Raw genomic sequence first — 56548 nt, 5'->3', positions numbered from 1 at the left:
TCGCCGTCTCGCCTCTCGGCGGCGCCGCGGGCGGCCGACTGCCGGTCCTCGGCGTCCCGGTCACGGGCGGCTGGGCCGTCGCGGGCGGCATACTCGCGGTCCTGGTGAGCCTCGGCATCCTGTTCGGGATCTCCCTCCTCGACGACCTGCTGACCCGGTCGATCCTCGTCCCCTCCCGCGAGGCCGTCCTCGCCGAGCAGGCGCGTGCCGCCGGCGCGCAGCGTGCCGGCGCGGTGCGGGCCAGCGAGGTCGAGCGCACCCGCATCGAACGCGACCTGCACGACGGCGTCCAGCCGCGGCTCGTCTCGGTCGGGATGACCTTGGGGCTCGCGCAGCAGAAGATCGACTCCGACCCGGTCGCCGCGAAGGCGCTGATCGACGAGGCGCACACCTCGACGAAGGCCGCCATCACCGAGCTGCGACAGTTGGCCCGCGGCATCCACGCGTCCGTCCTCGACGACCGGGGACTGGATGCCGCCCTCTCGGCCCTCGCGGCACGGTCCCACGTGCCCGTCGCCCTCGACGTCCGCCTCGACGAGAGGTGCAGCGCCACCTCGGAGGCCGCGGTCTACTTCGTCATCGCCGAGTCCCTCACCAACGCCGCCAAGCACGCCCGCGCCACCGAGGTGCGCGTCGTGGTCCGCAGCCGCGGCGACGCCCAGACCGGACGGCTCATCTGGGCGCGCGTCGAGGACAACGGCATCGGCGGGGCCCGCGTGCTCCCCGGCGGTGGCCTCGACGGGATCATGAACCGGGTGCTCGCCGCCGGCGGCACCGCGACACTCGACAGCCCGGCCGGTGGGCCGACGTCCCTGGAGGTGACGCTCCCGTGCGCATCCTGATCTGCGAGGACTCCACGCTGCTGCGCGAAGGCCTGGTCCGCGTGCTCGAGGACGCAGGCCACACCGTGGTCGCCGCCCTCCCCCACGCCGACGGCATCGTCCAGGCGGTGACCGAGACGGCGCCGGAGCTCTGCATCCTCGACGTGCGGCTGCCGCCGACCTTCACCGATGAGGGCATCCGGGCCGCGCTGACGCTGCGGGCGCAGCATCCGACCCTCCCCGTCCTGGTGCTCAGCCAGTACGTCGAGGAACGCTACGCGAGCGACCTCATCACCGGACAGAACGCCGCCCTCGGGTACCTGCTGAAGGACCGCGTCGCCGACGTGCGGGACTTCCTCGACTCGATCGATCGGATCGCCGCCGGCGCGACGGTCCTCGACCCAGAGGTGGTGGCGCAACTGCTGACGCGCCGCGCCCGGGACGAGCGGATGTCGCGCCTCACCGACCGCGAACGCTCGGTGCTCGCGCTCATCGCCGAGGGCAAGAGCAACGCCGCGATCGCGTCGGCGCTGTTCGTCTCGGAGGCGAGCGTCGAGAAGTACATCACCTCCCTCTTCCAGAAGCTCGGCCTCGAACAGGACGAGCACGGGAACCGACGGGTGCTCGCGGCTCTCGTCCACCTCGAACACAGCGCACCGCCCGCCCCCGGGCATCCCGATCAGAACGGAACGAACCGATGAGCATCGACCTCACTCCCCCGCCCACCGCTCCCACGACGCCTGCCCCGCAGCCACCGCAGCAGCCGCGGCGCGCGTCGGCGCAGATCGTCTCGATCATCGCGATGTCGCTCGGCGGCGTACTGCTGCTCGGGACGCTCGTCTCGGGCATCGGCTCGATCGCCTACGCGAGCACGAATCGGGGCGCCGGCGATCAATCGGCCGATGTCGCAGGAGTGACGGGCCTGTCCTTGGACGTCTCGGCCGGTCACGTCGTCGTCGACTATGCGGACGTCGACGAGGCGACCCTCACCGTCGACGGGAACCGCGACTGGAAGCTCGAGCGACGCGGCGAGACGCTGTCCCTCTCCAACTCGCGCCCGTGGTGGATGCTGCAGGTGGGATTCGACGCGGCCGAGAACCGCGCCACACTGACCCTGCCCAAGGAGATGGCGGACCAGAAGCTGGATGCCGACGTCAACGTCGCGGCCGGATCGGTCACGGCAGACGGCACCTACGGGCTCCTCAACGTGTCGGTCGGTGCGGGCGACGCGACGGTGACCGGCACCGCGGACGACGTCCGGGTCGATGTCAGCGCCGGTGATGCCGACGTCGCTGTCGACGGGGTGCAGCGTGCGAACCTCACGATCGGCGCAGGTCAGATCACTGCCGACCTCCGCGGCGAAGCCCTCGACGACGTCCGTGTGGATCTCAGCGCGGGGACCCTCGTGGCGACCCTCCCTGACGAGGCGTACCGCGTGACGTCCGACGTCTCCGTCGGCACGTTCGACAACCGTCTGCAGACCTCGACGAGCGCCACGCGCACCATCGACGCCACCGTCTCGGCCGGTACGGTCACCCTCCGCCCCGGCGTCTAGCCCCTCACGCACGACGAGCCGTCGCAGATGGTCGCCCCCGAACCGGGGAAACGACCGTCCGCGACGGCTCGCGGTGTGTGAGGCGTCAGCCGACGGCGGCGATCTCGTTCGGGACGTGGTCGAGCGTCACGGTCTTCGCGATCTTGTCGGCGTCGAGGTCGACGACGACGAGCTCGCTGTCGGCCGGGTCGGTGACGTAGGCGAGGGAGCCGGCGACCTTCACGGACGGGTGCGGGTCCTGCCACTCGGCGGGGCCCTCCCACGGGTCGACGACGGGCAGCGATCCGGTGATCTCGCCCGTGGCGGGGTCGATCGAGTGCAGCTGACCGTCGGTGCCGATCAGGACCGCCTCGTCATCCGGGCCGCGGCCCACGCCGCGGTAGGTGTACTCGACGCCCTCGGGCAGTGCGACCTTCTCAAGGGTGTTCGCCTCGGTGTCGATCAGAGTGATGTTGCGCAGGAGGTACCCCTCGGCATCCGGGTCGTCCTTGTAGTCCATGACGACCAGCGGGCTGTTCTCGGAGACGTAGGCGTTGCCCATCCGGCCGTACTCGTCGGGCGAGGTGAGCTTCGTGATCTCGCCGTCCTTCACGACGAGGGCGCCGTTCTCGCACCCGAACACGACCGTCTCGTCCTTCGCGGTCCCCTCACCGTGGACCCCGGGGCACTCGTCGTTCGACGCGATCTCGTTGCGGTCCTGGTCGAGGACACGGATACCGGTGCGCCCCGACTCGTCGCCGACGGTCGTCAGCAGCGTGCCGTCCTCCAGCTCGACCGAGACGCCGTGGTGCGCGGTGACGCCGGGGACGACCTCCGCCTTCGGGAGGGCGTCGCCGGTCTTCGCCAGCTCGGCGGAGTCGAAGATCGTCGTGTCGCTCGTCGCGTCGTCGTAGAGCACGGTCTTGCCCGCGTGCGAGACGACGTGTCCCGCGGCCGCGGCGGGGACGACCAGGTCGGTCAGCTCCGGCTTCTGCACATCGAGCAGCTGGAAGCCCTCCGACGTGGTCACCATCACGTGGCGGCCGTCGCCGGCCGCGTTCAGACGGATGAAGTCCTCCGAGGCGAACTCGCCGAGGTTCTCATAGTCGGCGCCGCCGAGGACGAGCACACCGCCCGCGTACGCGACGGCGACCCGGGGCCCGTCCGGTGCGGTCTGTGCGGCACTGTCGGCGGGGGCGGATGCCGGTGGTGCGGCGCTCGCGCATCCGGCGAGCACGAGGGCAGCGGCACCGGCGAGGGCGCCGAACTGCAGGGTCTTCTTCATGGGTTTCCTTTCCAGGGAATGCCTCACGGGGTGAGGTCGTCGGCGATGCTCTGCAGGTTGCGTCGCATCATGTCGAGGTAGGTGCCGCCGGGTGAGCCTTCGGGGGCGAGCGATTCGGTGAACAGCGAGACGACGTCGACGTCGCGGCCGGCTTCGTCGGCGAGCACCCGCATGAGCCGATCCGGCTGCGAGGAGTCGGCGAAGATCGTCGTCACGCCGGCCTCGTCGATCGCGTCGACGAGGTCCTGCAGGTCGGCGGCGCTGGGAGCGGCGAGCGTGGTGCCCCCAGGGATCGCCGCCCCGAGGATCCGTACGTCGTAGCGGCGCGCGAGGTAAACGAAGACGTGGTGGTTCGTGACGAGCGCGCGGTGCTCGGCGGGGATCGCACCGAGGGTGTTGGCCATCTCGGCATCCAACTCGTCAAGCTGGTCGAGGTACGCCGCCGCGGCGTCGTCGACGACGGATGCCTCGACCCCGTCGATCCGTACCAGGGCGGGCGCGAGCGCCTCGACGACCCGCGCGGTCTGGGTGGGGTCGGTCCAGAAGTGGGGGTCGACGGCATCCGAGTCGGCGTAGTCCAGCGGCTCGATGTGGTCGCCCGCGACGAACGAGGTCGCCCCGTCGGCGACGGCGGCGTCGATGTGATGCTGCACGCCCTCCTCGAGCCCGAGGCCGTTGGAGACGAGGAGGTCGGCCGTGCGCAGGGTCGCGGCCTCGCGCGCCGACAGCTCGAACGAGTGCGGATCGCTGCCGCGCGGCATGAGGGTGACGACCTCGACCTCGTCGCCGACGAGGTTCGCGGTGATGTCGCCGAGCAGGTCGGTCGTGACGACGACGGTGGGACGGTCGGGTCCGGCGGCGGCGCACCCGGCGAGTGCGGCGACGCCCGCGACCAGGACCACGGCGAGCGCGCGCCTCATCGGCCCGTCTCCGCGACGAAGGCGGGGGCGTCCGCGTCGAAGGTGCGGGCGATGCGCGCGGAGTCGACGTGGTCGATCTCGAACAGGGCGTCCTCGGCGGGTCCGTTCAGGTACGTGCGGTTCGCGTCGATCTGCAGCGTGACGCCGGGGGCGAGGGCGGCATCGGCGAGGGATGCCGCCACGAGCGGCTCGGTGCGGGCGAGGTGCTTCCCGGTCTCGCCGTCGAGGACGAGCACCTCGCCCGTCGCGGTGAGCGCCACGACGTGCTGGTCGGCGTCGTCGACCGCGACGACCCGCGCAAGGGGCTCGCCGGCGTCGATGCGGGTCCACGTGCGTTCGCGGGTGTCGAGCAGCCAGAATGCGTCGCCGCCGGTCGCGCCGGCGACGGTCGGGCGACCCTCGCGTGCGGCGAACGAGACGGCGCGGTCCTCGGCGCCCGCGGGGTAGGGGATCCGCTCGAACGTGGTGCCGTCGGCATCCGTCACCGCCAGCACCGCTCCGTCGGCGCAGCCCACGACGACGCCGACGTTCGTGGTGATCGAGCCGGCGGGCTCGGTGCAGGGGACGGTCTCGAGCTCGGCGCCCGTCGCATCGACGTGGCGGAGGCCGTCGGCATCCGCCACGAGGGCGCCGGTCGGAAGCGGGACGACCATGCCGGCGCCAGCGGGCACGTCGAGGCGGAAGCGCTCCTCGAGGCGTCCCTTCTTGAGCGCGTCGAGGTCGAGGAGGACGGCCTCTCCCCCGTCGAAGTGGACGCCCGCGCCGAGGTCGCTGGCGACGACGGTCGGTTCGCCGCCGCCGGTGAGGTCGCCGAGCAGAGCGGCGGGGGCCTCGTAGTAGTGGAAGTGGTCGACGTGGTTCCAGGTCCAGACGCCGCTGTCGACGATCCCGACGCCGCCGTCGCGGCCCGCGTAGAGGAAGCGGCCGTCGGTCTCGAGCGAGGTCGGCCGGGCGATCTCGCCGAGGCTCTCGCTCGTCTCGTCGAGCAGGTCGAGGTGGTGCACCTCACCGGCCGGGGTGACGCTCGTGAGGTGCAGCGCCGGCTCGGCCAGCTCGGTCGCGCCGGCGATGGCGCCGTGCCCGTCGCCGGTCGGCTCGGGGGCGGACGCCGGCGCTGACTGGCAGCCGGCGAGGGTGAGGGCGAGGACGGGTACGAGGGCGATCGGGACGCGGCGGTTCATGCGGTCCTTTCGGCGAGGGTGGGGCGGGTGAGACGGGCGAGGGCGCGGATGCCGGTGGACACCGCGCCCGAGCAGATCGCCGTGAAGGCGACGGTGGCTCCCGCGGCGGTGCCGAGGTGCCACGAGAGGACGAGCCCGGCGGCGACGGCGACGACGCCGATGACGGCGGCGAGCAGCATCGTGGGGACGATGCGGCGGGTCCACGCGCCGGCGGCGACGGCGGGACCGAGCAGCATGCCGACCACGAGCAGCGAACCGACGGCCTGATAGGCCGAGACGACGGCGAGCGTGACGAGACCGACGAGCAGGACGTGCGCGAGGCGCGGGCGCAGCCCCAGCAGGTGCGCCTGGCGCGGGTCGACGGTGAGGGCGACGAAGGAGCGGTGTCCGGCGGCGGCGACCAGCAGCGTGACGACCGCGGCGCCTGCGAGCAGCACGAGGTCGCCCCGCTCGATCGCCAGGATGTCGCCGAAGAGGATGGCCGAGGCATCCGTCGCGAAACTGCGCGAGGCGGAGATGACGATCACGCCGAGGGAGAGGCTCGCGACGAAGAGCAGGCCGATGCTCGTGTCGGCCGACAGCCGCCCGCGGCGTTGGAGCGCGCCGACACCGACGGACATGACGGCGGCGCTGACAGCCGCGCCCGCGACGGGCGGGAAGCCGGTGAGGGTGGCGATCGCGATGCCCGGGAGCATGCCGTGGGCCATCGCCTCGCCGAGGAACGCCATGCCGCGCAGGACGACCCACGTCCCGACGACCCCGCACACGACGGCGACGAGCGCGCCGCCGAGGAGGGCGCGCTGGACGAAGGCGACGGCGAACGGGTCGAGGAGGACGGACACGGTGCCCGACTGTACACGTAATTGAGAACGGTTTTCATTTGCAATAATGGCCGGATGCCGCACCCCGACGAGTCCGTCGTCCGCCTGCGCGACGTCCGCGTCGACCTCGAGGGGCACCGCGCGCTCGACGGGGTCGACCTTGACGTGCACGCCGGACGGCTCACCGCCGTCGTCGGCGCGAACGGATCGGGGAAGTCGACGCTCGTCTCGGTGCTCGCCGGACTTCGCGCACCGACGTCGGGGTCGGTGCAGCGGCGCCCCGGCACCGCCGTCGCCCTCGTCGCGCAAAAAACCGACGGCAGCGCGCGCCTGCCGCTCACCGTCACCGACCTCGTGACGATGGGCCGGTGGCGTGAGCGCGGCGCGTTCCGCCCGCTGCGGCGGAGCGACCGGGACCGCGTCGCCGAGGCGATCGACGCGGTCGGGCTGGCGCGGCTCGCCAGGCGTCCGCTCGGCGCCCTCTCCGGCGGTCAGCGGCAGCGGGCGTTCGTCGCGCAGGCCCTCGCGCAGGACGCGGATCTGCTGCTGCTCGACGAGCCGACGAGCGGTCTCGACGACGCGTCGAGGCGGGCCGCGGCATCCGCTCTGCGTGTCGCGACGGGCAGGGGCGCGGCGGTCGTCGTCGTCACGCACGACCTCGGCGAACTCGGGGAGGTCGATGGGGTGGTGACACTGGCGGAGGGCCGGATCGGCGCGTCTGTCATGCGTGGACGGAGCCTCGAGAACGTGAGTAGCGTTGAGGGGTGACCAACGCTCCGATCGATGCCACCACCACCTCCGCCTGGGCTGAACTCGAGTCGCTGAAGGCGGGCTTCACCCCGGACCTCCGCGGCTGGTTCGCGTCGGACCCGGAGCGCGTCGCCAAGCTGACGCACGACGTCGCGGATCTGCACGTCGACCTGTCGAAGAACCTCGTGACCGACGAGGTCGTCGCCGCGCTGGTGCGTCTCGCCGAGCAGACCGGTGTCGCCGAGCGGTACGCCGCGATGCTCGCGGGCGAGCACATCAACACGACGGAGGACCGCGCCGTGCTGCACACGGCGCTCCGCCGTCCGGCAGACGCCGTGCCGTCGCTGACGGTCGACGGCCAGGATGTCGACGCCGACGTGCAGGGCGTGCTCGACGCGATGGCGGAGTTCGCCGGACGGGTGCGGTCGGGTGAGTTCACCGGCATCACGGGCAAGAAGGTCGAGACGGTCGTCAACATCGGCATCGGCGGATCGGACCTCGGTCCGGTGATGATCTCGGCGGCGCTGGAGCCGTATGCGGATGCCGGTATCTCGGCGCGCTTCATCTCGAACATCGACCCGTTCGACATCGCGTCGAAGACGAAGGACCTCGACCCCGAGACGACGCTGTTCATCGTCGCGTCGAAGACGTTCACGACGCTCGAGACGCTGACGAACGCGCGCCTCGCGCGGGATTGGCTGTGGGAGGGCCTCGCGTCGGCGGGGGCGATCGACGGCAGCGACGAGCAGAAGAAGGATGCCGTCGCCCACCATTTCGTCGCGGTGTCGACGGCGCTCGACAAGGTCGCGGAGTTCGGGATCGACACGGCGAACGCGTTCGGCTTCTGGGACTGGGTGGGTGGCCGCTACTCGGTGGATTCGGCGATCGGGCTGTCGCTCGTGATCGAGTTCGGACCCGACACGTTCCGCGAGCTGCTCGCCGGGTTCCACGCCGTGGACGAGCACGTGCGGACGACGCCGCTGGCGCAGAACGTCCCGGTCCTGATGGGGCTGTTGAACGTCTGGTACACGAATTTCTTGGGCGCGCAGTCGCACGCGGTGCTGCCGTACGCGCAGCAGTTGAGCCGGTTCGCCGCGTACCTGCAGCAGCTGACGATGGAGTCGAACGGCAAGTCGGTGCGCTGGGACGGCTCTCCCGTCACGACCGACACCGGCGAGGTGTTCTGGGGTGAGCCGGGGACGAACGGTCAGCACGCGTTCTACCAGCTGATCCACCAGGGCACGCGGCTGATCCCGGCGGACTTCATCGCGTTCGCGAACCCCGCCTACGCGCTGACCGACGGCGACCGTGACGTGCACGGACTGTTCCTGGCGAACTTCCTGGCGCAGACGAAGGCGCTCGCGTTCGGCAAGACGGCCGAGGAGGTCGAGGCCGAGGGCACGACCGGCACGCTCGTCGCCGCGCGGACGTTCCCCGGCAACCGTCCGACGACGTCGATCTTCGCGCCGTCGTTGACGCCGCGGGTGCTGGGCGAGCTCGTCGCGCTGTACGAGCACATCACCTTCACGCAGGGCGTGATCTGGGGCATCAACTCGTTCGACCAGTGGGGTGTGGAGCTCGGCAAGCAGCTCGCCATGCAGATCGCGCCGGCGATCGAGGGCGACGGCGACGCGTTCGAGTCGCAGGATGCCTCGACCAAGGCGCTGCTGGAGTACTACCGCGACCACCGGGCCTGAGGGTCCGGATGCGCCTCGAGATCGAGGTCGGGGGCTGAGAGCACGACTGTTGCGGCCCTGAACTCGTCCGGTTCACGAACGTGGAATGGACCTTGATCCCCATGGCCGACGGTCCATTCCTCGAGACGCATCACGGATTGGATGAGACGGACGGCCCCGAGGTCATCGACGTCACCGGCACGATCGTGGAGCTGGAGGCCATCGAGCGAGATGGCTCGCGCACGACGATCGCACGAGTGCCCAGCGGGCGCGCCCTCCGCGGGATGCACGAGGACGACGCGGGTGACGTCATCGAGCTGTACACCGACCGCCTCATCGACGTATCTGACGATGGCTTCATCGTGACGGTCGACGTCGCGGACTGAGATCGCACCGCAGGGCGGGCAGTGTCGTTCGCCGGCCCGGTGGCGTGGTGGCTCCGTGGCCTGGTGGCCTGGGAGGCCCCTGGCTTCGGTGCGTCCGCTGATCACTAGAACGGTGGCGGTCCGGGTGGGTCGACGGTGAAGGTGGGGATGCGGCGTTCGGGCTGGACGAGGTAGACCCGGCCGGCGGGTGAGGTCCATTCGAGTGCGCCGCCGGGTTTGGCTCTGACCTGCCAGTCGGATTGGTGTTTGAGGGTGTGATGCCCGCGGCACAGCGGGGCGAGGTTGTCGGCGGCGGTGTTCCCGCCGTGCTGCCAGTCGGTGGTGTGGTCGAGGTCGCACCGGTCGGCGGGGATGCCGCATCCCGGCGCCATGCACCGGGCGGCCCGCCAGGTGACCAGCCGTCGGAGGTCGGCGGGTGGCCGGTAGTGCTCCCGTCCGACGGAGAGGACGACCCCGGTCTCGGGGTGGGTGAGCACCCGCATCCACCCCGATGCCGCCCCGCACAACTCCCGCGCCTTATCGAGCGGGATCGGGCCGACGCCATCGACCTGCGCGGCCGGGCCGTCACCGGTGAGGAGGGTGAGGGCGGGGACGGTGATCGCGACGGTGGGGCGGATACCGCGCGCGGTCTCGGGCAGCGCGTCGGTTTCGCCGTCGAGGAGGAGGTCCCCGAGCACGTCGGCGCGTTTCTGATCCAGGGTGCGCTCGTCGTCGGCGGAGTCGAGCGTCTTCGCGATCGCGGTGAGACGCCCGGCGATCGCGTGTGCTTCCACTGCGGGGAGGTGTGCGGTGAGCCACGCCATCCCATCCACCCCCGCATCCACCCGCACGTGCCGGTGCGCGACGGCGGCGGCGTGCTGCTCCGCCAGGGTCGCTTCCTGCTCCCGGTCGACGATGCGTTTCATCGCCCGCCGGAACGGCCCGGTCGGGAGCTCCTGGGCCAGGCTCAGCACCTCAGACACCAGCCCGGCGGTCACGTCGTCGAGCTGGTCGAGCCCGTCGACGATGATCGTCGCGTGGGTGTCGGTGATGTCCGCGCGGCTCATCGCCTCCCACACCTGCGGGTACCGGCGCAGCAGCGCGTGCCCGACACCCATCAACCGTCCCGCCGCGTGTTCGGTGATCCGCAGCGCGGATGCGACTTCGAGTCGCACCGACCGTTCCACGAACGCGACCGGTTCCTCCCGGCGGCGNNAGCACCACCCAGTCCAGCGTCGACGGGATCCCCTCCGGGACCTCGTCGCGAGCATCGGCTGAACTGGACATAGTCCCAGACTAGGAGGGGGTTCCGACATCGATTCCGGCACCGTGGCCTCGCGCTCGACACCCCCGAAACGCCTGCCTCGCCACCCCCGGCATCCCCCTTCCCCCGAACGGCACCCGGGCCTCTCCACCACCGCTCCCCTGTCACGAAGTGCAGCCCGCCACGGCATGTTGCGACAGGCGAGCGAACCCACCCGGCGCCGCCCACCTTCCCCCGTCGCAAAGCGCCGCAGGCGGCGGCGTGTTGCGACAGGCGAAGGCCGCCCCCGGCATCCCCTCTCCTGAACGGCACCGGGCCCCGGCGCCGCCCCTTCCTCTGTCACGAAGTGCAAGCCACCACGGCATGTTGCGGCAGGCGAACGCCGCCCCTGCCCGAACCACACCGCGGCGTGACGGCACGCGCTAGCGTGCAGGCATGCGCGGACGCAGACTCACCTGGACGATCGGCGGCGTCGGACTGATCGGCGCGGGTGTCGCCGGGATGCTGCAGAGCGCCACCCCGGGAACACCCCTCACCGACACGCTCGCCCTCCTCGTCGACATCCTGTGGGCGGCGTCGGTCCTCGTGTTCGCGATCGGGTCGTCGGCGCACGACAGCGTCACCGCGCGGAGGCCGCTCGGCACGATCGCACTCATCCTCCTCGCGCTCTGGTCGCCCGCGATGCGGGTCGTCGGCCTGTTCCAGGACCCGACGAACCCGACGCCGATCGTCCCGTGGGAGGTCACCATCCTCGTCCCACTCGCGCTCAGCCTCGTCGCCGTCGTGCAGATCGCGCGCGCCGGTGTCGTGCCGCGCCGGTGGCGGTGGATGCCGGCGATCGCCCTCGGTGTGCAGGTGGCATCGGTCGCCCTCGGCCAGCTCCTCATGATGGACCGGGCGACCGCGATGCAGACCGTCGGACTCGCCTCCGCGCTCGGGATTCTCGGCTTCCTCGCCGGCACCCTGGGCCTCGGCATCGTCGCTCTTCTCGCGGTCGCGTCGGAACGCCCGGCATCCGTGCCCGTGTTCTCCTCGCCGAACGACTCACCCACCGACTGACCCTGGACAACTCCCAGCCGCAGCGGGACCCTGGTCGCACACCTCGGCGAAGGAGACGACCATGTTCCAGGTGGACGGCGCGTACAGCGGCTTCGCGGTCGACGACATCGATGCGGCGCGAGAGTTCTATGCCGACACCCTCGGCCTGGAGGTCGTCACACTCGACAACGGCTTCCTGCAGCTCCACCTGGCGTCGGGAGCCGCTGTGCTCATCTATGCGAAGCCGCACCACGAGCCGGCCGGCTTCACGATCCTCAACTTCCCCGTCGACGACGTCGACGCCGCCGTCGACGAGCTCAACGCGAAGGGTGTCGAGACCGCGATCTACGACGACATGCCCACCGACTCGAAGGGCATCATGCGCGAGACGGGCGGCCCGGTGATCGCATGGTTCCGCGACCCGGCCGGCAACGTGCTCGCCGTGCACGAGCGCTGAGGATCAGGCCTCCCAGTACCCCACCGCGCACAGCAGCCGCGTTTCGTCGTCGGCACCCGCGGGCGGTTCGATCGCGGGCGGGAACACACCCCACTGACGCCACTCGTCGGCGTGCGGCACGACGTGCTCGTTCAACCCCGCGATGAGCTCGGGCGACAGGTGGAACGGGATGCCGAGCCGTTTCGCGATCAGCCACGCCTGGAACGCGCGGTACGTCGCCAGGTGCGCGTACCCCTCGTCGGCGGGGTAGTCGCCGTACTGGAAGCGGAACCTCGTCCCGGGCTCGACACCTTCACGCACCGCAGCGGTCGCGGTGTCGTTCAGCCGGTCGTACGACGCGATCGGGTCGTCGCCGAGCAGGTCCGCGTTCCGGAACTCGTCGCCGTCGGCGACCGACTTCCCGGCGAGGACATCGGGGACCCACGCCTCGTCGTACGCGTGCGCGAAGAGGATGTCGCGGAAGGTGGGGTCAGGGGTGGACGTCCACTCCTGCGGCGCCGGCTTCGACAGGTCGGCCGCGTCGATGCGATCGATGACGGAGCGCAACGCGGCATCCGCCTGGAGGAACAGCTCATCGGCTCTCATGGCGACACCGTACGACCGGCCCCCGACACCGTCACGCCCCGTGCACGTGGATGCGCTCGCCCGACGAGCTGAAGATGCTCACCACCTCGGCCGGTCCGTCCGAGCTGGCGCTGATGCTGTGCGGCAGGCGGGTGTCGAACTCCGCCGCCTCGCCCGCCCCGATGAGATGCTCCCGCCCGTCGAGCACGAGCCGGATCGTGCCGCTCAGGACGTAGAACCACTCCACCCCCTCGTGCACCTTCGGCGACGGCGCGGCACGAGAGGCGGGGAAGCGGATCTTGTACGTCTGCACCGGCGAGTGCTCGAGCGTGAGCGGCGCGACCACTCTGCCGTGTCGCCGCTCGGTCGCCCGCCGCACCCGCGGGTCGGCGGGCTCCCCGCGCACGAGGTCGTCGAGACGCAGATCGAGGACCGACACGAGGGGCAGCAGCAGTTCGAGGGATGCCTGGCGTCGCCCGGACTCCAGCCGCGAGAGCGTGCTCGTCGACATCCCCGCCTTCGACGCGAGGTCGGCCAAGGTCCATCCTCGCTGCTGCCGCGCCGCGCGCAGCCGCGCACCGACCCGACTGAGATCCATCGTCATGCAGATCAGTTTGCCATTTCCGCAAGACCGTTTGCCGAAAGCACGGCCACCGACACAGGGTGGAGTCATGACAGACATCCGCTACGACGCCGTCATCGTGGGCGGCGGCACCGCCGGCCTCAGCGCCGCCCAGATGCTCGGCCGCGCCCGCCGCCGCACCCTCGTGATCGACGCCGGCGCACCCCGCAACCGTTTCGCCGCGCACATGCACGGCGTCCTCGGTCACGACGGCCGCTCCCCCGCCGACCTCCTCGAGACCGGACGCGCCGAAGCCCGCGCCTACGGGGTCGAGTTCCTCGACGGCGTCGTCCTGTCGCTCACCGACGCCGGTCACCGGATCACCGTCACCCACGAGCGCGGAGAGGTCTCCGCCCGGGGCGTCGTGCTCACGACGGGTGTCGTCGACGACCTGCCCGAGATCCCCGGGCTCCGCGAGCAGTGGGGCCGCAGCGTCTTCCACTGTCCGTACTGCCACGGCTACGAGGTCGCGGGCCGCCGCCTCGGCGTGCTCGCGACGTCGCCCGCGAGCCTGCATCAGATCGAGCTCATCCGGCAGTGGAGCGATGACGTGACGGCGTTCACGGCCGCGATGGGCGAGCTCGACGAGACGGTCGCGGGCCGCCTCTCGGCGCGCGGCATCCGGATCGTCACCTCCCCCGTCACCCGACTGCGCACCGAGGACGACGCGATCGTCGCGGCCGTGACGGCGGACGGGACCGCGCACCCGATCGACGCCCTGCTCACCGCGCCGACGCCCCGGCTGAGCCTCGCCTTCGCCGAGAACCTGGCCCTCGCCGTGTCCGACACCCCGGGCGACGGGCTCCGTGTCGACATGCGCGGCGCCACCAGCCACCCGCGCGTGTTCGCCGCCGGCAACGTCGTCACGCCGTTCGGCAACGTGCCGCTGTCGATGGGTCAGGGATCGATGGCGGGCGCCGGGCTCAACGCGGCGCTCGTGACGGAGGACGCGGCGCGCGCGTCACTCCTGCGCGGCTGAGGCAGCCGCCGCGGCGGCACGTGCCAGCCACGCGGGTGGCTCGCCGTACCGCTGGAACGGCACGAGCCGCCCCGCCGCCGAGTCCTCGACGAGCGTCGCGAGCCGGTCGGCACGCGTCTGCTCGCGCTTCGCGCTCTGCACCCAGTTCGCGACCGCCCGCCGGTACGACGGCGTCGCGGCATCCCAGAACGCCTGCGCGGCGGAGTTCGCGGCGAGGGATGCCGCCTGTTCCGCCGTCAGCTCGTTGCGTTGCTCGTGCGAGTAGACCCCGGTGAGGTCGGCCGTCCGCTTCTCGAACGCGGCGAGCCCGGCCGGGTGCATCCGCCCCTCGGCCTGCAGGCGTTCGACGTGCGCGATGTTGACGGCGCTCCACACCGAGCGAGGCTTCCGCGGCGTCCACCGCTGGATGCGGGCTCCGTCGCCGATGCCGCGGCTGATCGAGTCGATCCACCCGAAGCGCAGCGCCTCGGGCACCGCGTCGGCCCACGTCAGACCGAGGCGCGGGTCGCCCTTCCGGTAGAAGACGGTCCAGACCTCGGGCGCCGTCGCGTGGTGCGCCTCGAGCCAGTCACCGAACTCCGTCGCCGAGGCGAAGAAGATCGGTTCGGATGCCGGTTCCACCATGGTCGCGAAGCTACCACCGGCATCCGACTCCGCTCAGCGCAGCTGCAGGCTGTTCCAGGCGCCGGGCTCGTCGAGCTCGCCGTAGACGACCTCGGCGCCGCCTGCGGAGACGGATGCCGCGCACACGAGCAGCGACAGCGTCGGATACCCGTGCGAGCGGTTGTCGCGGATGATCGCGCGGTCGTCGGTCGGCGGCAGCGCCGTCGTGCGCTCGAGCGCACCCAGCCAGTCCGCCACCCAGTCGTCGTCCGCCGGCGCGGCGAAGGCATCATGCCACGCGACGATGCGCGCGGTCTTCGGGTCGTCGACGTCGTCGTGCGCGATCATGTGCACGCCCGGGGCGAGGTCGACGGTGCGGACGGCGGCGCCGTCCCACATCGCGACGCGCGCACGACCGGGGGTCACCGTCAGGAGGTTGAAACCGTGGGTCGGCGGGGTGTCCGGCAGCCCGCCCCCGGAGGCGGCGTCGAGCACGATGTGCCCGCGCGAGCCCGTCGCGAGGGTGTCGTCGATGAGGTCGGCGCGGTTGAGGACGACGGCCAGACGCGCACCGGCGGGATCGGCCGCGAGCCACGCGCCGCCGGCCCGGGTGTCGCGCACCCCGATGACACCGGGACGGTCCGGCCACCAGGCGCCGAGCGGATCCCATGCGCGCCCCGGGTCCTCGTCGCGCACGGCGAGCAGCCGGATCGCCGCGGCGGGATCCTCCGGGACGTGGACGATGACGGTGCACATCGTTCCGACCTTTCGCGTCCGACCCCATGGGAGGATCGGACCATGTTCGTCGTCGTGGGCGTCTCGGGCGGCATCGCCGCGTACAAGACGGTGCAGGTGGTCCGTGCGCTGGTGACCAACGGGCACGAGGTGCACGTTGTTCCCACCGAGGACGCGCTCCGCTTCGTGGGGACCACCACGTGGGAGGCGATCAGCCGCCATCCTGTCACGACGAGCGTGCACGACGACGTCGCCGAGGTGCGTCACGTCGCCCTCGGCACGCAGGCCGACCTCGTGATCGTCGCGCCGGCGACCGCCAACACGCTCGCGAAGATGGCCGCCGGGATCTCCGACAACCTGCTCGGCGTCACCCTCCTCGCGACGACCGCGCCCGTCGTCGTCGCCCCGGCGATGCACACGGCCATGTGGGACCACGCCGCGACGCAGGCGAACATCGCGACCCTCCGTGAGCGCGGGATTCGCATCGTCGGGCCCGCCGACGGACCGCTGACCGGCGGCGACAGCGGACCGGGGCGCATGGTCGAACCTGACGAGATCGTCGCGGCGGCCCTCGCCGCCGCCGGAGCCGTCGATGTCGTCGGAGCCCCGGCATCCGATCTCGCGGACCTCCGCGTCGCGGTGTCGACCGGCGGAACGCGCGAACCGATCGACCCGGTGCGCTACCTCGGCAACCGCTCCAGCGGAAAGCAGGGTGTCGCCGTCGCCCTCGCCGCTGCCGACCGGGGCGCGTACGTCCACCTCGTCGCCGCGCACGTCGAGGGCACCGTGCTCGATCGCGCCCTGCACCACCCGAGGATCGCCGTCGAGCGCGCACTCACGGCCGCGGAGATGGATGCCTCGATGCGGGCCGCGGCCGGCGAGGCCGACGTCGTCGTGATGGCCGCCGCGGTCGCCGACTTCTCGGTTCCCGAAGTCTCGGACGTCAAGATCCGCAAGGAGGACGGCACGCTCACGCTCGATCTGATCGAGAACCCCGACATCCTCGCCGGCCTCGTCCGGGACCGCCGTCCGGCACAGACCCTCGTCGGGTTCGCGGCCGAGACCGCGGCCGACGAGGCGGAGCTGCGCGAGCGCGGCATCCGTAAGCGCGCGCGGAAAGGTGTGGACCTTCTCGCCGTGAACCGCGTCGGCTGGACCCAGGGCTTCGAGTCGGGCGAGAACGCCGTGCTGTTCGTCGACGCGTCGGACGAGGTCACCGCCCGCGCGAGCGGGACGAAGCGCGCCGTCGCCGACGCGCTCTGGGACGCCGTGCTGCGCCTGCGCTGACCGCGCCGTCGCGCGGAACCCGCGGCATCCGATCCGTCGCGCACTCCGAATCATCGGTGTGCCGCAGATTCACACTCCCCTTCTCGCGCCCGCGGACGGGTACCGCAACGTCACCGACCTGCTCGTCCGGCGGGCCGAGCGCGCGCCGGATCACGCCGCGTTCGACGTCCCGGTCGGCGACGGATCGTGGCGTCAGGTGTCGACGGCGCAGTTCCTCGCCGACGTCCGTCGGCTCGCGAAGGGGTTCGTCGCCGCCGGGGTCGCCGCCGGTGACAGCCTCGCGATCCTCGCCTCGACCCGCTACGAGTGGGCGGTCGCCGACCTCGCCGCGTGGTTCGCCGGCGCCGTCGTCGTCCCCGTCTACGAGACGTCCGCGCCCGTCCAGGTCGCCGGCATCGTGCGCGACGCCGACGTCGTGCTCGGCGTCGGGGGGACCGAGGCGCAGACCCGGCTGCTCGCGGACGCCTTCGCCGAGACCGGCACCGGCCGGCTCGGGGCGTACGCGATGGACCCGCGCGACCGGGTGACCGGCGGCATCCCGGTCCTCGACGACCTGCGTGCGCGCGCCGACGAGGTGACGGATGCCGACCTCGAGGAGCGTCGCAGCGCCGCCGACCGCGACGCACCCGCGACCATCGTCTACACCTCGGGCACGACCGGCGAACCCAAGGGCGCCGTGCTCACGCACGAGAACTTCCTCGGCCAGGTGCTCAACATCGCCGCGGCGTACGGCGAGGTCGTCCACGAGCGCGGGAACACGATCATCTTCCTGCCCCTCGCGCACGTCCTCGCGCGGGGTCTGCAGCTGATCTGCCTCGCGAACGGCATGCGGATCGCCCACCTCAGCGAGCCGAGCACCGTCGTCGAGACCCTGCCGGTCCTGCGGCCGACGTTCCTCGTGGTCGTCCCGCGCGTCCTCGAGCGGATCCAGGCGGCCGCCGCGCAGAAAGCGGATGCCGCGCACCTCACCCGTGTCTGGCGCGCGGCCGTCGCCACGGCCGTCTCGAGCGGGCGGGCTGCGGAGCGCAGCGCGGACGGGCGGGCACCGGCATCCGTCCGTCGCCGCTTGTTCGAGGCGCTGTTCTACCGGCGCCTGCGCGCCGTGATGGGCGGCCGGGTGGACTACATCCTGTCGGGCGGGGCGCGGCTCGACCCCGAGGTGTCGCTATTCTTCCGCGGGATCGGTGTGCCCGTGATCGAGGGGTACGGCCTCACCGAGACCACGGCACCGCTCACCGGCAACCTGCCTGGCGACATCCGCGCCGGGACCGTCGGGCGTCCACTCCCCGGCTCGACGGTGCGGATCGACGAGGACGGCGAGATCCTCGCGAAGGGGATCGGCGTCTTCCGCGGCTACCGCGACCCCGCGCACGACGCCGACGCGTTCATCGACGGGTTCTTCCGCACCGGAGACCTCGGCCGCTTCGACGCGGACGGGCGACTCGTCATCGAGGGGCGCGCGAAGGACGTCATCGTCACCTCCACGGGCAAGACCGTCGTCCCGGCGCCGTGGGAGTTCGCCGTCGAAGCGGACCCGCTCGTCTCGCACGCCGTCATGGTCGGCGAGGGCCGCTCGTACCTGTCGGCGCTCATCCTGCTCGACCCCGAGGAGGTCGCCGCGCGCGGCGGCGCTCCCGTCGGCGGTGCGCTGCGCGAGGTGGCCGACGCGGACCTGCGCGCCCGCATCCAGCGGAGCATCGACGCCGCCAATGCGCGCGTCGCCCGCAGCGAGCAGGTGCGACGGTTCGTCCTCGTCGCGGCCGACCTCGCCGACACGACCATCGTCACCCCGACGCTCAAGATCAAGCGTCGCATCCTGCTCGAGCGCGGCTCCGACGTCGTCGCCGCCCTCTACCGCTGACCTCACCCGAAAGGCCCCCATGTCCCCGCAGAACCGTTCCGCCCTGATCACCGTCGTGGTGGGACTCGTCATCGGCGCGCTCGTCGCCCTCGCCGGCAGCCAAGGCGGCGCCACCGTCGGCGGCGTGCCCGTCTTCGCGATCGCCGTCGCCGCGGCGTTCGCCGTGCAGGTGCTCGTCTACATCCCCTCGGCGATCGCCCGCACCGAGCGCTTCTTCGACGCGACCGGCAGCGCGACCTTCATCCTCGTCACCGTCGGCGTCGTGCTGCTCTCGCCGTCCCCCGACGCGCGGTCGCTGGCCCTCGCCGCCATGGTGATCGTCTGGGCGGTGCGCCTGGGCTCGTTTCTCTTCATCCGCATCCACCGCTCCGGCAGCGACGACCGCTTCGACGCGATCAAGGTCAACCCGCTGTCGTTCCTGCGCGTCTGGATCATGCAGGGCCTCTGGGTGAGCATCACCGCCGCGGCGGCGTGGATCGCGATCGCCTCGGGCGATCAGCGCGGCTTCGACGTCTTCGCCGTCGTCGGCATCGTCGTCTGGGCCGTCGGCATGCTGATCGAGGTCGTCGCGGACGCGCAGAAGACCGCCTTCAAGGCCGACCCGGCCAACAAGGGCCGGTTCATCCGCACCGGGCTGTGGTCGCGGTCGCGGCATCCCAACTACTTCGGCGAGATCCTCGCCTGGATCGGCGTCGCCGTCGTCGCGGCGCCCGTGTTCGAGGGCTGGCAGTGGATCGGTCTGCTCTCGCCCGTCTTCGTGATCCTGCTCCTCACCCGCGTGAGCGGTGTGCCGCTGCTGGAGAAGAAGGCCGACGAGCGCTGGGGCGGTGACGCCGACTACGAGGCGTACAAGACCGCGACGCCCGTGCTCGTCCCCATGATCGTGCGTCCGAAGGCCGTGAAGGCCGCCGCACGCTAACGCGCGGACAGACGACCGGGGCTCGGGCGCCCCGGGGGACGTCGGGCACGGGTGTGTGCGCCGGCGTCCGGAGAGCGGGTACGTGGGGGCGTATCCGCTCTCCCGAGTGAGTCCGGCACTCAGCCGAGCCCGGCGACCTTCGGTGCGGGCTCGCCGTGGATGTGCTCGCCGAGGAAACCGAAGACCGTCTCGTACCAGACGACGGCGTGCTGGGGCTTGAGCACCCAGTGGTTCTCGTCGGGGAAGTACAGGAACCGGTGCACCGTCGTGCCGTCGTCCTCGCCGAAGTGCTCGTTGAGCTCCGACCAGAGGCGCAGGCTCTCGCCGATCGGCACGCGGTAGTCGCGGTCGCCGTGGATCACGAGCAGCGGCGTCGAGATGTCCTGCACGAAGCGGTGCGGTGAGTTCTCGGTCATCCCCTCGGGCGTGAAGATCTCCTGCCAGTACGACGAGCTGTCGGTCGTGCCGGCGAACTGGTCGAGCGCCCACAGGCTCGCGTGGGTGACGATCGCGCGGAACCGATCGGTGTGGCCGGCGACCCAGTTCGCCATGTACCCGCCGAACGAGCCGCCCATCGCGGCGGTCTTCGTCTCGTCGATGTCGGCCCGTGCCACGACCTCGTCGGTGATCGACATGAGGTCGGTGTACGGCTTGGCGCCCCAACTGTTCCAGCCGCGCGCGATGAACTCGAGGCCGTACCCGGTCGATAGGGCGGGGTCGGGCAGCAAAACGGCGTACCCGCGGGCGAGGGCGAGCTGCGGGTTCCAGCGCCAGCTCCAGGCGTTCCAGCTGTTCAGCGGCCCGCCGTGGATCCACAGAAGCAGGGGTGCAGGGGATGCCGCATCCGCCCCCTCGGGCAGGAGCAGCCAGCCGCGCACCCGGGCGCCGTCCTCGGCCGTCGTCTCGACCTCGGTCATCGTGCCGGCCGGTGTCGGCAGCGGAGCCGGGGTCGCCAGCACGGTCACGGTGCCGTCGGGGTCGATGCGGACCGGATGCGGCGGCACCATCCACGACGAGCGGAGGGCCACGAGCGCACCCGTCGCGCGGTCGACCGACACGTTCGAGTACGCGTGATCGTCGGTCGTCAGCTGCACGGGCGTGCCGCCGTCGAGCGGCACGCGGAACACCGGCCCGCGCCCGTCCTGGTCGGCCGTCACGATGAGCGCGGTGTCGTCGTGAGCGAACGCGATGCTCGTCGGCCAGCGGTCCCAGCCCTCGGCGAGGCGGCGCGGCTCGGAGCCGTCGATCCCGGCGACCCACAGCTCCTGGTCGGCCGGGCCGGTCGGGTCCGAGAACGCCGCGCGGCCGTAGGCGATCAGCCGGCCGTCGTGGCTGATCGCGGGCGACTCGAGGTACGTCGAGCGCTCCTCGAACAGCGTCGTGCGCTCGCCCGAGGCAACGTCGATCGAGACGATCGCGAAACGCTCGGCGCGCCCCTGCGGAAAGCGCATCGCGGCGATGAGCGTGCGCCCGTCGGGGGTGAGCGCGGCGCCGGCGGTGTCGGCCGTGCGGCCGGGCGCGGGCGTCAGGTCGCGCGGGCGCGGAAGGGATGCCGGGTAGGGGGTCGTGGCATCCGGTTCGTCCTCGGCCGTGTCGGAGGCGGCGAACGACCGGACCGAGTCGGAGAGGTCGCCGAGGTCGAGCGAGAGCAGGTGCGGCTCGGCGGGGCCGAGGTCGTGATCCCAGTACCGCACCGGGTAGGTCGTGTGCAGGATCGCCGACAGCTTGCGCTTCTTGCGCTCGGCGCGCAGCGTCGCGTCGGCCTCGAACGAGTCGGCCGAGGGCAGCAGGTCGGCCGACAGGACGGCGACGGATGCCGCATCCGCGACGGCCGCGATCGCCGACACTCCCCCGGCCAGCCGGGTGATCGCGCGGGCGTCTCCGCCCCCGGCGGGCAGCAGCCAGAGCTGCGCGGACTCGTCGTCGCCGTCGCCTTCGGCGTCGGGGCGGGCGCTCACGAACAGCAGGTCGCCGTCCGCCGTGAATGCGGCGCCCTGCTCGCCCTTCGCCGACCGCGTGAGCCGCCGCGCCGAGCCGCCGCCTGTCGCGGGGACCTCCCACAGCGCGCGGTCGTACCCGGTCTTGTCCTTGTTCAGCGTCGCTACGGTCAGGACGGCGCGGGCGCCGTCGGGCGACAGCGCGACGGCGTCGATGCGGGGCAGGGCGATGTAGTCCTCGAGCGAGGCGAAGGGGGTATGCGGCATCCCTACACGCTAACCGCGCACCCGCCGGGGCGACAGGACCCGGCTCAGCGCAGCAGGTCGGCGGTGGTGACGACCGTCGCGAACTCGCCGTCGAGGTTCGTCGCGGTGACAGCCGCCAGTGTCGCGGCCGGGACGACCGTGCCGTCGGGCGCCGTGCGGTCGAACGAGTGGGTCGCGTCGAGGGCGAAGTACACGTCGTACCCGAGATTGCCGCCCACGCGCGCCGTGGTCTCGCAGCAGTGGTTCGTGGAAATGCCGGTCACGACGAGCTGCGCGATGTCGTTCGCGCGCAGCCACGCGTCAAGGTCGGGCGCCCCATGGAACGAGGAGTTGACGCTCTTCGTGACAAGCAGATCCGGCGTGCCGGTGATCTCGGGCTTGAGGTCGCTGCCCGGCTGCCCGGGCCGCAAGGGCGAGGCATCCGACGTCGAATCGTGCCGGACGAACACGACCGGCCACCCCCGCTCGCGCCACCGGGCCAGGAGCGCGGCGATGTTCGCCTCGCATTGGGGGTTGTCGCGCTCGCCCCAGTGGGCGGTGTCGTCGAACCCACGCTGCACGTCGACGACGAGGAGGGCGGCACGGTCGAGGGCGAGGTCTCGCGGCGGGATCTGCACGCTTCGAGCCTGGCACGCGCTGTTGCCGAGCGACGGTCAGGGTGCGGCGGGATCCTGCCAGCCCGCGAGCGTCAGAGGCCGGACGGATGCGGCGACAGCAAGTCGCGATGAGCGTTCACGAACTCGTCGCGCTCCTGCGGCGTCGGAAAGATGATGTCGACGCCGGCCCAGTAGGGGCAGAACGCCCAGGTCACCTTCTTGTCCGTGAAGACGGCGTACCCCTCCTCCGCCACGATCTTCAGGAAGGCCTGGTTGACGGCCTGCGGGGACGGCCACTCACTGGCCCAGTAGTAGGCGACGGCGATCCCGTCCTCGTCGACGGGCAGCTTCCGCCAAGCGAAGCTGTCAACCGGTATCGACTTCGACCATCCACCGGCCATGTCCAGGACGCCGTAATCTTCCACGATCATCCGCAGATCCGAGTGGCCTTCCCAGGGCAGATCATCGAGCAACGCGCGCAACGTCTTGGCTGCGTCGATGTCGAATGCAGCGTCCGCGGGACCGCGCGTGTGGAATCGAGCCCATCGGTCCGGGAAGAGGTATCGAAGAAGACCCGTGGGCGGCGCGTCTCCGAAAGCGCGCGTCCAGAGCTCGTCCAGCTCTCTGCAACGAGGGCTCGATTCAGGTACTCGGAACGTACGGTGACGGCCTCGTGCGAACCGAACAGCGAGACGCATGAGATGCAGAGGATTCGGGATGTACACGATGCAGGTCCTATGGCCACGAAGCCTTATCGACGCACGCGAGCCGTGGCCGCGCTGGACCGCGAATGCGTGGAGTACCCGCTCTTGCTGCCCGTCACCTTCACCGAGATCTTGTCCCCGACGAGGCCGGAGGTCAGCGTCAGCGACGAGCGAGTCGCTCCCTTGATCCGAACACCGTCGGCATACCACTGGTACGTGAGCGACGTCCCACGCGTCCAGGCGCCGGGCTGGACGGTCAACGTCTTGCCGCGAGCGGTGACCCCGGTGATCCGCGGGGTCGACGAGGTCAAGGTGCCATAACCGACCGTCTTCGCCGCGCTCGTGCGGGACGCAGTGGCGTAGCCCGCCTTCTTCCCTGTCACCGTGACGGTCAGCTTCGCACCACGGTCGGCTGCGACCGGTGTGTAGGACGACTTCGTGGCCGACGCGATCGGCTTCCCGTTCCGGCGCCATTGATAGGCGACGGTGGTCCCGGACGTCCATCCGGTGGTCCTCGCGGTCACGGAGCGGCCGACGGCCGGCGCCGTGGAGAGGGTCGGTGTCGGCGTCGCGAGCACTCGCGTGAGGGCTATGTCCAGCGTCGAGATCCGGCGGTTCACACCGGTCACGTGTGTCGAGTACTTCACTGTGGTGGCCCGGGCAGCGACCTCGACCGTCGTCTTGTGCCCGCCTTCGAGCCACGCCTCGAACCGTCCGGATGAATCCGTGCGCACCGTCACGGTCTCGGTGCGACCCCTTACAGTCACGACGGCCCCCCGAACGGGAGTACCGCTCTCCCGGACGATCCCGCGCAGGGTCGCGTGGTTCGGCTGATCCGTCTCGTCCGGCATCTTCTCGTCGACCCGGACCGTCTGCCCCTCGGCGAGGGTGAACACGCGCGAGGTCCTCCAGTCACCCTCCGAAGCCAGCCACACGGGGGCCACACCGTCCGTCCAGCGGGGATGATCGTCCATCTGCAGGTGGTACCGGCCGGGGAGCAGGCCAACTATCCGGAAACGTCCCTTGGCATCGACGATGCCTGTGCCGGCGCGTGCGACGGAGTTGCCGGTCTCCGCCCACGCGATGACGCGCGCGCCGTCGAACAATTCAGGCAGCTTCGACGAGAGGGTGCCGACGATCGTGGCCGACTCCGGCGGGAGCGTGCGCGCGAGCGTCGGCCTCACACTCGTCGTCTTGCCGGCGTCGACACGGATGAGGGTGGCATCCGCGAGGTCGCTGCCGCCCCACCAGGTCGTCGTGTAGCGGTAACGATGTTCCGACCTGCTGTCCGCGAAGCGCAGGCGGTAGTCGCCGGGCGGGAGGGCGGGGAACGTGACCGAGTCGACCTGCAGGAGGGCGTACCCGCGGACGAGACCGTCCGCGTCGTACAGCCAGACGGCCGAGTCGGTCACCGGTTCGCCTTGCGGTCCGACCGCGGCGACGGAGATGCTCCCGCTGTTCGCCGGAGTCGCACGGCGCAGCCGGTAGTCGACCGGCGTGCTCGTTCCTGGCGCAACGGTCACGGTCCGCGCTTCCGCGCTGGTGGATGCGCCGTCGTACCAGCCGCCCAGGATGTCGCTGCTTCCGTCCGCGCCCAAGAAGTACTCGCCGGCGTCGAGGTCGTCGAAGGTCACTGTTTCAGACAGGCCACGCTCACTGAGCTGCCGCTTCGCGATGAGTTTCAGGTCGCCGTCGTAGAGCGACACGGTCCGGCCGACGATCATCTCGTCAGCGCTAACGGTCACGGACAGAGCACCGCGCGGCGAGAGGCCGACGTCCAACGGCGTCGTCTCGCCGAGCAGAACCCGCGCGGTCGTCGACAGACGTGAGTGGCCATTGCCCGACGACGTGATCCGGTAGTCGCCCGACCGCAGAGCGACGATTCGGTACCGCCCCTCGCTGTCCGCCTGCGCCCATCCCGCTTCGACACCCGCGCTCGTGTATGCCGTGACGTAGGCTCCCGCAACCGGTGCGCTCGTTCCTGCGGATACGACCCTGCCCTCCACGACGCCGCCCCGAACGAGGTCGGCCGTGATCTCGGTCGTCTGCCGAGAACGGATCGTGATGATCCCGGCATCAGCCCGCGTTTCGCCCGCGGGCCACCAGGTCTCGACGAAATCGTGCATCCCGCGCTCAGGTCTGATGCGCAGGTGATAGTCGCCTGGCGGGAGGTCCTCGGCGTTGATGACGTCGCTGCCGGTGGGCGCGTGGATCTCGCGCTCCTCGCCCACGGGGATCAGATCGGCCCGTACCGAGGAGTATCGGCCCGTGGTCACACGCAGGGTGCCCGTGGGCTCGGCGGAGACGGACCACGTCGTGAAACCTTCCGACACGGTGAGCGACGTGGTCGCAACGACGTAATCGCCGTCAGAGGGAGACTGGACCCTGACGTCGTACGCTCCGGGCGGCAGCTTCGAGAACCGGTAGCGGCCGTCGCCGTTCGTGGTGTCGCGTGTGCGAAGAGGTCCGTCCAGCGAGACGTCCGCCCCCACGACCGGCTGTCCCGTCAACGCATCGGTCACGACTCCGGTGATCCCCGGGCCCACGGCTCCGAGCTGCCACGACGCATCGATCGTGCGGCCCTCCGCGAGAGAAACGATCTGAGCCTCTTCGGCGGTTCCCACGCCCGGGTACCACCGGCCGTCGTACACCTCGAGCGCCGGATCGTGATGCGAGGACGCGGACACCCGATAATCGCCTGCGGGCAGAGTGCTGCCGAACTTCCCGACGACGTCAGGGGACGTGTCCGAGACGCGCCCGGTGTCGACGTTCTCGAACCGGATGGTTACGTTCCGGACCACGTCGCCGTCGACGTCGGTGAGCACCCCGGTGATCCGCGTCGGAGCAACCTCGGCGGCCTGTGCGGGGAGACCGGTGAACACGAGCGCCACGACGGCGATCAGCGCGCCGACGAACCGAAACCGAAACCGCATGCGTCCCCCAGGATGACGTGCCGACCCCCTCGACCGGCATCTGCATACTACGGGCGTGTCAAGGGTGTCCGCAGATGCCGTTTCCTCGACGACCGTGGAGGGATGCCACGCCGCTCCACCTCTGCTCCGTCCGCCCCCGACCGCGCCGAGGTCGAGCGCGTCGCCGCCGAGCGGTTCGGGCTCACGCACCTGCGCCCGGCCCAGCTCGACGCGATCGAGGCGGCCGCCGGCGGACGCGACGTGCTGGTGGTCTGGGCGACGGGATCGGGCAAGTCCGCCGTCTACCAGGTGACCGCGGCCCTGCGCCCGGGCGTGACCGTCGTGGTCTCCCCCCTCATCGCCCTGCAGGAGGACCAGCTTGCGGGTCTCGAGCACGCACCCGACGCACCGACGGCGGTCGCCCTGCACTCCGGTCGCGGTGAGAAGGCCCGCGCCGAGGCGTGGCGCCGCCTGCGCGCGGGCGAGGCGACCTACGTCCTGCTCGCACCCGAACAGCTCGCCAACGACGAGGTCGTCACCGAGCTCGCGAAACTCGACATCGCCCTGCTGGCCGTCGACGAGGCGCACTGCATCGCCTCGTGGGGGCACGACTTCCGTCCCGACTACCTGGCCCTCGGAGAGGTCGCGGCGCGGCTCGGGCGGCCCCCGATCCTCGCGCTGACGGCGACGGCATCCACTCCCGTCCGCGACGAGATCGCCGCCCGTCTCGGGCTCGACGACCCCTCGGTGCACATCGGCGACGTCGACCGGCCGTCGATCCGCCTCGGTGTGCGCCGTCACGGCGACGACCGCGAGAAGCGCGCCGCCGTCGTCGACGAGGTCGCGTCGCTGCCGGTCCCCGGGCTGCTCTACACCTCGACGCGACGCTCGGCGGAGCTCTACGCCGACGAGCTCGTCGGCCGCGGCAAGCGGGCGCGCGCGTACCACGCGGGCCTGCCGGCGAAGGAGCGCGCCGAGGTGCACCGGCAGTTCCTCTGCGACGACCTCGACGTCGTCGTCGCGACGAGCGCTTTCGGCATGGGCATCGACAAGGAGAACGTGCGCTTCGTCATCCACGCCGACGTCCCCGAGTCCATCGACGCCTACTTCCAGGAGCTCGGCCGCGCCGGCCGCGACGGCGAAGAGGCCCACGGCACCCTGCACTACCGCGCCGAGGACCTCGCCCTGCGGCGCTACTTCGCGACGAAGAACCCGGATGCCGCGGAGCTGCGCACCCTCATGCGCGCCATGTCGACCCGGGCCCGCACGAAGTCCGCCCTCGCGACGGACGCGGGCCTGTCACCCCGGCGCGTCACCGGGCTGCTCACGCTGCTCGTCGACACCGGGTCGGCGCGCGCGTCGAAATCGGGTGTCTCGCTGCGGCGCAACCTCGACGAGCGCGCCGCCGTGAAGGCCGCGCTGGAACGGGTCGAGGAGCGCGAGCGCATCGAACGCTCCCGCATCGAGACGATGCGGGAGTACGCCGAGACGCGGCGCTGCCGACGGCAGGTGCTGCTCGGCTATTTCGGGCAGGAACTCGACGAGCCGTGCGGCAACTGCGACACGTGCGCGGCGGGAGCCGTCGACGCCGCGCGGGCCGCGGCATCCCCCTCCGACTCGGGCTTCGTGGTCGACGAGAAGATCTCGCACCGCGAGTGGGGTGCCGGCACCGTCGTCTCGATCGACGACGACCGGATGCGGGTGTTCTTCGACAGCGAGGGTTACAAGGTGCTGTCGCTCGAGATCGTCGAGCGGGAGCACCTGCTCAAGGCCGGCTGACGTCCCGAGTGCAGGTCAGCCGGCGGCTTCGGGCCGCCACGGTCGCCACTTCTCGCCCTGAACCTGCACTCGGCACAACCACCGCGGCTCAGGGTCGAGCTAGCCGCGGACCCCATCGCCGACGACGTACCGGGCGTCACCGCAGGCCGACGCGTGCCGAGTACAGGTCAGGCGGCCGCATCAGGCCCGTACGGGCCACGCAACGCACGCTGAACCTGCACCCGGCACACCCAACCGGATCCCGGAGATCGAAGCCCGCCTCAGACGTCGATGCCGACCGCGGCGGAGCAGCGGGCGAGCTCGTCCGCCGAGAGCTCGAGGTTGCGCGCCTGGAACGAGTCGGTGATGGATGCCGGGCGGCTCGCCCCGGGGATGGGGATGACGGTCTCGCCGAGCGACAGCTCCCACGCGAGGACGACCTGCTGAGGGCTGACGCCGTGCTCGCGGCCGATCTCGGCGAACGCGGTGAACCGCTCGCCGACCGTGCCCGCGCCACCGATGCCGCCGAGGGGGCTCCACGGCAGGAAAGGGATGCCGTGCTCGACGCAGTAGGTCAGTTCGCCGTAGCTGCCGGGATGCCGCGGCGAGAACTCGTTCTGCACGCTCGTAAGACCTCCCTCGCCGAGCACCTCCTGCGCGATCTGGATCTCTTCGACGCTCGCGTTCGAGATGCCGACCGTGCGGACGAGTCCCTCGTCCTGCAGGGTCTTCAGGTTCTGCATGATCTCGCCGTAGACCATCCACCGGTCGGGCCGGTGGTACTGGTACAGGTCGATGACGTCGACCTTCAGGTTCTGCAGCGACTTCTGCACGGCGCTGCGAAGGTAGTCGAGCGAGCCGTCGCGTCCGAAGTCCTTCTCCGCGGTGCGCGTGATGCCGCCCTTCGTGGCGACGACGATCGACGACCGGTCGCCGTCCCAGCCGGCGAGCGCGTCGGCGACGATGCGCTCGTTGTGGCCCATCTCGTCCCAGCTGGGCGCGTAGATGTCGGCGGTGTCGATCAGGGTGACGCCGGCGTCCAGCGCCGCCCGCACGGTCGTGACGGCGTCCTCGTGCGACGGGATGCCGTTGCCGTTCATCGAGACCGGCATGGCGCCGAGTCCGATGGCCGAGACGGTGAACGGTCCGAGGGTGCGCTGCGACATGGGTCTCCTTCGACGGGGTGGTGGGGGTGCGGCATCCACCCTGCCATTCACGGATGCCGGCGGCGAGAGGCCTTGACAGATCAGCGCGCGGTCAGCTGCTCGCGCACCTGACGGCGCAGCACCTTGCCGATCTGCGATCGCGGCAGGTCGTCGAGCTGCACGACCTTGCGCGGCACCTTGTACGACGCGAGGTGCGACCGGGCGAAGTCCTTGAGAGCGGATGCCTCGAACGCCGTCCCCTCCTTCATCACGACCGCGGCGACCACGTCCTCGCCGCCGGTCGGCCGCGGCACGCCGACGACCGCGGCGGACTCGACGTCGGGATGGAGGGTGAGCACCTGCTCGACCTCGCTCGGGCTGACGTTGAATCCGCCCGTGATGATGAGCTCCTTGACGCGGTCGACGACGGTGACGAATCCGTCCTCCGAGACGGTGACGATGTCGCCGGTGCGCAGCCAGCCGCCGTCGAGCAGGACCGCGGCGGTGTCCTCGGGCCGGCGCCAGTACCCCTGGAACACCTGGGGTCCGCGGATGAGCAGTTCGCCCGCCTCGCTCGCGGGGCGGTCGACGGTCGGGTCGTCGGGGTCGACGACGCGGATGAAGGTGCTCGGGAACGGCACGCCGACCGTGCCGGGCCGCCGAGTCGGGCCGATCGGGTTGCCGAGCGCGACGGGCGAGGTCTCGGTCATGCCGTAGCCCTCGACGAGCAGGCCCCCCGTCGCCTCCTCCCACCGCGTCACCGTCGGGACGGGCAGGCTCATGGCACCCGAGATCGCGAAGCGGATGCTGGAGAGGTCGACGCCCTTGCGGGTGCTCGCGCGCGACAGCGCGTCGTAGATCGGCGGGACGCCGGGCAGGAAGGTGGGCGGCGACTTCTTGAGCGCGCCGACGACGAGGTCGACGTCGAACTTCGGGAACAGCACGATGCGCGCGCCGATCGACACCGCGAAGGTGAGGCAGAGCGTCAGCCCGTAGGCGTGGAACATCGGCAGGACGGCGTAGAAGGTCTCCTCGCCTTCGCGGAGCCCCGGCACCCACGCGCGCCCCTGCGCCGCGTTGGAGCGGAGGTTGCGGTGCGACAGGACGGCGGCCTTCGGCATCCCGGTCGTCCCGCTCGTCAGCTGCAGGAGCGCCGTGTCGTCGAGGACCGGGCGCAGGTGCTTGCGCGACAGCCGGCGGGCCTTGGTGAACTGCGACCACCGGATGATGCCGCGGGCGGTGGGCTTCGAGGTCATCGCCTCGCGCCGCTCCCGCAGCGCCGGCACCGGCACGCGCAGGGCCGTCCGCATCGCCCACGGCAGCGCGTCGGTCATATCGACGGCGACGATCGCGCCGGGGGCGACGTCGCTCGGGAACTCCGCGACGATGTCGGCGACCTTGTCCCAGACGATCGCGACGACCGCCTCGTGCACCTCGAACTGGTGCCGCAGTTCGCGGGCTGTGTAGGTCGGGTTGTGCTCGACGACGATCGCGCCGATCCGCAGCGCGGCGTAGAACGCGACGATGTGCTGGGGGCAGTTGGGCAGCACGAGGGCGACGCGGTCACCGGCCCCGACCCCGAGCTTGCGCAACGCGTTGGCGGCGCGGTCGACCTGCTCGCCGAGCTCGGCGTAGGTCGTCTCGGCCCCGAAGAACTCCGTCGCGACCTTGCTGCCGTAGCGCTCGACCGCATGGTCGAGCAGATCCACGAGAGTCTCGTCGACGGGGTCGATGTCGGTGGGGACGCCGGGGGCGTAGGCGGCCAGCCAGGGGCGGTCCTGCAGATCGGATGCCGGGGGTGTCGGGCTCATGGTGATGTCCTCCTCGGTGTCCCGCCAGCGTAGGGCGGCGCTCCCATGGGTCGACTGAGGGTTGACGCGGACGTCAACGGGGGCGCTCGTACGCGGCGAGACCTGCCGACAGCGCCCGGATGACGTCGTCGATGTGCGCGTCGTCGCCGGTCGCGAGCCACCACCCCGCCAGCCCCTCGGCGGCGGCGTGGATGACGGCGACGAGCGTCGCGGTGGGGACCGTCGTCGCGGCGCCGCGGGCCGCCGCCCACGCCTCGACGAGCCGTTCGATCTCGGTGCGCACGGCCTCGGCGTCGGCACGGGCGGCGTCGGCGAGCGCTGCCGATGCGCGGGCCATCGCGGTGAGCTCGGCCAGCCGCTCGTGGCGCACGCGGTCGCGCTGCATTACGGCGATCACGGTCGTCAGCGCCGCGGCGACCGCCTCCGCGAGAGGCAGAGGGGCGAGCGGCTCGGCCCAGAGTCGCCCCGTCAGGAGTTCGGACTCGCGGCGCAGCAGCGCCGAGACGAGCTCGGTCTTCGAGCCGAACGCGTAGCTGACGACGCGGTGGGCGACGCCGGCGCGCTGGGCGACGGTGCGCAGCGACAGGGCCGAGACTCCGTCGTCCACCATCACCTGCACCGCGGCGTCGAGCAGCTGCCGGCGTCGGTCGTCGACGTCGAGGTAGGTCCGGCGGGGTGACGGATCGTTCACAGTGATCTCCGAGCGGGCGGCGCGTGGGCGACTCCATACTAGTTTTATCCACCTGGACCAATTCAAGGAGAGATCATGATCACCGTGACCCCCGCCCGCGCCGACGACCTCGCTCCCGCCGCCGCGGTCCTCGCCGAGGCGTTCGAGAAGGACCCGGTCATGGCGAGCGTCGTGCCCGGCTCGGCCCGGCGACGCGAGCGGCTCACCGACCTGTTCCACGCTCTCCTCGCCAGCGGTCCCTACGCGACGGGTACGGTCGATCTCGCCCACGACGCCGACGGGACGATCCTCGGTGTCGCCGCCTGGGAGGGGCCGCACGCCGAGCGCGGCTCCCTCGCGCGCCAGGTGGGCGAGCTCCCTCGGTTCGGGCGCGCGCTCGGCTGGCTCGGCATCCCCCGCGCCCTCGCCCTGCTCTCGCGACTGGCCCGTCACCGGCCGCGCGCCCCGCACTGGTACCTGGCCGAGATCGGGGTGAGCGCCGCCGCGCGCGGCAAGGGCGTCGGCAAGGCGCTGCTGTCGGCGCAGCTCGACACCCTCGACACGACGCGCCAGGTCGCGTACCTCGAGTCGTCCACGCCCGACAACCGCCGTCTCTACCGGCGCCTCGGGTTCGAGGAGCTCAGCCCGATCGCCGGCCTTCCGGGTGCGCAGCCCGTGGCGATGCTGCGCCTGCCCGCCGCGCGGTAGCGTGCTGCACATGACGGCGGACGGACGAGCACCGGGCGACGGCTGGCGACCGATCGTCGCCGCGCTCGCCAACGATCGCGCGCGCGAGGTGTTCGCGCGGCTCACCCTCGGCGAGAGCCTGACCGAGGCGGTCGCGCGACTCTCTCCCTCACGCCGCCGCCACGTGGTCGAGACGCTGCAGCGCGCCGGCCTCGTCACCGGCGACGGCGACGACCTGCGGGCCGACGGCTCGGCCTTCGCTCGGACGCTGGCCGAGACACCCGCCGCGCCGCGGCCCACGGGTGTCGAGCGGTTCCTGTCCCCCGACGGTCGACTGACGGGCTATCCGGCGCACGCCGAGGAGAGGCGCCGCTTGCTCGCGCTCATCGCAGGTCGCATCCTCCGGCCCGGCGAGGTCGTCGACGAACAGACCGTGAACGAGCGCCTCGCCTTGATCAGCGACGACGTCGCCGTGCTGCGGAGATACCTCGTCGACCACGAGCTCGTGGAACGCACGCGTTCGGGTACCGAGTACGCGTTGGTGGCGGATCCGACCGCCGGGTAGCGCTCCGCGACCGTCACCCGACGTTCACCGTCGATTCACCCGGTCGCAGGAACAGCGACCGATCCTGGAGCGGTGACGATTCTGGAACCCCCCACCACCCGTACGTCCCTCCCCCTCGCGGCCCACGCCGTCGGCAAGCGGTCGGCGGTGACCTGCCGGTTCAAGTGCGCCGACGCCTGCCTCGGCCCCGAGTGCAACGGGTCGGACAACCCGACGTTCCGCAGCATCGCCGAGCTCGCCCTCTCGCGCCGGACGCTCCTCGGCGCCGCGGCGGCCGGCGCGGTCGTCGTCGCGACCGACGCCTTCGGCCTCGCGAACCCCGCCGCGGCGTCGGCCACACCGGGCGGACTCCTCGAGGCGACCCGCGGCCACGGCGGGCACGGGCACGGTCTGCCCTTCCAGCCGATCGCTCCCGTCCCGGCATCCGTCGACGCGCTCACCGTGCCGAAGGGCTGGACCTGGTCGCCGATCATCCGCTGGGGCGACCCGCTCTTCTCCGACGCACCGACCTTCTCGCTCGACGCGCAGAGCCCGGCCGCGCAGGCCCGTCAGTTCGGGTACAACAGCGACTACCTCGACATCCTCGCCGACCGCAGCGGCAAGACGGGTGTGCTCGTCAACAACCACGAGTACGTGAACCCGAACATCATGTTCCCGCCGTCGACGGATGCCGCCGAGCTCCGCCGTCGCGGGGAGGTCTACAAGGCGGCGCAGGGCATGTCCGTCGTCGAGATCACGCGCCGTCGTAGCGGCGCGCCCTGGCGCTACGTCGTCGACGGCCGCCGCAACCGCCGCATCACGGTCGAGACGGTGTTCGAGCTGACCGGTCCCGCCGCGGGTTGCGACCTGGTCAAGACCGCCGCCGACCCCGAGGGTCGCTGGGTCAAGGGCACCCTCGGCAACTGCGCGGGCGGGACGACGCCGTGGGGCACGATCCTCTCGGGCGAGGAGAACTTCAACGGCTACTTCGCCTGGGCGGCCGACACGGCGGGCCAGAAGCGGTACCAGGCGAGCTCCTCGCGCACGACGTCGACCGGATGGGAGCAGTACGACCCCCGCTTCAACTCGTTCGACGCCGGCTACGTCAACGAGCCCAACCGCTTCGGGTACATCGTCGAGATCGACCCCGAGGACCCCACCTCGACGCCGAAGAAGCACACCGCGATGGGACGCTTCAAGCACGAGGGCGCGAACGTCATCGTGGCCGAGGACCGCCGCGTGGTGGCCTACATGGGCGACGACGAGCGCAACGACTACCTCTACAAGTTCGTCTCGAAGAACCGCATCAGCTCGTCGCGCAAGAAGAACATGACGCTGCTGTCGGAGGGCGACCTGTTCGTCGCCCGCTTCCGCGGCGACTCGCCGGCGGGCCAGATCGACGGCTCGGGCACGCTGCCCTCGGACGGCGCCTTCGACGGCACCGGCGAGTGGGTCGCCCTCACCCGGAACGGCAAGAGTGTCGTGCCGGGGATGACGATCGAGGAGGTCCTCGTCTTCACGCGGCTGGCCGCCGACAAGGTGGGGGCGACGAAGATGGACCGGCCCGAGGACGTCCAGCCGAGCCCGCGCACCGGCAAGGTCTACGTCGCGCTGACGAACAACACCGACCGCGGCAAGACCTCGATGGTGGATGAGGCGAACCCCCGCACGGGCAACCGGTACGGTCACGTGATCGAGCTGACCGAGCGCCGCGGCCAGGCCGGGACGAGCTTCGGCTGGAGCATCCTGCTGCAGTGCGGCAACCCGTCCGACCCGAGCACCTACTTCGCGGGCTGCCCGAAGGACAAGGTGTCGCCGATCTCGTGCCCCGACAACCTCGCGTTCGATGAGGACGGCACCCTTTGGATCTCCACCGACGGCGCCCCCAGCGCGATCGGGTTCAACGACGGACTGTTCCGCGTGCCGCTCGAGGGTCGGGAGCGCGGGCACGTGCAGCAGTTCCTCGCGGTCCCCCGTGAGGCCGAGACGTGCGGACCCGTCATCCACGCCCGCGAGAAGCTCGTGTTCGTCGCGGTGCAGCATCCCGGCGAGAACGGGACGGTCGCGGCACCCACGTCACTGTTCCCCGACTACGGGTCGACGCGACGGGGCGACGTGCCGAACGCGCCCCGCCCGTCGGTCGTGCAGGTCTACCCGGCCTAGCTCCGGCCGCAGCGCACGAGGGCTCGCACCCGCTCCGGGTGCGAGCCCTCGACGGCGTCCGAGGCGCGATGGCCTCAGTGCACGCCGGGCCACCACTCCGGCATCAGCCGGAAGATGCGGGCCTCGGCGGCCGCGGCATCCGTGTCGTCCTCGCGGATCCAGACGTCCATCACGCCGACCAGCCCCCCGGCGATGAAGGCCGCGGCCTCGTCGCGGTCGCGCGGCGAGCGCGGTGCGTCGCGGACACCCGCCTCGGCGAGCTTCTCCAGGGCGATGTGGGCGCGTCGGCGCAGGCTGTCACTGAGCGCGGCATGCAGTGCGCCGCGGGCCGAGGACTCGAGCAGGGCGCGGTAGAGGTCGCGGCGCCCGGCGAGCCACTCGAGCAGGCGGCGGGTCGACGCGTGGTAGACGCGAGCCGCATCCGCTTCGGTGGCGATGTCCGCACCGATCGCGGCAATCGCGTCGATCTCGTCGGTCAGCATCGTGACGGCGAACTCGTCGACCCCCAGGGCGTGCTTGTAGAACGTGGTGCGGTGCACGCCCGCTTCACGGCAGAGCTCCGCGACCGACACCGCCGCGAGCGGCCGGTCCGCCAGCAGGCGGACGAGCGCCGCGCGCAATGCGGCGCTCGTCCGGGCCTGCCGAGGGTCGATCGTCACGCCCCGTAGTGTGCCAGACCGGCCGTCTCCCCGCCGTCGGCGACGAACTCGGCGCCGGTCGAGAAGCTCGACTCGTCACTGGCGAGGAAGAGGACGAGCCGCGACAGCTCGACGGCCTCGCCCATCCGGTGCAGGGCGACGTGGTTCTGAGAGGCATCCAGTCCCTCGGTCATCGGGGTGCGGATCGCGCCCGGGTGCACCGAGTTGACGCGGATGTTGTAGCGCCCGAGATCGAGGGCGGCGTTCTTGGTGAGCCCGCGCACGCCGAACTTCGAGGCGTTGTAGCCGGGCAGCGCCTCGTAGCCCTGCAGCCCGGCCGTGGAGGAGACGTTGATGATGGAGCCCGCGCCGCTGCGCTTGAGCGGCTCGATCGCGGCCTTGATGCCGTGGAACACACCCGTCAGGTTGATCGCGATGATCTGGTTCCACTGCTCGAGGGAGTACTCCTCGATCGAACCGAAGGTCGCGATGCCGGCGTTGTTCACGACGATATCGAGCCGGCCGAACTCCTTCTCGGCCAGCGCGACGGCCTTCTCCCAGTCCCCGTACGCCGTGACGTCGAGGTGCACGTAGCGCGCCGCGTCACCGAGTTCGGCGGCGAGCGCCTCGCCCGCCTCGTCGAGCAGATCGCCGATGACGACCTGAGCGCCCTCCTGCACGAACAGCTTCGCGTGCTCGGCTCCCATGCCGCGCGCGCCTCCGCTGATGAGGGCGACCTTTCCGCTGATTCGTCCCATGGTGGAACTCCTTTCGATCCCCTCTAATCTACACCTGTCGATTAGAAGAGGGCTGGGGATCGAGCGGGTTCCAGCGCACCCCTTGCCCGCCCATCACAAATTGATAACAAGAAACCCTTGCCACCGTTATCTCGTCGTTATACATTCGTTGCACGGTAGATGTTTTGCTGTGGCAGCTACCGACATGTGATTGCAGGACACTCTTGGTGCAAAGGGACAAGGGCCGGCTGGATGCCTCTCCAGCCGGCCCTTACTGCGTGACGCGTCAGACCGTCGCGCTCCGACGGCGTCGCATCACCAGCACGGCGCCGAGCGCGAGAAGCGCCGCACCTGCACCGCCTGCGATCCACACGGGACCCGACTGACCGCCGGCCGACGCGAGCTCGTTGCCGACGGCGACCACCTCTTCCGCGGCCACGGTGACAGAGGCCCACCCGACCAGCTCACCCGACTCGTCGACGACGGCCACCCGGTGACGGCCCTCGTCGAGGTCTGCCGGCAGCGCGAAGCTCGCCGAGCCGGCGGCATCCGCCGTCACCCATCCGAGAGCGGTGGGCGTCGAGTAGAGGAAGCCGTAGTACCGCTCCCCCGCGGTCAGGCCCGAGACGAGGACGCGATCGCCGCGGACGGATGCCTGGATGCCGCCTTCCGCCGCAGCCGGCAGATCGTCACCGTTCGCGACGGGAGCGCTCGGAGCGCCACCGGTCGAGGGGAGCGAGGGCTGCGGGCCCGGAGTCGGCTCGGGGGTGGGCGTCGGCTCGGGGGTGGGCTCGGGCGTGGGCGTCGGCTCGGGCGTGGGCGTCGGCGTCGGCTCGGGGCTCGGCCCCGGGGTCGGCTCGGGTTCGGGGGTCGGCTCGCCACCGGCATCCCCGATGACAACCGAACCGTCGTCCTTCACCGTCACCTCCGCCGCCATGGCCGCGGCGAGGTTGAGACGCTGCCAGCTCTCCTGCTCGCCGACGTCGAGCGGGTTGCCCGAATCCGCGGCGGTCAGCGCGAGCACCCGGCGGCGCTGCTCCGGCGTCAGGTCGGGCTGCGCCGAGACGAGGAGCTCCTCCGCTCCCGCGGGGACGACGACCGGCTCGCCCTTCGGTCCGACGTCCGGGAAGCCGTAGCCGAGGTGCTCCTCGTAGTAGGCCAGGGCGTCCTCCGTCGACATGTACGGGGTGTCCTCGGCGATGCAGTTCTCGAGCGTGTCGCCGCAGCTCGCCTCGAGGACGTCGCGGATCTCCTGACCCGCCTCGTCGACGAGGGCGCGCATCTCGGGGTCGGCGAGTCGCAGGGCGATGATCTTCTGCCCCATCATCCGGCCGCTGATGACGTCGAGGGCGTAGTGCGCCGCCATGACGATGCGGTTGTTCCCGGCCTCGGCGGTGCGGGCGAGGATCTGCGGCGCGAGCTCGGGCAGCATCTCGGCGAGCGCCGTCCCCTGCCAGTACGCCTGCGAGGTGTGCCCCGAGGGGAACGACCCGCTCGTCGAACCCCAGGCGTCGCCGCCCTCCTTGTCGCGGTACTCGAGCTGCGTCGTCGTGTCGAGCCGCAGGTAGGGGCGGTCGTAGTCGAAGTAGTTCTTCGGCGGGTTGCTCGACGAGGTCGAGCCGAGCTTGCCGCTCTCCTTGCTGAGCAGCCACGTCGTCTTGGGCAGCTCACCGGCCAGCGCCGCCTCGGTGTAGATCGCGCCGAGCTTCTCGCCGAACGCGTCGGCCATGCTGATCGACATGTCCTCGTACTGGTCGACGATGGCGCGCTGGACCTGCGCGTCGGATGCCGTCAGGTTGATGCGGCTCGTGATCTCGTCGTTGTAGTCCATGACGGCCGCGTCACCGCCCTCACCGCGGTCGGTGCGGAGGTCGTCGAAGACGTCCATCATCTGCACCGACCAGTTGTCGGCGCTGGGGGCGCTCGAATCCCCGGTCGACGCCGTCGCGTCCGACGCGTACGTCGCGTTCTTCTGCTCCTCGGTGAAGCCGGTGGCGGCGAATGCCGGCCCGGCGGTCAGGGTGCAGGCGACGAGGATGCCGAGTCCGCCGATCGCCGTGCCGGCGCGGACACCGGCTCGACCTGTCTGTTTCTTCACGCTCACGGGCGCGCCTCACTTCCGTTGGGGTGCGGGGGTCGTCGCAGACTATCGACGCTCGCCCTGCTTGTCAGGACATAGCGACAAGAGTCTTCGTGAGAATCCTCTCCTCGAGAGGCGAACGCAGCGTGACGGCGCGGTTACCGTCCGACGTCGGATCGGTCAGACCCCGCCGCCACCGCCGCCGCCTCCTCCGCCGCCGGCACTCCCGCCGCCGCTGGACCCGCCCGTCGACGCGGACGAGGTCGATGCCGCCGACAGCGACCCGATGCTCGACGAGAACGAGGCCGCATCGAAACCGCCGGTGCCCGCGTACCAGACCGGCGCCGCGACGCCCGCGGAGGCGTAGAGCACCGCGAGGTGCCCCGCCCACTGCTTCTCCTGCCCGAACACGACCGCGTACGGAAGCAGGCGCTCGTAGAGGTCGAGCATCACGCGCGGATCCCCGGTGTCGATGGGTCGGCGCTCCGCGCCTTGGGGCGATTGCAGCATCCGGATGCGGTCCGCCTCCGCCCATTCGATGAACTGACGAAGCCCCGCGAGATGGTCCCTCACCTCGGCGCCGCTCTCCGTGAGCGGCTTGCGGGCGATCATCCCGATCACCACGACGGCCACCGCGATTCCGCCGAACAGCCCGATGAGCGGCCACAGCGGATCGACCGCCCGATCGGACAGCGCGATCGTCGCGATGACGAGGAGAGCCACGAGCACCGCCGCGACGAGGGCCGGGACCGCTCGCACCCACGCGGGGACCTCGCGTCGATAACCGCGATCGCGGAGCGCCGACTCGGCATCCTTCAGGATCCGCTGCGCCGTCGAGGAGAGGCGCGTGTCGGAGGTGCCGAACTCGAAACGGTCACCCGTCCGGCCGTCGGGGAACAGTCCCGTCAGAAGCGCCCGGCCGTCGGCGTCGGCGCGCGCGGGGTCCACCAGTTCGGCGACGAGCTTCGCGGACCCCCACCGGGGCTTCTCCCCCTCGGTGATGCGGATGGAGCCGACGATGGCCTGCTCGAGCACCTCGGCCGGGATCGCCTTGCCGGTCTTTTGCAGCAGCACCGCCGCGTGCAGCGCGTCGACCCCCGCGGGCGGTTCGGATTCCGCGATCACCGTCGGCCTGCCGGCCACGTCGGACAGGTGACGGCGCCGCAGCCACAGCGTCCACCCCGCGACCCCGACGAGGCCCGCTCCGGCGGCGGCGTGCCCCCACCCCAGCGGCGTGCCGAGGTACGAGGTGTCGAGCGGCTCGAAGGTGCCGTCGGCGAACCCGACCGCGAACGTCAGCGACTCGTGGGGACCGAGCCCGGCCTGCCGCGCGACGACCGTCGCGCCCGAGGAGGACGTGTCGGTGTCGATGCCGTCGCACGGCGTCTCGGCCCCGAACGGTCCGGCATAGCAGGCGAGGGAGCCGGCGGCATCCGCGATCTCGCCGTCCAGATGCAGCCTCACCGTCACCTCACCGAACGGCTGCGCCCAATCGAACCCGTTCACGTCCCAGTAGAGCTCGAGTCCTGTGTCGGGGAACTCGCGCGTCACGTTGTCGAGCGAGTAGGTGAGGACGAAGGTCTGGCGGCCGTGGACGTAATCCTCGGACCTCGCGGTCACGACCAGTCCGTCCTCGCCGTCGTCGGTCTCGACGACCTCCCACGGGTCGCCCTCCGCGTCCACCGCCGATTCGAGGCTCGGCCGCAGCGGCTGACCGTCGTACTCGTCGGGGATCACCCGTCGGATACCGCGATTCTGATCGGTCTCGGGGAAGCGCGCCACGAACTCCTCGACCACCCGCATCCGGCTCGTGCCGTCCTCGGCGCGGGTCAGCGTGTAGTCGACGGTCAGACTGTCGAAGGAGAAGTCCTCAACGTCGGCGTTCGCCGCCGAGGGAGCGCCCACGAGAACGCCGAGCGCGACGGCGACGACGGCTCCGGCACGGGCGAGACGACGGGACCAGGGCTGCACGCGGTCAACCCTATGAGCGACGCTACAGTTGACGCCATGACCGACCGCCGCCTCGCCATCGCTGCCTGGGAGAGCCTCTTCCGCGCGCAGCACGAGGTCCTGGCGGAGATCTCACGGGACTTCGAGGACGACGACCTCTCGAGCGCCGAATACGACGTGCTCCTGACCGTCACGCGCTGCGAGGGTCACACCGCGCGGCTGCGCGACGTGACGGCGAACATGCTCATCAGCCAGCCGAGCGTGTCGCGCCTGGTCGACCGGATGGTGGCGCGCGGGCTCGTCGCGAAGTGCCCCGACCCCAACGACGGCCGCGGCGCCGTGCTGCGCGCCACGGAGCAGGGCGCGGCGATGTTCCGCCGGCTCGCGACGACGCACGGCCGCACCATCGCCGAGCGGATGTCGGTGCTCACCGACGACGAACTCGCCGAACTCGAGCGGCTCACCGCTCGCCTGCGCGGCGTCTGACGACAGGAAAATCGCCCCGCACCCGAGACGGGGTGCGGGGCGATCGTCGTCTCACCGCCGGAGCGGTGCGCCGGTCACTGGTCGATCGGCTGCGGCTCGCTCTCGCGCGCCGAGATGGTCGGGGACGAACCGTCGGCGACGACCTCGACCTTGCGCGGCTTGGCCTTCTCGCTCACCGGGATGGTGACGGTCAGCACACCGTTGTTGTAGGTCGCGGTGATCGCGTCGGTGTCGATGCCCTGGCCGAGGTTCAGCTGGCGGAGGAAGCTCGCGGTCTCACGCTCGCGCGTGATCCACTTGACCCCCTCGCCCGACGACAGCGTGCGCTCGGCGCGGATGGTCAGCAGCTGGCCGTCGACGTCGATGTCGACCGAGCCCGGGTCGATGCCGGGGAGGTCGGCGTTCAGCACGTAGTGGTCGCCGTCGCGGTACAGGTCCATCGGCATCCGTCGCGGGCCGCGGCGCGTGTCGAAGAGCGTCGACGCCAGGCGGTCGATTTCACGGAACGGGTCGTAGGTCGCCATGATTCTCTCCTTTGTCCAAGTGGTCTGAAAGTTGAGCCCCTGCGGCTCAAGTATGTCCAGATTAGCACTCGCGCATGGAGAGTGCCAATGGTTCTCGCACGGCGAACGACGCGGCGGAGGTGCCACGTAGGCTGACCGCATGAGCGCCCACGAGATCGCCCCCGAGCCCGCCGACCCGTTCCTCTGGCTGGAGGAGATCGACGGATCCGCGGCTCGCGCGTGGGCCGCGGAGCGCACCGCCGAGACCGAAGGCGCCTATGCGGGCGCTGCCCGCGACGCGCTCGAGACCAGGCTCACCGGCATCCTGCAGGACCCCGACCGCCTCGTCGTCCCGAGTCGTCACGGCGACCTCATGTACGACCTGTGGCGGGATGCCGACAACCCGCGCGGCCTCTGGCGCCGGACGTCCCTTGCCGCCTTCACGGCGGGCACGCCGGACTGGGAGGTCCTGCTCGACGTCGACGCACTGGGCCGCGAGGAGAGGAGGACCTGGGCCTTCGCCGGCGCGACGCACGGGCCGGCCGGCAGCAGCCGCGCGCTCGTGCGCCTGAGCCCCGACGGCGGAGACGCCGCCGTGGTGCGCGAGTTCGATCTGGAGACCCGCCGCTTCGTCGAGGACTCCCCCTTCGCCCTCGACGCGGAGAAGTCCATGATCGCGTGGGTCGACCGCGACACGCTGCTCGTCGCCACGGCCCTGCACGGCGGCGGCGTCACGGACTCGGGTTATCCGATCACCGCCCGCGCCTGGCGCCGCGGCGAATCGCTCGAGGACGCGCCGCCGATCCTCGCGGGTGTCCCCTCGGACGTCGGCGTGTTCGCGCACGTCGACCACACCGGCGGCACCGCGACGCCGATCGTCGTCATCGCGCACGACTTCTTCCACTCCGAGGCGTGGGTGTGGGACGGCGCCGAACCGCACCTGATCGCCGTGCCGCAGGACGCGCACGCCGACGTGCACGGCGACCTGGTCGCCGTCCGGACGACGACGCCGTGGCGCATCGGCGACACGACGCATCCGTCGGGCACCCTCCTGCTCGGCCCCCTCGAGACCGTGACGAGCGGGGACGGGTCGGACCTGCGTGTCGCGTTCGCGCCGACCGACACCGCGGTGCTCGAGTCCTGGACGTGGACGAAGACCCGCCTCGTGCTGACGATCCTCGACCGCGTGCAGAGCCGACTGGTGTCGCTCGACCCGGCGACGCTGACCGGTGTCGACCTCGATCTCGGGCTCGGCGACGACGACCTCTTCAGCGCGAACGTCGCGACAGCCGACGACGACGAGGACGACCAGCTCTGGGTCGTCGCGCGCGGCTTCCTCACGCCGCCGACCCTGCTCGTCCTCGACCCGGGAGCAGCACCGCGGGTGGTCGACCGCAGCCGCGCGACCTTCGACGCGACGGGTCTCGTCGCCGAGCAGCACTGGGCGACGTCGGCCGACGGCACCCGTGTGCCGTACTTCGAGGTCGGCCCCCGCGAGCGTCACGGCGCACTGCCCGTGCTGATGAACGGCTACGGCGGCTTCGAGCACGCGCTGACGCCGGAGTACCCGACGATCGTCGGCCCGGCCTGGCTCGAGCAGGGTCGGGTGTACGTCGTCGCGAACATCCGGGGCGGCGGCGAGTTCGGCCCGGAATGGCACCTCGCGGCGCTCCGCGAGGACCGCCACCGCGCGTACGAGGACTTCGCCGCCGTCTCGCGCGACCTCGTGGCGCGCGGGGTGTCGACCCCCGACCGCATCGCCTGCCACGGGCGCAGCAACGGCGGGCTGCTCGTCGGCAACATGCTGACGCAGTACCCCGACGACTTCGGCGCGATCATCTGCGGCGTCCCACTGCTCGACATGCGCCGGTACACGCGCCTGTCGGCCGGCGCGAGCTGGATCGCCGAGTACGGCGATCCCGACGACCCCGCCGACTGGGAGTTCGTGAAGACCTTCTCGCCGTACCACCTCATCGAGCCCGGGCGGCGGTACCCGGCATCCCTCATCTACGCGGCGGCCAGCGACGACCGGGTCGGACCGGTGCAGGCGCGCAAGATGGCGGCGCGGCTGGCGGACGAGACGGATGCCGAGGTGCACTACCTCGAGCCCGTCGAAGGCGGTCATGCGGGCACCATCGACGCGGCGGCCACCGCGGCGCTGCATGCGACGATCCACGCGTTCCTCGACAGCACGGTGGGCCGCGCCGACTGAGGCGGGAACGCCCGCCCTCTACGCTGGGAGCGGGAGGTCCACCGCATGAGCACCATGGGGGCCGTCGAGGAGGAACTCGCGGCCACGCTGTCGACCGTCGCGGAGCGCACCCGCGTCGACGAGGCCGCGGCGGACCGCATCCGTCGGCACCTTCCCGCGCTGCACCACGCCCTCGCCGAGCGGGCGGACTCCTCGTCGTCGCTGCTGGCCGACCTCGTGACGGCCGCGGTGGTGGCGGCGAACGGTCGCTCGCTCGAACTCAAGGTGCACGGTGAGCAGCGCGCGGCGCACGCGCCGAGTTCCCGCTCGCGTTACGCCCTCGGCGCGGCGTGCTTCGCGGATCGCTACGCGGGCAACCTCGCCGGGCTCCGCGACGAGATCCCGGCGCTGCGCGAACTCGGCGTCAGCGTGCTGCACGTGCAGTCGCCGTTCGCCCGGCGCGAGGACGGCGCCGTCGACCTGCGCCGTGGCGACCCGGGACTCGGCTCGATCGACCGGCTCTCCGACGTGGCCGCCGAACTGCGGCTGTCGGGGATCGCCCTGGCCGTCGACGTCCCCGCCGCCTCGGATCTGCGCGAGTTCGTCGACGATCTGCTGTTCCTGGCCGGCCGCGGCGTCGAGGTCTTCCTCGTCCCCGACCGCGAGACGGCGGCGGTCATCGCCCCGGTGCTCGCGATCGGTGCGCCCGGGGTCGAGGTGCTGCCGGCGTCCCCCGGGTCCGCGCCGCTGTGGCAGGCGTTCGCCACGGGCGACGCCGCTCCCCTGCAGCACGCGCTCGAGCGGCGTGACGGGCGCAGCGACGTCGTCGCCGTCCGCGACGCCGACGCCGTCGTCTGGCAGACGGATGCCGCCGAGCTCACCGCGCGTTACACCGACGGCTCCACTTTCGGCCGGGGGATCGCAACCGACGGCGGCGTCGCGGGGACCACGGCCTCGCTCGCCGGCGTCGAGGCGGGCGACCCGCTCGGCGAGGCGCGGGTGGTGCTGGCCCACGCGCTCCTGCTGAGTGTGCCGGGGCTGCCGATGCTGTGGCTGGGCGACGAGGTGGGACAGCTCAACGACCCGACGTTCCGCGACGATCCGGAACGGCGCGACGACGCACGGTGGACGCATCGGGGCCAGAAGCCGCGGGACCGGTACGCCCAGATGACGGATGCCGCCACCTCGGCCGGCCGGCTCCGGCGCGACATCACGAAGCTGCTCGCGGTGCGTCATACGACGCCGGAGTTCGACGGGGCGCGCCTCATCGGTTTCGACGTGCCGGCGCCGTCGGTCGTGGGCTACCAGCGACCCGGCGACGGGACCGTCGTGCTGGTGCTGGCGAACGTCGCCGCCGAACCGGTGCACGTGCCGGCCGTGACGCTGTCGGGCTTCGCGCCTACCGCCCTGGATCTCGTCGAGGGCGTCGACGTCGGGATCGACGAAGGGCTCACGCTGCCCGCCTGCGGATTCCGCTGGCTGCGCGTGAGCCCTCTCGCCTGAGTCCGGCCCTCTGCGTCCGGTTCTCTGAGACCGGCGGAGGTCAGTCCTCGACGACCGTGACGGTGACCTCGATGTTGCCCCGGGTGGCGTTGGAGTAGGGGCAGACCTGGTGCGCGGCATCCGCGAGCGCCTGCGCCTGGTCGTGCGGGAGGTTCGGGATGACGACCTCGAGCTCGACGGCGAGGCCGAATCCGCCCTGGCCGTTCGAGCCGATGCTGACGCGCGAACCGACGCTGGTGTCCTCGAGGGTCACCTTCTGCGCCCGGGCGACGGACTGCAGGGCGCTGTGGAAGCAGGCGGCGTAGCCCGCGGCGAAGAACACCTCGGGGTTCGGCGCGCCACCGGCGCCACCCATCTCCTTGGGGACGCGCACGTCGGTGTCGACGAGGCCGTCGACGGTGCGGACGTGACCGTTGCGGCCGCCTCCGGTCGCGAGGGCTTCTGCGGTGTAGAGGGCTTCCATGGGGGTCCTTTCGTCAGGAGGCGATCGCCTCGTCGGTGGTGCGCATGACGCGGTTCAGGTCGTGGACCACGTCGAGCAGCATCCGTGCCTTCTCTTCGGTCAGCCCGGTGCAGCGCGCGATCTCCGCGCCGACGACGGACAGCTCCGAGCGGAGAGCGCGGCCGTCGTCCGTCAACGCGACCTCGACGACACGTTCGTCGTGGGGGCTGCGCGAACGGGAGACGACACCGCGCGCTTCGAGGCGGCGGATGAGGGGCGAGAGGGTGCCCGAGTCGAGGAACAGCTCTTCGCCCAGTTCCTTGACCGACCGGGGCTCTTGCTCGCCGAGAGCGACGATGACGAGGTACTGCGGGTACGTCAGCTTCCACGGCGCGAGCACACGCCGATAGGCCTGCGTGAACGCGTGGCTGGCCGAGTACACCCCGAAGCACACCATCTGCTCGATCGCTCTCATGCGATTATGGTTGCACGCAATTGAGTTGTGCACAACTTGATCGGTGAGCCTGGTCGCGAGCAACCCGCGATCTCCGGCGGTCGAAGCCTCGACCGTCAGCGCACCGGTCGGACGCGGAGCGCGCGGCGGTACCGGCGGCGCGCGATCCTCTGCGCGACGAGGAGGACGGGGTACAGCAGCCGCCAGCCGGCTCTCTCGGCCGGGCGGGTGAGGGAGCGGATGGTCAGCAGGACCACCCCGCCCTCCTGGTGCACGATGAATGCTTCCTCTCCCGAGACGGGATGACCGGGGAGGGTGCGGTAAGCGAATCCGACGCGCGTCGACGTCTCGACGACATCGACCACCTCGACGGGTTCTCGGATCGCCAGGCCGAACGGGCGCGCCGTGATGACGGGACGGTCTCCGCGGGCGACCTTCGCGGCGGGCTCGACCGAGAACCCGCTGCGGGTCTTCACGCCCCAACGCAGCACCTGGGTGGTGGCCCACTCCCACGCCTCAGCGCGGGTGCCGAGGACGACCGAGGTCTCCCACCGCCGGAAGCCGCGACCAGGGTCCGTCCAGACCTCTTCAGCGGGACGCGTCCGCGTCATCGGCACCGCGCTCGTCACGGAACGATCCTGACACGGCGGTGGCTCGCCGTGAGCGATCCCGCCGAAGAACAGGTAAGGCCCCGCCGAAGCGGGGCCTTACCTGGACTGTCTCAACACAGTGTGCGCCCGAAGGGACTCGAACCCCTAACCTTCTGATCCGTAGTCAGATGCTCTATCCATTGAGCTACGGGCGCATGGCCTGTTTCCGGGCCGAGGAACAGCATACGTCACCGCGGGCCGCATCCGAAATCGAGGCCTACTCGAGCTCGCCCGGATCGATCCCGCCGGGGCCCGCCTCGAGGATCGGCTCGGGTTCGACGCCCTCGTCGCGCAGCGCCTGCTGCTTGGCGACGCTGCGTCGGTGCGCGCGGAGTTTGGGCAGGTCGACCAGGCGCAGCGCCTGCATGCGGGCCACCCGCATCCGCTCGTAGTCGGCGTCGAGGTCGGGGCGCGCCGCCGTGATCCGCAACGAACGGTCGATGTTCTTCGACACCTCTGCCCACGCGGCGTCCCGCGCGTCGACGACGAGCTTGCGCAGCTCTTCCTGGTCCTCGGCCCGGGCGCGCAGCTCCTTCGCGACGTGCAGCGACTGCTTGCGGCGGCGACGGAGGTTGCGGACGTCGCGGCTGCGGTAGTCGTGCGTCCCGCTCGAGTCGGAGTAGCGCGTGCGCGCCGCCTTGCGCTCGCGGTCGGTGCGGGCGGCATCCGCCTCTGCCTCTTCGGCGAGCGAGATCAGGATGTCGCGGGCATCTCCGAGGAAGCGCTCCGGATCGAAGTCGTCACCGTCGACGAGGATGTCGACGAGGATGCGGTTCTTCAACGCCAAACGCGTCGCCGCGGACGCGATGTAGAGCCCCTCGGCGACGACGTCCCGGGTCCTGACCCGCTCATTGTCCGTCACGCTCACCCCTCACCGACGATTCTACCGAGGCAGGCGCAGCGGATGCCGGTCAGCCGAGCGACGGCAGCGCGTGACCGGCCGGGCCGTCGCCGCGTAGTGGCGGGAACCGCCAGGCGATCGAGGCCGCGCCGCTGGGGGCGATGTCGACGAGGAGCGAGTGCGGTGTCTGGATCATGCGCAACCGGGCGTGCCACGCACCGTCCGCGTCAACGCCCGCGACGGCGCGGAAGGGCACCGCGTCGAGCCCGTCGGCGGGCGCCGGCCACTCCCCCTCCGCCCACGTGCCGCGACCGACGGGAAGAGTCACATCGAGAGCGTCTCCGAGGAACCGGAGCGTCCACCCGTCGCCCGTCTCGGCGACCTCGACGCGCTCGGCACCCGGCACAGCCTCACCGAACGAGAACGGGCCCACGACCGGCGACGACACGTCGGCGTCGAAGGTTCCCGCGAAGCCCGCACCGGTGTCGTCCGGCAGCGGGAGCGCCAGCGACGAGAGCCGCGCCGCGAGTGCCGCATCGGCCTCGGCGGTGCCCGCCCTCGTCATCGCGGGGCGCAGGTGCGTCGTGATGAGGCTCAGCAGCTCCTGCATGTCGATCGTCTCGCCGGTCGTGACGATCACGGCGTCCTCTTCGGGCCACACGATGATGAACTGGCCGTACGCCCCGTCGCCGCGGAAGCCGTGCCGGTTCATCCAGTACTGGAACCCGTACCCCTGCTGCCAGTCGATCGGCTCGGGTGCGCCGGGGCCGCGGTGCGCGGTGTCGTTGTCCATCTGCTTCGACGTGGCGGTGGCGACCCACTCGGGGTCGAGGATCTGCTCGCCCTGCCAGCGGCCGCCGTCGAGGACGAGCTGCCCTGTCTTGGCGAGCGATTCGGTGAAGACGTGGATGCCGCTGAAGCCCATCTCGACGTCGCCGAGCATCATCCACTGCGCCTCGTGGATGCCGAGCGGTTCGAGCAGGCGGGGGCGCAGGTAGTCGAGGATCGTCCCGCCCGTCGTCTTGGCGACCAGCCGCCCGACGCCGTAGATGGTCGGCTGGCTGTAGGCGAAGACGCTGCCCGGCTCGCGCTCGGGCGGAACGCGGAAGAACCCGGCCAGCACGTCGCCGCCCGCACCCTCCGCCGCGGCCGCGGCACGGTCGAGCGCCTCGCTCTCGTGCCCGCTCGACATCGTCAGCGCGTGACGCACGAGGTACCGGCGGTACTTGTCGTCGACATCGTCGGGCACCAGCTCCGGGAAGTGGTCGATCATGACGTCGTCGAGTCCGAAACGTCCCTCCGCGACGGCGAGACCGGCAGCGGCGGACGTGAAGGTCTTCGACAGCGAGTACACGAGGTGCTTCAGATCGGGCGCGAACGGCGTCCACCATCCCTCGGCGATCACGTTGCCGTGGCGCAGCACCATGAGGCTGTGCATCTCGGCTTCGGTCTGCCCGACGGCGTCGAGCAGGCGTTCGACACCGGTGGCATCCACCCCCTGCGCGGACGGGGTGGACCGGGGCAGGGAGGAGGACGTCGACGTCATGTCGCCATCCTAGGGATGACGACGCGGGGTCAGATCGCGGCGATACGCCACGACGCTGCGAACTCGGCGCCCGGCTCGAGCACCAGCAGGCCTGCGTCGTAGTCGTACGAGGCGGCGTTGAACGCGTCGGGCGCGCACGTCATCGGCTCGACGGCGACACCGTTGCGGTGCGCCGGGTTCGCGGGGCCCTCGGGCTTGTCGCCCGTGTAGACCTGCACCCACGGGCACTCGGCACCCCAGGTGACCTCGACGCCGACACCCGACGGGTCGGTCAGGCGCAGGACGGCCGCACCGGCGGCATCCGTCTCGAGGTCGGTGAACGCGTGGTCGAGCTGCACGTCGCCGAGGGGACGGGGCGCGCGCCGATCGAACCGCTCCGGGTCGTGGTCGGTCACGGGGTGCAGCGCGACCGGGCTGAGCCGGTCGGGCGTGACTTCGAGGACGGATGCCGCGGGCAGCGCGAGCGTCCATTCGTCGAGCGGCGCGGGGCCGGCCTTCAGGTACGGGTGCGGGCCGGTGCCGAACGGTGCGGGGCGGTCGCTGAGGTTGCGTGCACGCACCGTCTGCGTGAGCCCGTCCGCGCCGAGGGCGTACGTCGTCTCGACGCGCACACGCCACGGGTACCCCGACTGCGGGACGACTGTCGCGCCGAGGGTCACCGCGCTCTCGGTGCCCGAGACGCGCTCGAAGTCGGCCCACGAGAGCAGGCCGTGGAGGGCGTGCGAGCGCTCGGGCTCGGTCAGCGCCGCCACGAGCTCCTGGCCGTCGAACGTGTACGTGCCGTCGACGATGCGGTTCGGCCACGGAGCGAGCGTCGTGCCGCGGTAGTCGGGGCGCACCTTGTCAGCGTCGAACGGGACGATGAGGTCGCGGCCGTCGTGGCGGAGGACGCGCAGCGAGGCGCCGGTCGAGGCGATGACCGCCTCGTACGGGCCGAAGCGAAGGGTGTGCTGGGTGCCGGAGAGCGGCAGGGCGGAGGTCACGGGAGGAGCATCACTTTCAGGGCGGCGCGGTCATCCATCAGGCGGTAGCCGTCGGCGGCTTCGCCGAGGCTCAGTTCGCGATCGAAGACGGCCCCGGGGTCGACTGTACCGTCGAGGACGCCCGGCAGAAGGTCGTCGATGTAGGCCCGCACCGGTGCGACGCCGCCGGTGACCGTGACGTTCTTCTCGAACTGCACCCGCTGCAGCGGCGCGTCGGCGTACTGGGGCACGCCGACGCGGGTCACGGTGCCGCCGGCGCGCACGGCGCCGAGGGCCTGCTCGTACGCCGGCAGGTGACCGACCGCGTCGATGACGACGTGTGCGCCGAGGCCGCCGGTCAACTCGCGGACGGCGGCGACGCCCTCGTCCCCGCGGGCCGCGACGACGTCGGTCGCGCCGTAGCGGCGGCCCAGGTCGGTGCGCGCCTCGTGACGCCCCATGAGGATGATGCGCTCGGCGCCGAGCTGCCGTGCCGAGAGGACGGCGAGGAGGCCCACGGCGCCGTCGCCGATCACGACGGCGTCCTTTCCGGGTGCGACACCGCCGGTCACAGCGGCGTGCCAGCCCGTGCCGTAGACGTCGCTGAGGGTCAGGAGGCCCGGCATCCGCGGGTCGTCCTCGGCGACGTCGACCCGATACAGGGTGCCGTCGGCGAACGGGGCGCGCCGACGCTCGGCCTGCGCACCGCCGGCGCCCGTGGGCACCGAGAGGCCCGCGAAGCGGCACGAGGTCTGCAGTCCGGCGCGGCAGAACTCGCACGCGCCGCACGAGAAGACGAACGGCACGATGACGACGTCACCGGGCGCGACCGTGCGGACGTCGGCGCCGACCTCCTCGACGACGCCGATCATCTCGTGCCCCATCGAGCGACCCCGTTCGGACGGGGTCATCGAGTGGTACGGATGCAGGTCGCTGCCGCACACGCACGCGACGACGGTGCGGAGGACCGCGTCGGTGGGCTGTTCGATCCGGGGCTCGGGGGCGTCGATCACGCGGACGTCACCGGGACCGTACATATACGCAGCTCGCATCCTTGAATTCAACTACGGATGCCGGGGCGACGCGCTGTGCGAGGCTGTCGCCATGGCCGCACTCCACGATGTCGTCGTCATCGGCGCGGGCCTCGCCGGGCTCCGCTGCGCGACGCTGCTCGCCCGCGCCGGACGCGACGTCGTCGTCCTCGACGCGGCCGACGAGGTCGGCGGTCGGCAGCGCACCGACCGCGTCGACGGGTTCCTGCTCGACCGGGGGTTCCAGGTCGTGAACCCCCGCTATGACGCGCTCGCCCGCGCGCTCGACCCCGCGAGCCTCGACCTGCGCCCGTTCCCCGTCGGGGTGCGTGTCGTGCGCGGCGGACGGTCGGACGTCCTCGCGCATCCGCTGCGGCATCCCGAGCTTCTGCCGGCCACCGTCGCGGGTGCGCTGTCGGGACTCGTCCCGATGCGCGATCTCGCGGCAGCCGCGCGGTGGCTCGTGCCGGCGCTGGTGCGCCCGGCATCCGTCGCCGAGGGACACGACGCGACCCTGCATGAGAGGTGGGACCGCGTCGGGCTGACCGGCCCGCTGCGCCGCTCGGTGCTCGAACCGTTCCTCACCGGCGTGCTCGCCGACGACGGGGCCGCGACGTCCGGCGCGTACGCGACGCTGCTCGCCCGGCTTTTCGCGCTCGGCCGCCCGGGCGTGCCCGCGCAGGGCGTCGCGACCCTGCCGCGACGGCTCGCTGAACTCGCCCGTGCGTCGGGTGCCGACATCCGCCTCTCTCATGCCGTACGCGGCATGGACGTCCGCGCAGACCGTGTCGAGCTCGAGGGGGCCGCGACGATCGCCGCGCGCGAGGTGGTCGTCGCCGTGGGCGGCGAGGCGCTGGCGGGGCTCACCGACCTGCCGGCACCAGCGATGCGGGGGTTGCAGACGTGGTGGTTCGGCACGGGGCCGGAGGCACCGGCATCCGCTCTGCTCGCGGTGGACGGCGAGCGCTCGGGACCGATCGTCAACAGCGTCGTGATGTCACGGACGGCCCCCGCTTACGCGCCGGCCGGCCGGCACCTCGTGGCGGCGAGCTGCCTGCTGGGCAGCGGTGCCGACGAGCGTGCCGTGCGCGCCCACATGGAGCGGATGTGGGGCGGCGAGGCGCGGAGCTGGGAGCTGCTGCGCCGCGACGACATCCCCCACGCGCTGCCGGCCCTGCCTCCGCCGCTGCGGCACGCGTCACCGGTGCGGCTGTCGGAGCGGGTGATCGTCGCGGGCGATCACCGCGAGACGCCGTCGATCGCGGGCGCGCTCGTCTCGGGTGAACGCGCGGCCCGGGCCGTCCTCGGCTGAGCGTTACGGGTGATCGCCGGTCGCGACCGGGCGGTCGGGGTGGTTCGCCCACTGGCTCCACGATCCGCCGTAGAGCGCCGCGTCGATGCCGGCGAGGCTCAGCGCGAACGCGGCCTGCGCGGCCGACACCCCCGAGCCACAGCTGACGCCGACGGTCGTGTCGTCCGTGACGCCGAGCGCCGCGTAGCGCTCGCGCAGTTGCTCGGGCGAGAGGAAACGCCCGCGCTCGTCGACGTTGCCGCCCGTCGGCGCGTTGACCGCGCCGGGGATGTGCCCCGCCCGCGGGTCCATCGGCTCGACGTCGCCGCGGTAGCGCTCGGGCGCGCGCACGTCGAACAGGATCCCGGATGCCGGCAGTGCCGCCGCCTCGTCGATGTCCAGGCGCGGCAGGTGCCCCGGCGTCAGCGCGACGTCGCCGCGAGCCGCGTGCACGGGGCCCGACTCGAACGGCAGCCCGGCGTCTCGCCACGCCCCGAGGCCGCCGTCGAGCACGCGAACGTCCGGCACACCGGCATCCGTCAGCACCCACCAGGCGCGCGCGGCGCCGAACGTCTGCCAGTCGTCGTAGACCACGACGGTGTCGCCCGTGTCGACGCCCCAGCGCCGGGCGGCGGTCTGCAGGTCGGCGATGTCGGGGAGCGGATGCCGGCCGTCCTCCGGCGCGCCATGGGCGGCGAGCTCGTCGTCGAGACTCACGTACACCGCGCCGGGGATGTGACCCGCCTCGTAGTCGGCCCGGCCGTCGGGCCGGTCGAGCCGCCACCGCACGTCGAGTACCGTCAGCGGCGCGGCATCCCGCATCATCCGCTCGAGTTCATGGGGGTCGATCAATCGCGCGCGTGCCATGGCTCGACCCTACGACCGCCCGCGCCGCCGCCCCAGCGCCGAGCCGACGCGAGGTGCCGGCATCCACTCCCGATGGCGGCCGTTCGCGTCGGCTCGACGAGCCTCACAGCGCAACGAGGCCCCGAGCCGGAAGAGCTCGGGGCCTCGTTGACGCGAGCGCAGGGCGGAGCGCCCTGCCGCGGGCGGTCAGTCGCCCAGGATGCCGTCGACGAGGTCGTTCACGTCGGACGTCACGTCGCCGACGGTGCTGTCGACGTCGCCCGTGATGCCGTCGACGAGGTCGCCAGTCGTGTTGGTGACGTCGCTCGTGATGTCACCGGTCTCGGTGGTGACATCGTTCGTGACGTCGCCCACCTCACCGCTCACGTCCGGCGAGACGTCCGTGTTCGTCTCGGGCGAGACGTCGGTGTTCGGCGAGACGTCCGTGTCGTTGCCCGAGCCGACATCGTTGCCGTTGCCGACCTCGTTGCCCGAACCGACCGGGGCGTCGAGCGACGTGTCGTTACCCGATCCGATCGGTGCATCGACGCTGTTGCCGGAGCCGATGGGCGCGTCGTTGCCGGAGCCGATGTCGCCCGTCGAGATGTCGCCGACCGACAGCAGATCGCCGCCGTCGACGGATCCGCCCAGCAACTCGTTGATGTTGAGGACGTCGGTGAATGCTTCCGTCGCCGTCGTGGTGGTGGTGTCCTCGCTCTCGGCCGCGTTGGCCGGCAGGGCGAAGCCGGCGGTCAGGGCGACCGCCGCGAGTCCGGTGGAGCCGAGGACGAGGGTCCGCTTCAGGTTGGTACGCATGTGTCTGTTTTCCTTCCTTCAGTGCGGCTTTCGCACGACGGGTCATCCGGGGGGCACCGCGGATCGGATTGGCCGGGCTGAGCGGAATCGGCCTGGCCGGGTGCTCTCGCGCTCTCGAGATCCGCGTGTTCACGCGGGCAAGCGGCGGAACCTGGAAACTCCTTATGAGACGCGCCGAGGCGACCCGGATGGCGGGTCGGACTCGAAATGCGGAGTTCTCCCCCTTCCCCTCTCGCACCTCGCGCATAGCGTCGTGGCAGGAGGGGGCGCCATGGGCATGATGTTGCCGAACGAGCTGGTCTGGATCATGCAGAAGCTCGGTTTCGAGTGGCCGGACATCGACGAGGACGAGATCCGCCGCGCGGCGACGATCGTCCGGACGTTCGGCGGCGAGCTGGAGGGCGTCATCCAGTCGGTCGATCGAGTCGTCAACAACGATCTCGCCACTGCCCTCCGCGGCCAGACCGGACCCGCCACCGTCGCCGCGTGGACCACCACGCGCTCCCAGAACCTGCAGCGGCTCGTCGACATCATGCCGCCCGCCGCGACGGCGATGGATGTGGGGGCGGGCGTCGTCCTCGGACTCAAGATCAAGGTCATCGCCGACGTCACGACCACCGCGCTGGCTTTCATCGGGATGCTGACCAACCCGATCACCGCCGCCGGCGCGGGTCCCATGCTCATCATCAAGAAGAAGCTGCTCAACGCGGCCGTCGACACCGTCGTCGAAGAGCTGGTCGCACAGCTCGCACCCATGGTGATCGAGCCCCTCGCGGACGAGCTGCCCGCCATCATCGACGCGGTGCTCGACGCGCCGGTCGTCGAGGGCCAGGTCGGCGACTCGGATGAGTTCTACGCCGATCTGCAGGCCCTCGGCAACGCGCAGGCGGCCCTGAACACCCACAGCACCGATCTGCAGCAGCTCACGGGCAACTTCATCGCGGATCTCGCTTCCCTCGACTTCGGAGGAGACGCCTCATGAGCGCCGTCGGCCGCGCCGTCAAAGACTCCCTCGACGCGCTGCGCCGCGGCGCCGACGACCTGCACGTCCGCCTCGACACCGGCGTCACCCGCAAGATCGACACCCACCTCACCCTGACGAACAGCGACGTGGAGGTGCTCGACGGGAACACCGTCGACCTGGATGCCCCGACCGTTCCCCGGGTGCCGGTCATCCGCGACCAGGTGAATGCGTCGGCGGACGGACTTCATCGACCAGGGACGTCGGGCCCGCAGGTCCGGCGTTACGACGGGCTCATTCAGAACGTCGACGGGACGTGGACGGGGATCGAGGTGAAGAGCGGCTCGGCCACGCGCAACCCTGCACAGTTGCTCTTCGACACTACGGTCGGTCCGGACACCCCCGCGATCGCGAAGTTGCACGGCTCCGAGATTAGGATCGTGCGAGTGCTCCTGCAGGAGGTTCCGTGACGACGCCGACGCACATCGTGCAGCTCAACGGGTTCGCGCGCTCTCCCCTGGTGGACGTGGCCCGTCCGTACGAGGACCAGATTCGGTTCTCCGTCCGGCGGATGGACGGCGCGAAGCTGTGGGCGTACAGCCTCTGGCGTGCACCGGACGGGGCCGACCTGTTGGCGGAGATTCCGTTCTCCGAGGAGTACATCCAGTGCGCCGGGGATGCCGAGGGGGTGACCGTCGAGGTCCGCGTGGTCGACGAGGCGGGCACCGCCCACCAGTACACCGTCGGCAAGCCGACCGGCGGCGACGACGCGGAGCCGACCGAGACGATCCGCTGGGACGAGGGGCGACACAGCACGAAAGTGCACCCGCACGAGGTCTTCAGCCTCGACGAGGCCGCCGACCTCTTCGTCGCGTACTACCGCGACAACCACGTGCCCTCCGACCACACCCTGCGCGAGATCTGATCGTCGCCGAGCCGACGCCACCGGCATCCATCGCCACCCGATGACCGCCGTTCCTGTCGGGTCGAGACGAAAGAAGGACCCGTGACCACGCCGACGCACATCCTGCAGGAGAACGGCTCGAGCAGGTTCCCTCTGATCGACGCGCTCCGTTCTTTCGAGGACCAGATCCGGTTCACCCTGACGCAGATGGACGGCTCCTCCTTCTGGGCGCTCAGTCTGTGGCGTGCGCCCGACGGGGCCAACCTGCGCGCGAGCCTGCCTCACTCCGAGGAGTACATCCAGTGCGCCGGGGATGCCGAGGGTGTGACCGTCGAGGTCCGCGTGGTCGATGAGGCAGGCACGGCCCACCAGTACACCGTCGGCAAGCCGACCGGCGGCGACGAGTCGGAGCCGACCGAGACGATCCGGTGGGACGAGGGGCGACACAGCGCGAAGGTGCACCCGCACGAGGTCTTCACGCTCGACGAGGCGGCCGACCTCTTCGTCGCCTACTACCGCGACAATCACGTACCCGCCGACCACACACTGCGCGAGATCTGACCGTCGCCGAGCCGACGCCACCGGCATCCATCCCCTGCCGATGACCACCGTTCCCGTCGGGTCGAGGCGTCGCAGATGGTCGCGCGGCGGGTGGAGGCGGCGACCATCTGGGACGTCTCGCGAGCGCGGCGGAATGGGTCGTTCTCCCCATCGCCGTCGGGGTGACCGCTCGCTACTGTCGACGGCGGAGGTGGTACCCGTGGGGATGATGTTGCCGAATGAGCTGATCTGGATCATGGACAAGATGGGGCTGGAATGGCCCGACATCGACGAGGACGA

Annotated in this window: 55 protein-coding genes and 1 tRNA gene (2 of these 56 only partly in view); 25 read left to right on the top strand and 31 right to left on the bottom strand. The window is 71.4% G+C overall.

The features are described 5' to 3' along the window. The 3 genes in view from AYL44_RS13990 to AYL44_RS13980 are tightly spaced (each overlapping or abutting the next) and all read left to right on the top strand, a layout consistent with a single transcriptional unit that may run on beyond the window. Window positions 1-842: the 3' portion of a sensor histidine kinase gene (locus tag AYL44_RS13990; RefSeq protein ID WP_064003879.1), read on the top strand. The gene continues 430 nt to the left of window position 1, outside the view; 842 of the gene's 1272 nt are visible here — the last part of the coding sequence; the start codon falls outside the window, past its left edge; the stop codon is at window positions 840-842. Then, entirely contained in the window at window positions 830-1522 is a 693-nt protein-coding gene (locus tag AYL44_RS13985; protein WP_064003878.1) for a LuxR C-terminal-related transcriptional regulator, read from the top strand. Before AYL44_RS13990 ends, AYL44_RS13985 begins: the two co-directional genes overlap by 13 nt. Beyond that, window positions 1519-2376 carry a hypothetical protein gene (locus AYL44_RS13980; protein ID WP_064003877.1) on the top strand — a complete coding sequence of 286 codons (858 nt, stop codon included), beginning with the start codon at window positions 1519-1521 and terminating at the stop codon, window positions 2374-2376. Before AYL44_RS13985 ends, AYL44_RS13980 begins: the two co-directional genes overlap by 4 nt. 85 nt (window positions 2377-2461) lie before the next feature. Here AYL44_RS13980 and aztD read toward each other — a convergent pair whose 3' ends face one another. Genes aztD through aztB form a run of 4 tightly spaced genes read right to left on the bottom strand, consistent with a single transcriptional unit; the run spans window position 2462 to window position 6583 of the window. After that, window positions 2462-3640: a zinc metallochaperone AztD gene (gene aztD / locus AYL44_RS13975; protein WP_064003876.1), complete on the bottom strand. Its 1179-nt coding sequence runs from the start codon at window positions 3638-3640 to the stop codon at window positions 2462-2464. Between the two features lie 23 nt (window positions 3641-3663). Further along, complete coding sequence (locus AYL44_RS13970) at window positions 3664-4560, bottom strand: metal ABC transporter substrate-binding protein (protein WP_064003875.1); 897 nt, start codon at window positions 4558-4560, stop codon at window positions 3664-3666. Beyond that, window positions 4557-5741 carry a hypothetical protein gene (locus AYL44_RS13965; RefSeq protein ID WP_064003874.1) on the bottom strand — a complete coding sequence of 395 codons (1185 nt, stop codon included), beginning with the start codon at window positions 5739-5741 and terminating at the stop codon, window positions 4557-4559. Before AYL44_RS13965 ends, AYL44_RS13970 begins: the two co-directional genes overlap by 4 nt. Further along, entirely contained in the window at window positions 5738-6583 is an 846-nt protein-coding gene (gene aztB / locus AYL44_RS13960) for a zinc ABC transporter permease AztB (RefSeq protein WP_064003873.1), read from the bottom strand. The genes AYL44_RS13965 and aztB overlap by 4 nt, the downstream gene beginning before the upstream one ends. 54 nt (window positions 6584-6637) lie before the next feature. Between aztB and aztA the strand changes: the two genes are divergently transcribed. The 3 genes from aztA (at window position 6638) to AYL44_RS13945 (ending at window position 9374) form a co-directional block, all read left to right on the top strand. Next, window positions 6638-7330: a zinc ABC transporter ATP-binding protein AztA gene (gene aztA, locus AYL44_RS13955; RefSeq protein WP_064003872.1), complete on the top strand. Its 693-nt coding sequence runs from the start codon at window positions 6638-6640 to the stop codon at window positions 7328-7330. Next, window positions 7327-9009 (top strand): glucose-6-phosphate isomerase, encoded by a 1683-nt coding sequence (gene pgi, locus AYL44_RS13950; RefSeq protein WP_064003871.1) that lies wholly within the window; start codon window positions 7327-7329, stop codon window positions 9007-9009. Before aztA ends, pgi begins: the two co-directional genes overlap by 4 nt. Before the next feature lie 101 nt (window positions 9010-9110). Further along, window positions 9111-9374, top strand: coding sequence for a hypothetical protein (locus AYL44_RS13945; RefSeq protein ID WP_064003870.1), 264 nt, complete (start codon window positions 9111-9113; stop codon window positions 9372-9374). A 104-nt stretch (window positions 9375-9478) separates the two neighbouring features. Here AYL44_RS13945 and AYL44_RS13940 read toward each other — a convergent pair whose 3' ends face one another. Next, complete coding sequence (locus AYL44_RS13940; protein ID WP_082886219.1) at window positions 9479-10624, bottom strand: HNH endonuclease signature motif containing protein; 1146 nt, start codon at window positions 10622-10624, stop codon at window positions 9479-9481. Window positions 10625-11052: 428 nt separating this feature from the next. Here AYL44_RS13940 and AYL44_RS13935 point away from each other — a divergent pair, with 428 nt between their 5' ends. Continuing rightward, a complete protein-coding gene (locus tag AYL44_RS13935; RefSeq protein ID WP_064003869.1) occupies window positions 11053-11676 on the top strand; it encodes a hypothetical protein in 624 nt (207 codons plus the stop codon). A gap of 61 nt (window positions 11677-11737) precedes the next feature. Beyond that, window positions 11738-12112 carry a VOC family protein gene (locus tag AYL44_RS13930; protein WP_064003868.1) on the top strand — a complete coding sequence of 125 codons (375 nt, stop codon included), beginning with the start codon at window positions 11738-11740 and terminating at the stop codon, window positions 12110-12112. 3 nt (window positions 12113-12115) lie between these two features. Here AYL44_RS13930 and AYL44_RS13925 read toward each other — a convergent pair whose 3' ends face one another. Together AYL44_RS13925 and AYL44_RS13920 are read right to left on the bottom strand one after the other, a co-directional pair. Further along, the gene (locus AYL44_RS13925; RefSeq protein ID WP_064003867.1) at window positions 12116-12697 is read right to left on the bottom strand and encodes a hypothetical protein; all 582 of its coding nucleotides are present in this window, start codon (window positions 12695-12697) and stop codon (window positions 12116-12118) included. 31 nt (window positions 12698-12728) lie between these two features. Further along, window positions 12729-13280, bottom strand: a complete 552-nt coding sequence (locus AYL44_RS13920) for a helix-turn-helix domain-containing protein (protein ID WP_064003866.1) — start codon at window positions 13278-13280, stop codon at window positions 12729-12731. 67 nt (window positions 13281-13347) lie between these two features. Here AYL44_RS13920 and AYL44_RS13915 point away from each other — a divergent pair, with 67 nt between their 5' ends. After that, window positions 13348-14277 (top strand): NAD(P)/FAD-dependent oxidoreductase, encoded by a 930-nt coding sequence (locus AYL44_RS13915; RefSeq protein WP_064003865.1) that lies wholly within the window; start codon window positions 13348-13350, stop codon window positions 14275-14277. Here AYL44_RS13915 and AYL44_RS13910 read toward each other — a convergent pair. After that, entirely contained in the window at window positions 14260-14901 is a 642-nt protein-coding gene (locus tag AYL44_RS13910) for a YdeI/OmpD-associated family protein (RefSeq protein WP_064003864.1), read from the bottom strand. The two genes, AYL44_RS13915 and AYL44_RS13910, sit on opposite strands and share 18 nt — an antisense overlap. 33 nt (window positions 14902-14934) lie before the next feature. Beyond that, window positions 14935-15636 carry an NRDE family protein gene (locus tag AYL44_RS13905; protein WP_064003863.1) on the bottom strand — a complete coding sequence of 234 codons (702 nt, stop codon included), beginning with the start codon at window positions 15634-15636 and terminating at the stop codon, window positions 14935-14937. 42 nt (window positions 15637-15678) lie between these two features. Between AYL44_RS13905 and coaBC the strand changes: the two genes are divergently transcribed. From coaBC to AYL44_RS13890, 3 genes are read left to right on the top strand one after another with little or no spacing between them, the layout of a single operon-like run. Next, on the top strand, window positions 15679-16902 hold the full coding sequence (coaBC, locus tag AYL44_RS13900) for a bifunctional phosphopantothenoylcysteine decarboxylase/phosphopantothenate--cysteine ligase CoaBC (protein ID WP_064003862.1): 1224 nt from the start codon (window positions 15679-15681) through the stop codon (window positions 16900-16902). Between the two features lie 58 nt (window positions 16903-16960). Then, window positions 16961-18763, top strand: coding sequence for an AMP-dependent synthetase/ligase (locus AYL44_RS13895; RefSeq protein WP_064003861.1), 1803 nt, complete (start codon window positions 16961-16963; stop codon window positions 18761-18763). A 19-nt stretch (window positions 18764-18782) separates the two neighbouring features. Beyond that, window positions 18783-19682 carry a DUF1295 domain-containing protein gene (locus tag AYL44_RS13890; RefSeq protein WP_064003860.1) on the top strand — a complete coding sequence of 300 codons (900 nt, stop codon included), beginning with the start codon at window positions 18783-18785 and terminating at the stop codon, window positions 19680-19682. Between the two features lie 119 nt (window positions 19683-19801). On the opposite strand, the gene AYL44_RS13885 is transcribed toward AYL44_RS13890, so the two are convergent. From AYL44_RS13885 to AYL44_RS13870, 4 genes are all read right to left on the bottom strand, one after another. Next, window positions 19802-21886: a S9 family peptidase gene (locus tag AYL44_RS13885; protein WP_064003859.1), complete on the bottom strand. Its 2085-nt coding sequence runs from the start codon at window positions 21884-21886 to the stop codon at window positions 19802-19804. Window positions 21887-21930: 44 nt separating this feature from the next. Beyond that, window positions 21931-22503 (bottom strand): cysteine hydrolase family protein, encoded by a 573-nt coding sequence (locus AYL44_RS13880; RefSeq protein ID WP_064003858.1) that lies wholly within the window; start codon window positions 22501-22503, stop codon window positions 21931-21933. A gap of 71 nt (window positions 22504-22574) precedes the next feature. Further along, window positions 22575-22913 carry a DUF3885 domain-containing protein gene (locus tag AYL44_RS13875; RefSeq protein WP_064003857.1) on the bottom strand — a complete coding sequence of 113 codons (339 nt, stop codon included), beginning with the start codon at window positions 22911-22913 and terminating at the stop codon, window positions 22575-22577. 320 nt (window positions 22914-23233) lie between these two features. Next, a complete protein-coding gene (locus AYL44_RS13870) occupies window positions 23234-26119 on the bottom strand; it encodes a carboxypeptidase regulatory-like domain-containing protein (protein ID WP_064003856.1) in 2886 nt (961 codons plus the stop codon). A gap of 102 nt (window positions 26120-26221) precedes the next feature. Here AYL44_RS13870 and AYL44_RS13865 point away from each other — a divergent pair, with 102 nt between their 5' ends. Next, window positions 26222-27877 (top strand): RecQ family ATP-dependent DNA helicase, encoded by a 1656-nt coding sequence (locus tag AYL44_RS13865; RefSeq protein ID WP_064003855.1) that lies wholly within the window; start codon window positions 26222-26224, stop codon window positions 27875-27877. A gap of 260 nt (window positions 27878-28137) precedes the next feature. On the opposite strand, the gene AYL44_RS13860 is transcribed toward AYL44_RS13865, so the two are convergent. From AYL44_RS13860 to AYL44_RS13850, 3 genes are all read right to left on the bottom strand, one after another. Then, window positions 28138-29022 carry an aldo/keto reductase gene (locus AYL44_RS13860; protein WP_064003854.1) on the bottom strand — a complete coding sequence of 295 codons (885 nt, stop codon included), beginning with the start codon at window positions 29020-29022 and terminating at the stop codon, window positions 28138-28140. 80 nt (window positions 29023-29102) lie between these two features. Then, on the bottom strand, window positions 29103-30812 hold the full coding sequence (locus AYL44_RS13855) for a long-chain-fatty-acid--CoA ligase (protein ID WP_064003853.1): 1710 nt from the start codon (window positions 30810-30812) through the stop codon (window positions 29103-29105). Window positions 30813-30885: 73 nt separating this feature from the next. Next, entirely contained in the window at window positions 30886-31503 is a 618-nt protein-coding gene (locus AYL44_RS13850; protein ID WP_064003852.1) for a TetR/AcrR family transcriptional regulator, read from the bottom strand. A gap of 75 nt (window positions 31504-31578) precedes the next feature. Between AYL44_RS13850 and AYL44_RS13845 the strand changes: the two genes are divergently transcribed. From AYL44_RS13845 to AYL44_RS13835, 3 genes are all read left to right on the top strand, one after another. Next, window positions 31579-32190 carry a GNAT family N-acetyltransferase gene (locus tag AYL44_RS13845; RefSeq protein ID WP_064003851.1) on the top strand — a complete coding sequence of 204 codons (612 nt, stop codon included), beginning with the start codon at window positions 31579-31581 and terminating at the stop codon, window positions 32188-32190. A gap of 10 nt (window positions 32191-32200) precedes the next feature. Next, the gene (locus AYL44_RS13840; RefSeq protein WP_064003984.1) at window positions 32201-32734 is read left to right on the top strand and encodes a DUF2087 domain-containing protein; all 534 of its coding nucleotides are present in this window, start codon (window positions 32201-32203) and stop codon (window positions 32732-32734) included. A gap of 72 nt (window positions 32735-32806) precedes the next feature. Next, window positions 32807-34876 (top strand): PhoX family protein, encoded by a 2070-nt coding sequence (locus tag AYL44_RS13835; RefSeq protein WP_082886217.1) that lies wholly within the window; start codon window positions 32807-32809, stop codon window positions 34874-34876. A gap of 74 nt (window positions 34877-34950) precedes the next feature. Here the strand turns inward: AYL44_RS13835 and AYL44_RS13830 are convergent, their stop codons facing one another. The 4 genes from AYL44_RS13830 to AYL44_RS13815 all read right to left on the bottom strand — a co-directional run bounded on the left by AYL44_RS13830 (window position 34951) and on the right by AYL44_RS13815 (window position 40302). After that, a complete protein-coding gene (locus AYL44_RS13830; protein ID WP_064003850.1) occupies window positions 34951-35535 on the bottom strand; it encodes a TetR/AcrR family transcriptional regulator in 585 nt (194 codons plus the stop codon). After that, complete coding sequence (locus AYL44_RS13825; RefSeq protein WP_064003849.1) at window positions 35532-36272, bottom strand: SDR family oxidoreductase; 741 nt, start codon at window positions 36270-36272, stop codon at window positions 35532-35534. The genes AYL44_RS13830 and AYL44_RS13825 overlap by 4 nt, the downstream gene beginning before the upstream one ends. Before the next feature lie 265 nt (window positions 36273-36537). Further along, entirely contained in the window at window positions 36538-38355 is a 1818-nt protein-coding gene (locus AYL44_RS13820) for an acid phosphatase (protein ID WP_064003848.1), read from the bottom strand. Window positions 38356-38511: 156 nt separating this feature from the next. Next, window positions 38512-40302 carry a DUF2207 domain-containing protein gene (locus AYL44_RS13815; protein WP_064003847.1) on the bottom strand — a complete coding sequence of 597 codons (1791 nt, stop codon included), beginning with the start codon at window positions 40300-40302 and terminating at the stop codon, window positions 38512-38514. 36 nt (window positions 40303-40338) lie between these two features. Between AYL44_RS13815 and AYL44_RS13810 the strand changes: the two genes are divergently transcribed. Next, window positions 40339-40767: a MarR family winged helix-turn-helix transcriptional regulator gene (locus AYL44_RS13810; RefSeq protein WP_064003846.1), complete on the top strand. Its 429-nt coding sequence runs from the start codon at window positions 40339-40341 to the stop codon at window positions 40765-40767. 74 nt (window positions 40768-40841) lie between these two features. On the opposite strand, the gene AYL44_RS13805 is transcribed toward AYL44_RS13810, so the two are convergent. Continuing rightward, entirely contained in the window at window positions 40842-41291 is a 450-nt protein-coding gene (locus tag AYL44_RS13805) for an Hsp20/alpha crystallin family protein (protein WP_064003845.1), read from the bottom strand. Between the two features lie 139 nt (window positions 41292-41430). On the opposite strand from AYL44_RS13805, the gene AYL44_RS13800 reads away from it, so the two are divergent. Together AYL44_RS13800 and AYL44_RS13795 are read left to right on the top strand one after the other, a co-directional pair. Next, window positions 41431-43482: a prolyl oligopeptidase family serine peptidase gene (locus AYL44_RS13800; protein WP_064003844.1), complete on the top strand. Its 2052-nt coding sequence runs from the start codon at window positions 41431-41433 to the stop codon at window positions 43480-43482. A 45-nt stretch (window positions 43483-43527) separates the two neighbouring features. Then, entirely contained in the window at window positions 43528-44964 is a 1437-nt protein-coding gene (locus tag AYL44_RS13795) for a DUF3459 domain-containing protein (RefSeq protein ID WP_064003843.1), read from the top strand. A 40-nt stretch (window positions 44965-45004) separates the two neighbouring features. On the opposite strand, the gene AYL44_RS13790 is transcribed toward AYL44_RS13795, so the two are convergent. The 8 genes from AYL44_RS13790 to AYL44_RS13755 form a co-directional block, all read right to left on the bottom strand. Beyond that, a complete protein-coding gene (locus AYL44_RS13790; protein ID WP_064003842.1) occupies window positions 45005-45427 on the bottom strand; it encodes an organic hydroperoxide resistance protein in 423 nt (140 codons plus the stop codon). Window positions 45428-45440: 13 nt separating this feature from the next. Further along, on the bottom strand, window positions 45441-45863 hold the full coding sequence (locus AYL44_RS13785; RefSeq protein ID WP_064003841.1) for a MarR family winged helix-turn-helix transcriptional regulator: 423 nt from the start codon (window positions 45861-45863) through the stop codon (window positions 45441-45443). Between the two features lie 113 nt (window positions 45864-45976). Then, window positions 45977-46489 (bottom strand): DUF1990 family protein, encoded by a 513-nt coding sequence (locus tag AYL44_RS13780; RefSeq protein WP_231872816.1) that lies wholly within the window; start codon window positions 46487-46489, stop codon window positions 45977-45979. A 103-nt stretch (window positions 46490-46592) separates the two neighbouring features. After that, window positions 46593-46665: transfer RNA gene (locus AYL44_RS13775), tRNA-Arg, on the bottom strand. Between the two features lie 62 nt (window positions 46666-46727). Next, the gene (locus AYL44_RS13770; protein ID WP_064003981.1) at window positions 46728-47372 is read right to left on the bottom strand and encodes a hypothetical protein; all 645 of its coding nucleotides are present in this window, start codon (window positions 47370-47372) and stop codon (window positions 46728-46730) included. 49 nt (window positions 47373-47421) lie between these two features. Then, entirely contained in the window at window positions 47422-48897 is a 1476-nt protein-coding gene (locus AYL44_RS13765; RefSeq protein WP_064003840.1) for a serine hydrolase domain-containing protein, read from the bottom strand. A 29-nt stretch (window positions 48898-48926) separates the two neighbouring features. Beyond that, a complete protein-coding gene (locus AYL44_RS13760; RefSeq protein WP_064003839.1) occupies window positions 48927-49880 on the bottom strand; it encodes an aldose 1-epimerase family protein in 954 nt (317 codons plus the stop codon). Further along, window positions 49877-50911: a zinc-binding dehydrogenase gene (locus tag AYL44_RS13755; protein WP_064003838.1), complete on the bottom strand. Its 1035-nt coding sequence runs from the start codon at window positions 50909-50911 to the stop codon at window positions 49877-49879. The genes AYL44_RS13760 and AYL44_RS13755 overlap by 4 nt, the downstream gene beginning before the upstream one ends. A gap of 52 nt (window positions 50912-50963) precedes the next feature. Here AYL44_RS13755 and AYL44_RS13750 point away from each other — a divergent pair, with 52 nt between their 5' ends. After that, complete coding sequence (locus AYL44_RS13750; RefSeq protein WP_064003837.1) at window positions 50964-52202, top strand: FAD-dependent oxidoreductase; 1239 nt, start codon at window positions 50964-50966, stop codon at window positions 52200-52202. Between the two features lie 3 nt (window positions 52203-52205). Here the strand turns inward: AYL44_RS13750 and AYL44_RS13745 are convergent, their stop codons facing one another. Together AYL44_RS13745 and AYL44_RS13740 are read right to left on the bottom strand one after the other, a co-directional pair. Then, on the bottom strand, window positions 52206-53048 hold the full coding sequence (locus AYL44_RS13745) for a sulfurtransferase (protein ID WP_064003836.1): 843 nt from the start codon (window positions 53046-53048) through the stop codon (window positions 52206-52208). Between the two features lie 186 nt (window positions 53049-53234). Next, window positions 53235-53843 (bottom strand): hypothetical protein, encoded by a 609-nt coding sequence (locus tag AYL44_RS13740; RefSeq protein WP_064003835.1) that lies wholly within the window; start codon window positions 53841-53843, stop codon window positions 53235-53237. A gap of 271 nt (window positions 53844-54114) precedes the next feature. Here AYL44_RS13740 and AYL44_RS13735 point away from each other — a divergent pair, with 271 nt between their 5' ends. The 5 genes from AYL44_RS13735 to AYL44_RS13715 all read left to right on the top strand — a co-directional run. Next, window positions 54115-54825 (top strand): hypothetical protein, encoded by a 711-nt coding sequence (locus AYL44_RS13735; protein ID WP_231872815.1) that lies wholly within the window; start codon window positions 54115-54117, stop codon window positions 54823-54825. Next, window positions 54822-55274 carry a hypothetical protein gene (locus AYL44_RS13730; protein WP_064003834.1) on the top strand — a complete coding sequence of 151 codons (453 nt, stop codon included), beginning with the start codon at window positions 54822-54824 and terminating at the stop codon, window positions 55272-55274. The genes AYL44_RS13735 and AYL44_RS13730 overlap by 4 nt, the downstream gene beginning before the upstream one ends. Further along, a complete protein-coding gene (locus AYL44_RS13725; protein WP_064003833.1) occupies window positions 55271-55729 on the top strand; it encodes a hypothetical protein in 459 nt (152 codons plus the stop codon). The genes AYL44_RS13730 and AYL44_RS13725 overlap by 4 nt, the downstream gene beginning before the upstream one ends. Window positions 55730-55810: 81 nt before the next feature. Beyond that, window positions 55811-56269 (top strand): hypothetical protein, encoded by a 459-nt coding sequence (locus tag AYL44_RS13720; protein ID WP_064003832.1) that lies wholly within the window; start codon window positions 55811-55813, stop codon window positions 56267-56269. 205 nt (window positions 56270-56474) lie between these two features. Continuing rightward, window positions 56475-56548, top strand: partial view of a hypothetical protein gene (locus AYL44_RS13715; RefSeq protein ID WP_064003831.1) — the start only. It continues 628 nt past the right edge of the window; 74 of the gene's 702 nt are visible here — the first part of the coding sequence; the start codon lies at window positions 56475-56477; its stop codon lies beyond the right edge, outside the window.

This window comes from Microbacterium oleivorans (assembly GCF_001644225.1).
In the GTDB taxonomy this organism is placed as follows: domain Bacteria; phylum Actinomycetota; class Actinomycetes; order Actinomycetales; family Microbacteriaceae; genus Microbacterium; species Microbacterium gawkjiense.
This window is presented reverse-complemented; position numbering and strand designations above follow the sequence as displayed.

Bases quoted from the DNA above. Each gene is read 5' to 3' on its own strand.
- AYL44_RS13920 (WP_064003866.1), bottom strand. From the start codon at position 13,280: ATGACGATGGATCTCAGTCGGGTCGGTGCGCGGCTGCGCGCGGCGCGG.
- AYL44_RS13845 (WP_064003851.1), top strand. From the start codon at position 31,579: ATGATCACCGTGACCCCCGCCCGCGCCGACGACCTCGCTCCCGCCGCC.
- AYL44_RS13730 (WP_064003834.1), top strand. From the start codon at position 54,822: ATGAGCGCCGTCGGCCGCGCCGTCAAAGACTCCCTCGACGCGCTGCGC.
- AYL44_RS13980 (WP_064003877.1), top strand. From the start codon at position 1,519: ATGAGCATCGACCTCACTCCCCCGCCCACCGCTCCCACGACGCCTGCC.
- AYL44_RS13795 (WP_064003843.1), top strand. From the start codon at position 43,528: ATGAGCACCATGGGGGCCGTCGAGGAGGAACTCGCGGCCACGCTGTCG.
- AYL44_RS13945 (WP_064003870.1), top strand. From the start codon at position 9,111: ATGGCCGACGGTCCATTCCTCGAGACGCATCACGGATTGGATGAGACG.
- AYL44_RS13935 (WP_064003869.1), top strand. From the start codon at position 11,053: ATGCGCGGACGCAGACTCACCTGGACGATCGGCGGCGTCGGACTGATC.
- AYL44_RS13825 (WP_064003849.1), bottom strand. From the start codon at position 36,272: ATGGGACGAATCAGCGGAAAGGTCGCCCTCATCAGCGGAGGCGCGCGC.
- AYL44_RS13875 (WP_064003857.1), bottom strand. From the start codon at position 22,913: ATGATCGTGGAAGATTACGGCGTCCTGGACATGGCCGGTGGATGGTCG.
- AYL44_RS13735 (WP_231872815.1), top strand. From the start codon at position 54,115: ATGGGCATGATGTTGCCGAACGAGCTGGTCTGGATCATGCAGAAGCTC.
- AYL44_RS13915 (WP_064003865.1), top strand. From the start codon at position 13,348: ATGACAGACATCCGCTACGACGCCGTCATCGTGGGCGGCGGCACCGCC.
- AYL44_RS13785 (WP_064003841.1), bottom strand. From the start codon at position 45,863: ATGGTGTGCTTCGGGGTGTACTCGGCCAGCCACGCGTTCACGCAGGCC.
- AYL44_RS13885 (WP_064003859.1), bottom strand. From the start codon at position 21,886: ATGCCGCATACCCCCTTCGCCTCGCTCGAGGACTACATCGCCCTGCCC.
- AYL44_RS13755 (WP_064003838.1), bottom strand. From the start codon at position 50,911: ATGCGAGCTGCGTATATGTACGGTCCCGGTGACGTCCGCGTGATCGAC.
- aztD (WP_064003876.1), bottom strand. From the start codon at position 3,640: ATGAAGAAGACCCTGCAGTTCGGCGCCCTCGCCGGTGCCGCTGCCCTC.
- AYL44_RS13765 (WP_064003840.1), bottom strand. From the start codon at position 48,897: ATGACGTCGACGTCCTCCTCCCTGCCCCGGTCCACCCCGTCCGCGCAG.
- AYL44_RS13970 (WP_064003875.1), bottom strand. From the start codon at position 4,560: ATGAGGCGCGCGCTCGCCGTGGTCCTGGTCGCGGGCGTCGCCGCACTC.
- AYL44_RS13840 (WP_064003984.1), top strand. From the start codon at position 32,201: ATGACGGCGGACGGACGAGCACCGGGCGACGGCTGGCGACCGATCGTC.
- AYL44_RS13750 (WP_064003837.1), top strand. From the start codon at position 50,964: ATGGCCGCACTCCACGATGTCGTCGTCATCGGCGCGGGCCTCGCCGGG.
- AYL44_RS13925 (WP_064003867.1), bottom strand. From the start codon at position 12,697: ATGAGAGCCGATGAGCTGTTCCTCCAGGCGGATGCCGCGTTGCGCTCC.
- AYL44_RS13740 (WP_064003835.1), bottom strand. From the start codon at position 53,843: ATGCGTACCAACCTGAAGCGGACCCTCGTCCTCGGCTCCACCGGACTC.
- AYL44_RS13865 (WP_064003855.1), top strand. From the start codon at position 26,222: ATGCCACGCCGCTCCACCTCTGCTCCGTCCGCCCCCGACCGCGCCGAG.
- AYL44_RS13930 (WP_064003868.1), top strand. From the start codon at position 11,738: ATGTTCCAGGTGGACGGCGCGTACAGCGGCTTCGCGGTCGACGACATC.
- AYL44_RS13745 (WP_064003836.1), bottom strand. From the start codon at position 53,048: ATGGCACGCGCGCGATTGATCGACCCCCATGAACTCGAGCGGATGATG.
- AYL44_RS13805 (WP_064003845.1), bottom strand. From the start codon at position 41,291: ATGGCGACCTACGACCCGTTCCGTGAAATCGACCGCCTGGCGTCGACG.
- AYL44_RS13800 (WP_064003844.1), top strand. From the start codon at position 41,431: ATGAGCGCCCACGAGATCGCCCCCGAGCCCGCCGACCCGTTCCTCTGG.
- coaBC (WP_064003862.1), top strand. From the start codon at position 15,679: ATGTTCGTCGTCGTGGGCGTCTCGGGCGGCATCGCCGCGTACAAGACG.
- AYL44_RS13965 (WP_064003874.1), bottom strand. From the start codon at position 5,741: ATGAACCGCCGCGTCCCGATCGCCCTCGTACCCGTCCTCGCCCTCACC.
- AYL44_RS13890 (WP_064003860.1), top strand. From the start codon at position 18,783: ATGTCCCCGCAGAACCGTTCCGCCCTGATCACCGTCGTGGTGGGACTC.
- AYL44_RS13905 (WP_064003863.1), bottom strand. From the start codon at position 15,636: ATGTGCACCGTCATCGTCCACGTCCCGGAGGATCCCGCCGCGGCGATC.
- AYL44_RS13810 (WP_064003846.1), top strand. From the start codon at position 40,339: ATGACCGACCGCCGCCTCGCCATCGCTGCCTGGGAGAGCCTCTTCCGC.
- AYL44_RS13790 (WP_064003842.1), bottom strand. From the start codon at position 45,427: ATGGAAGCCCTCTACACCGCAGAAGCCCTCGCGACCGGAGGCGGCCGC.
- aztA (WP_064003872.1), top strand. From the start codon at position 6,638: ATGCCGCACCCCGACGAGTCCGTCGTCCGCCTGCGCGACGTCCGCGTC.
- AYL44_RS13860 (WP_064003854.1), bottom strand. From the start codon at position 29,022: ATGTCGCAGCGCACCCTCGGACCGTTCACCGTCTCGGCCATCGGACTC.
- AYL44_RS13910 (WP_064003864.1), bottom strand. From the start codon at position 14,901: ATGGTGGAACCGGCATCCGAACCGATCTTCTTCGCCTCGGCGACGGAG.
- AYL44_RS13870 (WP_064003856.1), bottom strand. From the start codon at position 26,119: ATGCGGTTTCGGTTTCGGTTCGTCGGCGCGCTGATCGCCGTCGTGGCG.
- AYL44_RS13855 (WP_064003853.1), bottom strand. From the start codon at position 30,812: ATGAGCCCGACACCCCCGGCATCCGATCTGCAGGACCGCCCCTGGCTG.